Origin of the sequence: Alteromonas sp. KUL17 (genome assembly GCF_006538305.1) — a bacterium.
In the GTDB taxonomy this organism is placed as follows: Bacteria; Pseudomonadota; Gammaproteobacteria; order Enterobacterales; family Alteromonadaceae; genus Alteromonas; species Alteromonas macleodii.
Map to the genome: position 1 here is coordinate 403,700 of NZ_BJKJ01000001.1, position 49,474 is coordinate 453,173.

Below are 49,474 nucleotides of genomic sequence, written 5' to 3' on the forward strand. Positions count from 1 at the left end.
TTCGGGCTGGCCCAAACGTCCAATAGGTTGTGCAGCGGCTTCTTCTGCTACCACTTCACTTTTATCTGCTCCAGAACGTGCCACGTAATTATCAATGGCGTTATGAAATAGAGGTGTTTCGATAGTACCCGGGCAGACCGCGTTAACGCGGATATTATAGGGTGCGTAGTCAAGCGCGGTGGTTTTCGCCATAGACGCCAACGCACCTTTGCTGACACCGTAGGCGAACGAATTGCGCTTTCCAATAAAGGACTGATCTGAGCCCATCACCACAATCGCGCCGCTGCCCTGCTCTTTCATGGTTGGCAGGCAAGACTTAATCGCGCCATACGCCCCTTTTACGTTCAAGTTTAGTACCTTATCAAGCAGCGCTTCATCAGTGTCTTCAATGGTTGCTGAAACATGTATACCGGCATTACATACCAAGGCGTCTATGCGGTGATGAGAGGCAATAACCTCATTGACAGCGGCCTCAATATTGCTCACTACACTTACATCACAAGGCTTCCAGATAGCATTAGGTAGTACTTGCTCAAAGTCTCTAATATCCAGGTTAATGACGTGATAGCCGTTTTCACTAAACAGCTTGCATACTGCAAAACCGATCCCCAAGCTTCCCCCCGTTACAATACAAACTGGGTTCTGCGCATCATCGTTGCTGTTTCTAAAGTTGTTCTTTGCGCTATCTAACTTCATGTTTTTATGTACCGTGTTGCTCGTGCATATGTGAATGGGTTATTTCAATGTAGGCTAAGCATGCCTGCGAGAATATGAATTGCAAGCGAGCTTACCATTTGAGTTCGCTTTTCTATATTAACATCAATGCGTCAGACATCATTATTAGCGCCTGTATGAACTTTGCCGCACATTAAAAGTCAACGAGCCCAGGTAAACCTATAGGTTGCTTTAATATCAGTCTGCATAGATCACTCCCCACATCATCCAAATTTATTATTAACTTTCCTTTAACGGACTATTCGGACTACGCTTTTTGTGACTATAATAGACAAAATTAAAACACTTGTTTGAAAAAGGAGTCATCCATGCCTCTGTACCACGCCCCTACGACTGATTTTCAGTTCTTGTTAAAAGACTGGCTTGGACTTGATGCTCACTACGAAAAGCTCGGTATCAGCGACTTTGATAGCGAACTTGCCAACGAAATTATTGCACAGGGTGCAAAGTTTGCTTTGGATGTGGTTGCCCCTCTTAACCGTGAAGGCGATGAAGAAGGCTGTAAGCTAAAAGACGGCAGCATTACCACGCCTAAAGGCTTCGCTGATGCCTATCAGGAATATGTTGCTAACGGCTGGAATGCAATGCTAGGTACTGCCGAGTACGACGGGCAAGACTTGCCGTACACCATGGCTGTGCCTGTTCACGAAATGCTAAACGCGGCGAACTTAAGCTGGCGTTTAACCACCATGCTTACTGAAAGCGCAACACTTGCGGTTACTAAGCACGCCAGTAAAGAATTAAAAGATATCTACCTTGCTAAGCTAATCAGCGGTGAGTGGACAGGTACCATGAACCTGACCGAACCTCACGCAGGAACAGATTTGAGCTTGCTTAGTACCAAAGCTGAGCCACAAGGCGACGGCAGCTATAAAGTCACCGGAAATAAGATTTTTATTACCGCAGGCGATCACGACTGGAGTTCGAACGTTATTCACCTTGTTCTAGCTCGTCTACCTGACGCCCCCAAAGGCGTTAAGGGTATCAGCTTATTCTTAGTGCCTAAGTTCCTTCCAGATGCCAGCAATGAGCCTGGCGAGGCGAACAGCTTGTCAGTAGGAAGCATCGAACACAAAATGGGGATCAAAGCGAGCCCGACTTGCGTGATGAATTTTGACGGTGCAACGGGGTACCTTGTAGGTGAAGAAAACCAAGGCCTAGCATGTATGTTCACCATGATGAACGATGCACGCTTCCAAGTAGGTCTGCAAGGTTTAGGGGCGGCAGAAGCCTCTTACCAAGGCGCGCTGACCTATGCCCGCGAACGCGTTCAGTCTCGCGCACCTCAGGGAATTCAAAATCCAGAAGGCAAAGCAGACCCGATCGTCTTTCAACCTGACGTAGCGCGTATGTTACTTACGCAGAAATCACTGATTGAAGGCTGCCGTGCACTTTCACTTTTCTATGCCAAGTTTATGGACGTTGAGAAGCTTGGTGAAGGTCAAGAAAAAGAAGATGCCGACAAGATACTTCAGTTTTTAACTCCAATCTGCAAAGCTTTTATGACGGATATGGGCCTTGAGACCACTAGCCTAGGTGTACAAGTATTTGGTGGTCACGGCTTTATTCGTGAATGGGGTATGGAACAACTTATGCGCGACGTGCGCATTGCTATGTTATATGAAGGCACCAACGGTATTCAGGCGCTAGACCTTATTGGTCGTAAGCTTACCCGAGATGGCGGTCAAATGATGGAAGCGACCTATAATGCGTTTAACGCTTTAGTTAGCGACATTCAAGACAATGAGGCGAAGGGTCTGGCTCAAGGAATTCTTGATGATTGGCGTGCATCTTCAGCCGATTGCTTAGGTATGGATGCCACCACCGCTGCAGCTGCTGCTTGTGATTACTTGGCATACAGCGCCTATTCATTGATTGGCGTACTGTGGTACAGCATGGCCGACAAAGCGCAGGCATCAGGTAACGCGGTACTTGCAGCGTCTAAGATGAAGACACGTGACTTCTATATGGAACGTATCTTAGTACGTCGCGATGCGCACAAAGCCGCTTATAAAGCTGGCCCTGAAAGCACCCTTGCAATATCAGGTAATGAGTTTGATTATCTGTAGGCAGCTTATAGTGCTATAGCCCGTGAAATATGGGCTATGAATGCAAAAAAGGTCACTATATGTGACCTTTTTTATTATGATTTGAACGAAACTATTAGTCGTTCGCTGCTACTTGGGTTGAAAACGTATCTGCAAACCAATCGTTAAGCATCGCTTTTTCATAAGAAAGCGATTCCGTGCGATTGCGACGAATATTCGACTCCATAAAATCCATATCTTTAAGTTTCACATCTTCACCACTTAAAATGACCTGACCGTCGGCATTAGCCAACGAGTAGCTGAATGTCATTCTAGGAATATCAACGCGTTTAATGATACGGACGTCGCTACCGGCGCCGTTACCGAAGCCGACAAACTGGCTTGGCCAAACCTGGCCAGCTAAATCAACATTTGTTACTGTCATTGACAGCACTTGCGACTCAGGTAAATCACTAGCTAACTCAACAATGTGCTGTTCCAGATCTTCTAATGTTCGTTCGCGAAACCGTTTGCGTGACTCATTAGTTGGCTTAACATCGCTATATGTTTCAGGTTCTTCCCAAGTAATCTTTACTTCTGCCGCCTGGGTGGGAGCGAAAACAGCAAGAAGTCCAACCGCAGTGGCACAACCTAAATAAGAAAAAGTACGTAATTTATTCACTTTTATGCTCCTAAATTCAGTCGTTTAAACTATGAGTTAGCAAGACATTTAGAGAAAGCTTAGCATGCAGCAATTGTCGGCTTTTATATCAGCTTTATATTTAACCAACCTGGTTAAAATTGGCTAGTCTCGCTTTGCTACTTGCATAACTGACGACTGTTTAATGATTAGGCATAGTTGAACGCGTTTAGTTCCCGTAAAGTTGGGGTTTATATCGTCCTTTTCACAATAAGTGTGATAAAAACGTTTAACGCTTGCGCTATCAGCGGTGATTTGCTGAACATATGTTTGCTGGTAAGGCTTTAAGGGACTCAGCTGGATATTAATTTTATCTTGTAAACTACGCAGTTCCTCTCGCTCCGGTAAGGTGGCAATTGAAACTAGCCATTCAGAAAGCGAGTTCTGGATATCTTCAAAGAGATACTGAACAAAAGGAGACCGCAGCACAATTACCAAAACAATAATTTCAGCAGCGATGATAAAGAACCTTAACATGACTTCTCAGCTAACTTTGACAGACGTTTACTACAAATAGCGCCAATTTTTTAGCACCTTTCTCACTATGTGCTCAACTACACTTTGCCAATTTACATTTTCACAATGCTCACTGTACACGATTCAAACGGTAATTGACCACATTATTATCGACGATAATAGGGTCATATCGGTTTACCTGTAAATACAGCAAACTATACTCATGTATAGTAGGTAAAGCCTAATCGTCGATGTTGGGCATCAAATGGCACCTGGCCGTTATATTAATCCTCATTATTCACGTAGCTGTATTTAACTATTTACAAAGTTACATAGACTGAGGAAATCAAAACAAAAAACGACTTACGTTCTGAAGTTTCAGTATTGACTGAAACTTTAAAAAGATACACCATACGCCGCATTATTGATCTACATTAAATATGACGTTTTGAACGCAGTTATACTGCACAGGCAGTTCGTTACGTCACATAAGGTTAAGCTATGAATGAACAAATACCGGTAAAGACCGTTACACCGGTAAAAGTACATAAACCCAAAGGTGGACCTGAGGGTAAACGCCACGACTCTCGTAGCCGTATTTATGTGCGGGCTGTACAAGGCCCTTTAGAGACGTTTAGACGCATGTTTGGCCTTTTCTTTTTGGGCCTCTTTGCCATCATTCCATGGATTCAGTACAACGGGCATCAAGCCGTGCTACTCGACATCGGCGAGCAGCGATTTACTATATTCTCACTAACCTTATGGCCTCAAGATCTCACTTTGTTGGCCTATATATTTATTGTTTCCGCCTTTGCATTGTTCTTCGTCACCACTTTCGCTGGTCGAGTGTGGTGTGGATTTATGTGTCCTCAAACAACGTGGGTATACATTTATACGTGGTTCGAAGAGAAATTCGAAGGCCCGCGCAACAAGCGTATAGCGCTAGATGCACGCAAAATGGATGCAGATAAATTTTTGCGTAAAACAGCTAAGCACACCGCTTGGGTATTGGTAGCGCTGTTAACGGCTTTAACCTTCGTTGGCTACTTTATGCCAATTGATGAACTGTTTATCGATTTTGTAACATTTAACACCAGCTTCTGGGCAGGTTTATCGGTTATTTTCTTTGCCGTATGTACGTACGGAAACGCTGGCTACATGCGCGAAATCATGTGCACGCACATTTGTCCGTATGCGCGTTTTCAGTCTGCCATGTTCGACAAAGACACGTTTACTGTATCGTACGATGCAAAGCGTGGAGAGCAACGCGGCCCGCGACCACGCAAACTTAGTCACGAGCAAGTAAAAGAAAAAGGGTTAGGCGACTGTATAGACTGCAACCTGTGTGTTCAGGTATGCCCAACCGGTATCGATATTCGAAATGGCTTACAATACGAATGCATCAACTGCGGCGCCTGTGTTGATGCGTGTAACGGTGTTATGGATAAAATGGGTTATCCTAAAGGCCTGATAAGCTTTACCTCTGAAGAAGAACTAGCTGGCGGTAAGACTCATATTTTACGTCCAAAGTTAATTGGTTACTTTGTAGTTTTAGTGGTGATGATAGGCTTGCTGTTTGCCAATATTTGGATGCGCAGCCCCACCGAAGTTGACATTATCCGCGACAGAAACTCGCTATACCGCGAAACGAATGAAGGGCTAATTGAGAACGTTTATACAATAAAAGTACTTAACAAAACTCAGCAAACCCAAACCTACTCTATTGCTGTAAAAGGTTTGCCTGACTACAAGTACATTGGTGAGCAAACTGTAACAGTTGAAGGCGGTGCGGTGTATAGCACGCCGATTTCAGTTGCAACTGACGCCTATAATCTGGAAGATACGGTTACCGATATTTTTATCAGTGTAACCACCACTATTGATGGGGAAACGGTTACCGTTGATGAGCCAACTAAGTTCCTTTATCGATGACAGATTTTTCATTCTCTGGGCTTAGCCCAGACACCATATTAGATGCCCTGGAAAGTCAGGGCATTTTTCTTCAAAGCGGTTTGCTAGCACTTAATAGTTATGAAAACCGCGTCTATCAGTTTTTGGCTGAAGACGGTCAGCGCTATGTAGCAAAATTCTATCGCCCAGGTCGATGGACCGACGCTCAAATTCTTGAAGAACACGCGTTTGCTGCAGAGCTAATCGATAACGAAATTCCATTGGCTGCGCCCATTTCTCTCAATGGCAGCACGCTGCATCACCACACCGTGGCCGAAACTGACTATCGATTTGCGTTATTTCCTTCGGTGGGCGGTAGACAATTCGAAAATGACAACCTTGATCAACTCGAATGGATGGGGCGTTTCATTGGCCGTATTCACCGCGTGGCCCATGCTAAAGGGTTTGCACATCGTCCCTCGATTGATATTGAAAGTTACCTCGATGAACCGAAGCAGGTGCTTATGAAAAGCACACTGCTGCCAGAGCATCTAAAGACAGCATTTTTTGCCATACTTAACCCCGTTATTGATGCCACGAAAAAAGCGTATAAGCCAACATCAAGTATTCGGCTTCACGGTGACTGCCACCCAGGCAATATACTGTGGCGCGATGGCCCTACCTTCGTTGATTTAGATGATTGCCGCATGGGCCCTGCTATCCAAGATTTGTGGATGATGCTAAGCGGCGACCGCCAACAACAACTATTGCAGCTCGATACTTTGGTTGAAGCATACGAGGAGTTTCACCCGTTTGACACTGCACAGTTGCCACTTATTGAGCCCCTCCGCGCTATGCGAATGGTGCATTACATGGCATGGCTTTCACGACGCTGGGAAGACCCTGCTTTTCCGCGGGCATTTCCTTGGTTTGCTGAAGACAAATACTGGGAAGGCCAAATACTTGCTCTGAAAGAACAGCTATCGGCCCTTCAAGAGCCTCCACTGAAATTAGGATATTGAGCCAGCCCCTTTACTGCTGAAAAAACGCTTTTTCGATGACCGTTGTCGATAATCTTATGGCGGCTACGAAAAAGCGTAAGGTATAAGAAACCGTATTCGCTATCACATTTTAACTTAGATATACTTGCTAGCGTGTAGGTGCTTTTGTCACGCTTTAAAACAACCTAAGTGACAAGGGTTAAACGGGAAATCAGTGAAAAACTGATGCTGCCCCCGCAACGGTAAACTCAACGCGTTGTCGTTTTCTTTTCATACGCCACTGTCTTTTATGCGTTACGTATTAAACGCCATTAGATGGGAAGGCAAAAGAGCTATTACATTTGTAGTAATGGTGAGTAAGCCCGGATACCGGCCTGTACTTCATGGTGTCGTTTGCTTGCTCACATCTATAATTAAGCAAAAACGTGCACTTTCCCTAATCATGTGCTCGGGTGGAGCGCATCAAAGACAACATAAAAACCATGCGTACACATTTTACTAAAGCAGCCCTTAGCGCTGCAGTTATTTCGTGCTTAAGCACACCTGCCTTTGCTCAAATTTCTGACCAAGATATTGAAACCTTAACAGTAACAGGCACGCGTTTGCCTATTTCGTTAACCAAACTTCCTGGTTCAGTATCGGTGCTAACTGAAAGCGACATTAAAGCTTCGGGCGCACTTCAACTTACTGATCTAATTCGCGGCCTACCTGGCGTTAGCTTGTCTCAGTCAGGCAGTCCTGGTGGCTTAACAGAGCTTCGTGTGCGCGGCGGTGAAACTAACCATCTACTTGTTTTAATTGATGGCGTTGTTGCCAACGACGTAGGCCAAGGAAGCCTGGTTGACCTTGCTCACTTAACTAGCGCAAACGTGGTGCGCATAGAGCTTCTTCGAGGCCCGCAAAGCGCAAGATGGGGCAGCGGCGCTATCGGTGGTGTATTGAGCATTACTACGAAATCAGGCCAGTTTGCCGATAATGCGTCACACGTAGACTTCTCTGCTGGCGTTGGCACACAAGGAACGTTGCAGGGCAGCATGAACGCGCGCTCGCAAAGCGATAACGTAGGTATTTCTGCATACGCCAGCTACATACGTACCGACGGTGACAACGTATCTCGTGTTGGTAACGAAGATGATGGCTACGACAACATGACCGCTGGCATTAATATTAATTATGCCGCAACGTCGGAGCATACGTTAATAGCTAACCTTCGCACGGTTCAGTACGAGAATGATTACGACGGCACTGATTTTGTGACGACAGGCCTTCCTGCTGACTCAGATAACGTGACGGATGGTTCACAAATTAGTGCGAAATTAAGATGGGAATTTGCTCCGGAAAATACAGCTTATCGCTCAGCGCTAAGTGCGCATTATCGCAAAGACGATAACGATAACACCGAGTCAGGTGCAGACACTGGCGGCACCACTGGTGAGCGCATAGAGTTAAACTGGACAGGTTTCTATACCATGGATAACTGGGATTTTGCTGGCGGTGTTGAATACCTACAGCGCCTTTTTACCCAGCGCGGCCCAATTGCATTTGGCGATCCGAACCAGAAGCAGCATGACAATACTTATAGCGTATTTGCCGAGACAAATGGTCAGCTAACCGAGTCGCTTACCGCAACACTAAGCGCACGATTCGACAACAACAGTGAGTTCGACAATGCAGTAAGTTATCGCGGTGGCCTTACATGGCAGCTTAACGATTACTACGCTGTTTTTACCAGCTATGGTAAAGCCGTTAAAACTCCCACTTTCACCGAGCGCTTTGGCTACTTCACAGCAAGCTTCATCGGCAACCCAAACTTAGAACCTGAAACCAGTGAAGAATGGGAAATAGGCGTTAAGGCAAACTGGAAATCACTGTCTGCACAAATCAGCGCATACACTACCGACCTTGAAGATGAAATCAATGGCTTCGTATTTGTGTCAGATTTGGGTGCGTATAGTGCAGATAATATCGACGGTGAAAGCTCACGAGAAGGTATTGATCTAGAACTTAACTGGGACAGTGGCTATGGTGATTTTACCGCAGCGTATAGTTATCTAGATGCGGAACAAACCGATAATGGTATAACAACCACTGAACTGCGTCGTGCCCTTCACCAAGGCTCATTAACCTACAACACTGACTTTGGAACGGAGAAGTTCAGCTTTTACACCAAGCTAGCTTACACAGGGAGTCATTATGACACCTTCTTCCCTCCTTTCCCTGAACCGTCTCAGACTCTGGCGCTGTCAGCCTATACGCTTGCAACCGTTAATCTAGGCTATCAAATAGATAAGCAGTGGCAGGTCTCGTTGAAGGTCGACAATGTATTTGATACTGATTATGAAGACATTGTAGGTTATGCAGGCCAAGAGCGTCGCGCTCTACTTTCAGTTAACTACAGCATGTAAGTGATGTAACGTTAATGAACCTTCTGTTGAGCGTTGCTTAAAGGCAAAACTCAACGTGAAATCAACAAACAATAAAGGGCTATACATGGTTATAGCCCTTTTTCTTTGAGTTACTGTTAGGGCATGATGATTCAGACTCTGTTCATCATGCGTATGTAAAATACTGCATTTACCTAAACCTTGAATCGCGTTTTTTAGTGAGCTTGTCGCGTAGTAAGGCATTGAAGTAGAACAGGTCCTAGTTAAGCGAACAAGCCTGTGATAATCTCGGTATCGATAATAGTTTTTTGAACATAGGATTATATTCCATGAAAAAGTTTGCAGTAATGTTTGTCATGGCAATGCTTTTGCCACTAACAGCATGCGCTCAAGAGCCAGCGTCTAAATGGAAAGAAGGTACCCACTATACTGTGCTTGATAAAGAAGCCACGGATAAGCCTGTTATTACTGAGTACTTCTCATTTTGGTGCCCTCACTGCTTCCAGTTCGAACCAATCGTTGCGCAAATTAAAGAAAAGAAAAGCGACGGCACGAAATTCAATAAGGTGCACGTAAACTTTATGCGTTTTACTGGACCTGAAGTTCAAGATGATGCAACTAAAGCCATGCTTATTGCGCGCGCTATGAAGCAAGAAGACGCGATGAACGGCGCTATTTTTAACTATATCCACAAGCAACGTGCATCTATCACTGGCTTGAAAGACCTTCGCAATATCTTCGTTGTGAACGGTGTAGACGGTGAAGAGTTTGACAAAATGGCTAAAAGCTTCGGCGTAAATAGCATGGTGCGCAAGAATCAACAGCAAATTGACGAGTATCGTGAGCACCTAACTGGTGTGCCAAGCTTTATTATCAACGGTAAATATCAGCCTACATTCACTGCTGACATGACCTTCGACGACATCGCTGACCTAATCGTGTGGCTATCTGAGCAAAAATAATTTGGTTAATAACCAATACTCTCGTTAGACCTTGAATAATTAAATGGGCGCTCAGGCGCCCATTTTTACGCCTTGGAGCATCCCAATGTATGCAGTAAGTGACTTTGCTGACTTTATCTGTGAACTTGACCAGCTAAAAGCAGTTAAGCGCCAGATCACCCTACCCTGTGATAACTATCGACAGGAAAACTCCGCAGAGCACAGCTGGCATGTTGCATTAATGGCAAATATGCTAAGCGAATATGCGGCTAAACCTATAGATGTGACCCGCGTTATTCGCATGATCCTTATTCACGATATTGTGGAAATTGATGCTGGCGACATGTTTGCTTTCAATCATCAAACAGATCACGACGCACAAGCCGAGAAAGAAGTAGCTGCCGCTAAGCGCATTTTTGGTTTATTGCCGAGTCCACTTAGTAGTGAAATACTCGATTTATGGCTTGAGTTTGAAGCAGCGGAAACCGCCGATGCAGAATTTGCAAAATCAATGGACCGCGTACTTCCCGTATTTCAAAATATGAAAGACAACGGAGGAAGCTGGAAACGCCACGGTATTGCAAGAGAGAAAATTGAAAAGCGTAATGCCCACTTAAAGTCTTGCGCACCGGCGCTGTGGGACTACGTTATGCAGCAGCTTGATGTGGCCGTTGAAAAAGGCTGGCTAAGTCAGTAACGACCCAGCCAGACCTGTAGTATTAATTACAACATAACGTTGTAATAGTGTATTGCAATTAGAAGCGTGTACCAATCCACATCCAGAAGCGATTGGTATCCACCTTTATATCTCCCGCATCGTAAGTACCGTACTTAATGCCAAAATTGTACTTACCTGCAAACTTCTTCGTATACTGTACATTAATTTCGCTGCCTAAGTCGTCAGCGCCGTTACTGCTGTCGTCAGCGCTGAAATCGTGGTAAGCCAAAAGCCATTTACCACCGGCTAGCCCACCTGATAGAGATAACTTAAGATCTTTTAAGCCCTGTGGTGGCGTTCCCAAGAACTGATCAGTCCAACCGTTGAATTTGTGCAGCGTAGCTAGCGGCGTTGCAAACCCGTACAACCCATCGTCAGAACCTAGTATTTCGTAATCGACCTTAGCCGTCACGCCAGAAAACGTGGCTGCGACATACGCATTTAAATAAGAGGCGTCAAAGTCGGTGGCCGTTTCGCCCGCGCCAGCTTCGCTTGATTGCGTGGCAAACTCACCACCGTAAGCCCAACTCACGCTCTCACCTTTCATCTTTCCATCGTAGCTCACGCCATACGTGTCCAACGCGTTATCCGTGTCGTTGTCCACTTCTAAAAGGTAAGCGTAGGCCACAAACTTGCCAATTTTAGATGTATAAGTCGCATGAAGAATATGATCTTTAGAATCTAAATCTGCCGCCTCAGCAAAAATGCGGTTGCGTTTGTAAAGATAGCTATAGAATAGTTCTAGATTGTCTGTTGCCGCATATTTAGCGCTTACGGCATCAAAGGTCTGGCGGTCTTGTCGCCAGCCAACGTGGCCAACAAATCGATGGTCATCCAACGTAATTACTTGTCGCCCTACTCTGGCGGTAAAGTTATCTGCCTTATACTGAATAAAAGCTTGATCAACTTCGGTAGTTTCAGGGTCGGCAATGACCGAATACTCACCTACGTTAAAGCCAGTAGGCCCCACAGTAAACTCATCTTGCCCAAGTACAATACGACTGTCTTCAACCTCAGCGGTAAATGAGAAACCATTAACGCTACCCGAACTAAACCCTAGACGCGTACGCAAAGTCAGTGCACTTGCGTCTTCTAACGCATTGTCTTGATCAACAGCTTCGTAGCGTAAATTCAGATCAGCCCATGCCTTTGAATCGCTTAATGCGCTGTGAATGTCAGCGGCCATCACGCTTCCACCCAATACTGTCAAAACAGATGCTGTTAGCATCTTAATGCCAAAGTTTTTTAACGTGTTCATGTGTATTCCCTATCGGTATCAATTTTTATTAGTCAACACTTACCCAGCCAGCAGTAGAATGCTGGTTAAAAGTGATGGTTTTGGTTAGTTGGCGGAAAAGGCTTCCGCCCTAGTCAGGTGCCGATAAAGCTAGGCGGCATCTGACTTCTTAGCGTCTTTTTTTTCAGATGACACCCCGCTGGTTTTTGCTAGCTGTTGTGAATGTTTGTTAGTTGTAGGCGCTTGGTTGGCGCGTGACGAAACGGTTTCAACCTTCTTTTGTTTGTCGTAAAGGAAAGTTAAGACTTCATGTCTGTAGTGGTTGTACTGCTTGTTATCTGCAAGTGCTAATCTATCTCGCGGACGCGGCAACTCAATATCTAGAATTTCGCCAATGGTGGCTGCCGGGCCGTTATTCATCATAACAATACGGTCTGATAGCAATACCGCTTCATCCACATCGTGAGTAATCATAATAACCGTGTTACCCAAATCAGCATGAATTTCCATTAGCGAGTCTTGAAGGTGAGCGCGAGTTAGGGCGTCTAGCGCACCGAACGGTTCATCCATTAGCAGCACTTTTGGCTCCATTGCCAACGCTCGTGCAATGCCCACTCGCTGTTTCATACCACCTGATATTTCACTGGGTAATTTATCAAGGGCGTGGGTCATGTGCACAAGCTCTAGGTTGTGCATGATCCAGTCACGCATCTCGTTTTTACTCTTGCCTCGCATGGTCGATTTTACGGCCAGCTCAACATTCTTGTATACCGTAAGCCAAGGTAATAAAGAATGGTTTTGAAAGACTACTGCGCGTTCAGGTCCAGGCTGCTTCACTTCTGCGCCATCTAAAATTACGCCGCCGGTAGTAGCTTGGTGCAAACCTGCGACGATATTCAGCACCGTTGATTTACCGCAGCCCGAATGGCCAATTAACGACACAAATTCACCTTTGCTGATTTTAAGATTTACATCTTGAAGCGCAGTAAATGGCCCCTTCGGTGTGGGGAAGTCGATACCCACCTGCTCTAACTCTAAGTGTTTAGTGTGCATAAAATTCTCCTCAAAATTAGCGTAGTACGCTCGACTTGTCCCAGCTTACAGCGCGCTGAATCGATAACATTAGGCGGTCTAGTACAAAGCCAATAGCGCCAATGGTAAGCACTGCTACCATGATTCTCGCTAGCGACTCCGAACTTCCGTTTTGGAATTCATCCCACACAAACTTTCCTAGACCTGGGTTTTGGGCAAGCATTTCTGCCGCAATCAGTACCATCCAGCCAATACCAAGCGACAATCTAAGTCCTGTAAAAATCATGGGGATAGAAGATGGAAGTACTATTTTGGTGAGATGAGAAAACGGCGTAAGGCGCAATACCTTGCTTACGTTGATTAGGTCCTTATCAATATTTGATACGCCTACTGCGGTGTTAATAAGGGTTGGCCATAAACAACAAAGCGAAACCGTAAAAGCAGAGGTCACGAATGATTTAGAAAAGGCCGGCTCATCGCTGACATAAAGGGCACTTACCACCATAGTCACCAGCGGCAGCCATGCCAATGGAGACACTGGCTTAAATAACTGGATAAGTGGATTTATTGCGGTGTAAGCAGATTTACTTAGACCACATAGTATACCCACAGGAACCGCCACGACTGATGCAATTAAGAATCCAACCATAACGGTGTAAAGGCTTGTCCATATCTGATCAAAAAACGTTGGCGCACCGGTGAATTCTCTAATTTTTGGCTGATAAGTAGGGTCCTGCGCTACACGCGCTGCATTTCTTGCTTCTTGACGTTGATAGAAAGCGTCTGCTTTTTCGCGCTGTGCAATATGCTCGTCAATTAACGCACCGGCTTGCTCAAAAACTTGTGCAGGCCCTGGGAACTGCCCCAGCGACGTGTCGATACTTTTTGCTACACCATTCCAAATGGCCAAAAACATCAGCAAGCCAATAACAGGCAGCAGCAACGCAGGCGTGGATTGATATAAACGGCTCAACAAAGAGTTGGCGTTTGACGGCGACGATGGAAGGCGAAGAATGGTTGTCATCTTGCTCATTGCTTGCTCCTGACACTTGATGTGCGCTTTTGCGCTGTTTATGCCCCGCCCTAGTTAGAACTGAAGGCAGGGCCATTAAATCAGACACTTACAGTACAGTGTCACCCTTCAGACCAATCTTAAATTGCTCTAAGTAAGCGTTAGGCTTGCTTCCGTCAAACGTCACGCCATCAATGAATTCGCTCTGAGGCGGCTTGTAGCCCGTTTCCGTCCCAAACTCTGGAAAGTCAGACGCCTTAGCTTTACCTTCGGCAATCAACGCTTTAGCAGCCTGAGCATAGACCTCTGGTTTATAAACTTTTTTGGCTGTCTCTTTATACCAATCGTCAGACTTAGCCTCTGAAATTTGACCCCAGCGGCGCATTTGTGTGAGGTACCAAATAGCATCACTGTAGTATGGGTAAGTGGCGTTGTAGCGGAAGAACACATTAAAATCAGGCACGTCGCGCTTGTCACCTTTTTCGTATTCGAAAGTGCCTGTCATGCTGTTAGCCAGTACGTCTTCATCTGCACCTACGTAGTTACTTTTAGCAAGAATCTTTACCGCTTCAGGACGGTTAGCATTGTCGTTTTCATCCAGCCACATTGCCGCTCGAATTAGGGCTTTAACCACGCGAATGTGCGTATTAGGATATTTGTCAGCCCAGCCCTGGCTTACGCCGAACACTTTTTCAGGGTTATTTTTCCAAATTTCGTAGTCGGTGATCACAGGTACACCAATACCTTTAAACACTGCCTGTTGATTCCATGGCTCGCCTACGCAGTAGCCATAGATGGTGCCGGCTTCCATCGTCGCTGGCATTTGCGGTGGAGGGGTGACTGACAGCAGTGCCTGAGCGTCTATTTGGCCCGCAGTATCACCTTTATGCGGCGCATAATATCCAGGGTGAATTCCACCTGCTGCAAGCCAATAGCGTAACTCGTAGTTGTGTGTAGAAACTGGAAATACCATTCCCATGTTGAACGGCTTTCCAGCATTGCGGTATTCGTCAACTACTGGCTTTAAATAATCAGCTTTAATAGGATGAACTGGCTTGCCATTTTCCTGTGGAATATGGGCCTTCATTTTGTCCCAAATTTCATTAGAAACGGTAATTCCATTACCATTGAGATCCATACTGAATGCTGTTACCACGTGCGATTCCGTGCCGAAGCCAATGGTCGCACCAAGGGGTTGGCCAGCCAGCATATGAGCGCCATCTAGTTGGCCGTCGATTACGCGATCAAGCAGCACTTTCCAGTTAGCTTGCGCTTCCAATGTTACGTAGAGGCCCTCATCTTCAAAAAAGCCTTTTTCGTACGCCACAGCAAGCGGTGCCATATCAGTGAGCTTGATAAAACCAAATTTAAGTTCTTCCTTCTCAGGCCAGCCTACCGCTGGTGCTTGTGCTGCCACACTCGCAGAAAAACTTGCTAAAGAGACGGCAAGTGCTGCACATACTCCAGCACTCGCCGTTCGAAAGCGTTTTAGCAGTGATGTTGTCTTTAACCCAGTCATACGTGTTCCTCGTAGCCAAAAAAAAACCCACCAGCGTACGACGTTTAACCGTCGAGCATGGTGGGCTTCGTTGCCGTGTTTGTAATATCGGAGTTCTTACAAACGCATCAAGTTGTTAATGGTAAGTCAGGAATTCCCGCTCACACACCTCATCTTTACGGGAGGTTTATTAAAAGCTTTAGCTTATAAAACCATCTTTATTTTTTATTATTATGCACTTGCCATAAATACCGGAGATGATGATGCTTCCTTACCGTTCTCCGCTGAATCCTATTTGTTTACCCTATGGTAAGTGTTGTGCACTCCACTCTGCCATCGCATTTGTGTTTGAACCCGTTGCTTTGTACAGCAACGTTGTTGTTGCACGGATTAATTAGCACCCATCGTGCCAGAAATGTAAGCCATTAAAATTTATGAACATTTACACTATTGAGGTAAGAGAAAAGTGAGAATGAATTCGTTTTGGTGCACCAAAACAGGGGGGGTGTTCAACCTTGGTGCGCGAAAGCAGATACCAAGGTTGAACAAATATGGCCAATGACTAAAGCTGTCTGATTGTGTCGTTATTTTTCTAGAGGCGTTTAGTAAATTGCCCGATAGCGTTTACCACTTCATTGGCACCGCTTTGGATTTCGCTCATTGCTTTGCCTGACTGCGTTGAATACTCTAAGGCTTCGCGCGCTTTTTCCTGACCCGCTTCAATTAACTGAACTGCATTTTCTGTTAACTTTCTGTTTTCTACGACAACGTTTACGATTTCTTCAGTTGCGCTACTGGTTCGCGACGCTAGCTGCCTGACTTCATCGGCTACTACCGCGAAACCACGCCCTTGATCGCCTGCACGTGCAGCTTCAATAGCAGCGTTAAGCGCCAATAAATTAGTTTGGTCGGCAATTCCGCTAATACTTTTAACCAAGTCCGCAACTTTTTGGGATTGCTCATCAAGGTCCTTAATACCTTCACTCGCATTACCCATCTGTTTCGTTAATTCGTTCATCGCCTTAACCGTAGAATCGAGCACTTGGTTTCCCTTACGTGCTTGCTCTCCAGTTTCTTGCGAAATATTGAATGCAACGTTGGCGGCTTCAGAAATGGCGAACTCCCGCTTCATTTGCTCTGTAATTACCGTTGCAAATTTCACTACTTTATAAAGCTGACCATCTTCGTTTCTGATGGGGTTATATGACGCTTCTAGCCACACTTCATTCCCTCGGCTATCAATGCGTTTGTAGCGTCCAGATTCTAACTGTCCTTGCGCTAGCCCACGCCAAAACTGTTTGTACTCTTCCGAGTTCGCCTCTTGCTCTGTGCAAAAGATCCTATGATGCTTTCCAACTATTTGCTCCAGCTTGTAGCCCGTGCCTTTCAAAAAGTTTTCGTTGGCTTTTATGATGGTGCCATCAAGGTTGAACTCAATAACAGCAGAAGAGCGATGAAGCGCGGCAATCATATCTCTAAGCTCATTACTGTAAGAAATATTGCGCGTTTGCTCTGCCATATAGAAAGAAATACACTTCACATTTCCATAGGCGTCATCTATGGGCTGTATGATTCCTCTTACCCAAATCTCATGGCCTTTTGCATTATTGAAGCTAACTGCGCCATGCCAATGACGATGATTTTTAACAGCGCCTAGCATATCTTGAACGTCCGATTTCTTAAGCGATTTCGGGTCCATTAGGCTTTCAAGGGACTTCCCTTCTAGCTCTGAAATCTTAAATCCTGTTGCTTGAGTACATAGATCATTAATTGCACGTATACGTCCATCTGCATTCAACTCAATGTACAACATTTCTTCACGAAGCTCTTCCTTAACCGTTTGATATGCCGCCAGTTCCTTTTCCAAACGTTGGTTTTCGGCTATCAACTCTTTATTTTTGAAAAACATCCTGCGCTCCTAATTAACTTCGTTTCACGCATTATTTATCAGCCGACTTAGCTCATAACGAAGCCACCCTGACAAAATAGGCACTGGCGTATCACACTGAAATACGGTTAGTTGTCTGAAACGATAAGCTAGTTTTTATTGGTTTTGATTAAAGATAGCAGAGGAAATGAAGTTTATTGATGTTTCACACAAATAAAACTGAAGTTTTTTTGTTCAATAAAGATTAGAGAAAGCCCAGTTTGGGGATTGACATAAACCCGCCTCTTTTTACTATACAAAAATACTCATGGCAGTGATGAAAACACGCAGCGATTCCGGCCGCCCGTTTTGGCGTCGTACAAAGCTTTATCAGCGGTATTAAGGATCGAAGTTAACGTCCAGTTGTGGTGATTAACGAAATTGACCGTTGCAACGCCCAAACTTGCGGTAATTACGGGTGAAACTGTGCTCTTGCTGTGCTCTATCCCTAATGATTCTATCGCATCTCGAATCTCTTCAGCTTTCACCTTCGCGCCTTTCTCATCGGTATTGGGCAAAATCGCTACGAACTCCTCACCACCGTATCGAGCACAAAAATCAGTGTTACGGGTAATGACTTCATTAAGCCCAATAGCGACGGCTTTCAGGCATTCATCCCCTTTAGGGTGACCATAATTGTCATTGTAAAGTTTGAAACTATCGACATCCAAGATAACTACCGTCAACGGCCAGTCATACCGTTTTGACATCGCTATTACCTTTTCCATTTCCATTTCAAATGCCCGTCGGTTTGGGATGTTAGTCAGCGGATCGCTAAGTGACAAACGAATCAATTCGGTTTCTTGGCTCTTTACTCTCTCAAAATACAGTGCGAAGGTTTTAGCCAGGCGAGATATCTCGTCACTGCCTTCGAAGCTTGCTACTTCTTCACTATTTTTTTCAACCAAGTTGGTTAAAGCAATTAAACGCAGAATAATACGTTTGTAGATATAGAAGATGATGGCGCAACAAATAATCATCACAATTAATGAAAGTGCCAATGACAGGGTTATTTGTTTGGACACAGCTTGGTTGGCAGACAATGCGTAAAAAGAGGTGTCTTTTGTGATTGAAGATGCTCTAAACTCAATATTTGACGCGACTTCTTCAGCCAAGTGCTCAACAAAACTGCCTCGCCCTCTTGAACGTCCACGAATGCGCATGACATTAGCTTGTTTATCAATCATGCCCCATTTACCCAATACCCCCTCCTCTAGCGCACTTACCAGTTCGCTGCTGCGCTTGTCGAGCGTTGTCGCCTCACGCAAGGAAGCGATGCTTTCTTCAATATTGTCCTCTAACTTGCGTAACTCATGCAGTTGGAACTGCTGATTTATTTGGGCAATTTGTAATATCAGAGGAACCAGCGTTTGAGAGGATTGAATACCCACATACTGCGATTTATTGTCTTCAAAAATATTGTTCAAGTAAGTAAATAGTACTTCCCTTTCCACCCGCACTTCTTTTTCGACATCAATCCGCTGACGCACTAATGCGTTTAGTTCTTCTATTTCTAATGTAAGTACATTCAGCTGCGTCGCTAAGTACTTGTCTCCTTGCTCAAGCTTCAAATTGGAGGAATCCAGGCGCTCTATCGTTTCATCCAACTGGGTTTTGACGATACGCCGAGACGATTGGCTCTCAGACGATGTTAATCGCGCAGTAAGTGAAATTAAGTGCTGAACTTCACGCGTAATTTCAGTAGCTTGGCTAAGAGTGGGGATAGAAGACGAGGTGATATCGTCAAGTACTTTTCGCACGTCATTTAAACGCAGCAGCGACAAAAACAGTATCAAAAGAAAGAATCCCATCACACTGCATTGTGCAATGATAAACAGATACAAGGTCTTTTTCTTATGCTGCATCTGATCAACCGCCTTTTGCCATATTTATTATGCGGTTATCAGTTTTAGGCTTTATATCGTATTGATTGACGATGGCCTGCATTACAAGGTCTGATATTTGAGGGGGACGTGTACTCAAGGCCGGACGCTTTTCGGTATTCTTTAACGCATAGAAACCGTCTCCGCCATTAGCCAGAAAGTTACTTGTAGCCAATGAATAGGTTTTCGACTTATCTATTCGCTTTCCATTAATGGTGACATTTTTTACTCGTTGAAGCACTTTCGCTGAAGGGTCGAAACTATAAGACATACCCGATACATGAGGAAAACCACCTTTTAAATTTTGATATTGCGAAAGCCCCTCTTCCAGAGCTTGAATTAACTGAGCGCCAGTTATATCCAAAGCCACAACATGCGCGCGAAACGGCATTTCGGTGACAATATCTTGCCGAGTAATTGGTGTACCTGCCGTATATTGTTTGTTGCCTCGGATACTGCCTCCGTTTATCAAGGCAATTTCAGTATTGGCATAGCGTTTAATAGTATCCGCGACAAAGTTTACAAAAGGATTCTCTTCACTTCTCACTTCTTTGCGCGCAGTCGAAACGGCAATCTTCCATTCGCCAATTTGGATATTTAACAACCTCTTTAGGCGCGCTTCATACTCAATGAGTTGCTCGTTTAACTCAGCATCAGCCTCTATATCTTCTAACGGCTGTTCTATATACGACGTTGCTTGCCACCCAGCATTTTTCACAAAACTAGCAACGACAGCGGTGCCCTGCTGCGTAAGTACCATGCTATTAGGATGACGCGTAGTTTCGAGCAAACTTTTTTCGTCTAAGCGACTGTCTGTTATGAAAGCGACATCAATAATACGTTTGTTCAGCATGGTATTAATAAAAGGGAACGGGTAGGAATAGTGCAGCAAAATAATATCTGCGCCTTGCTGTCGCAATCTTTTAGACTCCTCCATGATGGCTTTTTGAGGAGGCGTTATAGCAATATCAGATAATTGGTACTCTTCTATCACTCTCTCATGTAAAACTGATATAACACCAAGAGTTAATTCTTCTTTTTCTACAATCACAGAAGTGTGCAGGCCATCTGGGGAACGCCCCACCCGGTTGTCTATTACGTTGCTGGCTACCAATGGAAAGGCTGCTTCATAAGAACGAAGAGATAATTCATCCTCATAGAAACTAAATTCTCTCTTTGTGACCCCCATCACATCTGGCTCAAGGGAATTGAGAATATCAATAATGTGGGAGCCACGGTCAAACGAGGATAGCGCGCTCGGCCCAATCGAGCCGCCGCCGAAAATGAAGAAGACGGTTTCACTAATTTGCCGCTGTTGTTTTACGAGGGTTTGAAGATTAGCGTAACGCCCTGTGCGTGCGTCGCTAATATTAGGCATATCTGCGGTTAGTACGAAAGTTACGCTAGAGGTTGTGACCTGTTCTCGATTTTCAGATACAGCATAACCTGCTCGAAATAAGAGCGACAGGCTAGCTAAAAATACGAGCCATTGCGTGATTCGCATAACACCACTTAAGGAAAACTTGTTAATACTATTAACAAGTATAGCAACGATTAAGTCAACGCGACGATTGGCTATTTTTCCTTAAAAAGAAGGGCTTTATATCAAGCAATATAGATAATTGCCCGCTCAAAAAACGCAGGTGACCTTAAAATGGCGTTGCGCTTTTATCGCGCTGTGCCCAAAGCTGCCTTGCCTGGGACAGGGCATCTGCAACATCACACTTTTGTAGCAGTACCAAATAGCTGGCAAGTGTGCTTAAGATGGCTTGTTCACCGTAAAGGCTATTCGCGTTACCCGCCCACACATCAAGCATGTCGTTAACGTTCATGTCTTTATCTTTAAGCGCCCATTTGTCAGCAACCACCGGCATTATTACTTCCTCGGTCTCACCATTTCGGGTAATAAATAGCTCAGTTTCCCGTTCACCATTAACTTCAGGATCTCCGCCATCACCACGAAAGCAAAGCGCATCTATAGATGGATAATTTTCATTAACGCGGCAGTGTTTGTGGTCAAGATGCATATGGTAAACGCCCTGTACACAAAATTGTGCAGCGGTGGGATTCAACAACCTTGCGAGGGTGTTAGCGCATGAACGCAGGCCAAATACCTCACGAAGCTTAATAATTGTGTCGAGCGCAGGCAGCAAATAAGACAAATCAAGGTAAGTCACCCCTTTATCCGTTAACTGCTGTTTGGCGTCTGCAATACTGCTAACTTCAGACAGGCCCAATTGGGGTAACGCTATACTTGCATAAAGGCGCCCCGACCCCGGTTCATGCGCACCGTGAAGCATAACCGAGTAACCATTGTTGGCTAGAACCGCTACGGCCAATAAGTACCACGGTAACTGGCGACGCTTTCCCGCGTAGCAGCCAATATCTAACGTGGGGGTGAGGTTTTTAACTTCTGGTTCTATCAGCTCTCTGCATGCATCGACAAAGCCAATAACTTCTTCTGGTGTTTCTTCACGGGTACGCAGCAACATAAGAAATGCGCCGCGTTGATCGCCTGTTACTTCATTGGCCAATACCATTTTCATGGCATGATAAGCCTCATCACGGGTAAGGCTACGCCCCCCTTTTTGACCTTTGCCAATAATTTTTATGTATTCACTAAATGGTTGCTGCATGCTTGGATGAATGTAGTAGAAGAGTATTTACCTGTTGACGAGACTCTACCACCTTTCCAAATATAAGTAACGTAGGCCCCGTTAAATTTGCTGCATCTACCTTGCTATGAATATCGGCAAGCACGCCAGTAATCACGCGCTGTTCAGGCGAAGTGGCATTTTCAATTGCCGCTACTGGCCATGTGGTTGGCACGTTGTGATGAATCAAGCCTTTGCATAGCCCTTCAAGTCGGCTTAGCCCCATATAAACCACCATGGTTTGCTTCAATACATTTTGCGCCATGGGTGCCATCTCTGGCCATTGATCCACGTCCTTAAAATGTGCGGTCATAAAACTCACCGACTGAGCACAACGCCTGTCGGTTAAAGGGATCCCCGTATAGGCTGACACACCCGATGCTGCCGTAATACCAGGAACAATAGCAAAAGGAATGTTGGCTTTTGTGAGTGCATCGGTTTCTTCGCAGGTTCTTGCAAATAGGGCTGGGTCACCGCCTTTTAACCGCACGACAGTGTGACCGTTACTTGCCAATTCAACCACTCGCTTGCATATAGCGTCTTGGGTAAAGCTATGCTTTTTGCAGCGCTTCCCTACATATTCTTTCACCACTTTAGAGGGAATTAGCGCGAGAATATCTTCGCTGACTAAAGCATCGAACAGCACGACATCAGCTTGTTGTAATAGACGAAGCGCCTTCAGGGTAAGTAACTCGGCATCGCCAGGGCCAGCACCGACGATGAACACCTGCCCTTGTTTATGACCTTCATTTTGCCTGTTTGCTAACTTCAACCACTTGCCAAAGTATGAATGCTTAGCTGGAGCTTTTGGATTATCGGAGCGCTGGCGCGTCGTCACGGTCGTGACCGAGGTAGAAATAGCATCGCGATAAAAGAGGTTTAACAAAGGTTTCTGCGGTTTAAATAAGGTGCGCAAAAACGGTAACGACCAACTAGATGCAATTGACATGATTTAACGCTCCTAAACAGATTGAATTTCAATGACTAAATGCTTGTCTATCAGCTGAGACAGGGCGGGCTTGCACGAGCCACAATTCGTACCACACTTTAATGCTTCACCAAGCTCTGCCACCGAACTACAGCCTTCTTCGATGGCATGTGTAATGGTTTTTTCGCGCACTTCAAAACAACTACAAACTACATCACCGTTTAAAAATGCGTCGTCTACTTGGCCTCGTAATAAATTGCGCTGTATGTCTGTGGAAACAGATGTGTTGAGAAGGCTGGCGAGCCATTCGTTAGGTACTGACCATGTGCTTTTTGAATGTGACGCTGCCTGCGCTGTTGTATGTGCGGCTGCTGGTGCCCTTTCAGCCTTTTCTGGCTCATCGCCTAAAAACGCAGCGAAACAGAGAGTATCATCGACAAGCGCAAGGCATACTGAGTATGTATGATGATGAAACTGCAATAGCACCGCGTTTTGCGGCAGCAGAGGTATCAACCCTTGGGTAAAATCCCGACGACCTTTGTTCGAAGCAACATTCAATACTGATAATGCTGCATCCGAGTTATTTAAAGGTGAAGACGCCTCTGTGCTTTCAAGCGGTGTCGTATTCCAGTAATCACACGCATGCTTTAGTGCGTCTTCACTAAACGGATTAAGTTTTGAATTATGTGCTGATTGGTTTACTGATGAAACAAAGAGCTTGCCGTAGGTAGCGAAATGAGCAGGCGCGATAGCTACCGCCGCGTGTTTTAACTCTGGCTGCCCTGAAATAGGGTCTACCGCGCTGGCGTAAAGTGCGCCTAGTTTACTGTGCGAACCCCATTGCGCCGACCAGTGAATGGGAATGAATACTTCCCCTTTGCGCATATCCGTATCCATTTTTACCGGGTAGATAACAGGAGTGTCTTTACATACTGTACTTGAAAGAGAAACAAGATCTCCGCTTTCAACGCCCAATTCAGCAGCGTCTTTAGGGTTGATATGCACGCAAGCACTTGGCATATGAGCCAGTAACTTTGCCGCTTTACCCGTGCGCGTCATGGTATGCCACTGATCTCGCGCTCGGCCGCTGTTTACAACAAAAGGATAAGCGTCTGATGTTACCTGTAATGGCGCTCTGTAAGTTACGGGAATAAGCCTAGCCTTGGCGTTGGGTGTTGAAAACTGCTTGTCTTCAAAAGGACGTTTACTGGTAAGGCTAGGTTGAGAATTAGAACTGGCCGTATTCTCAGCTTTTGTAACTGCTTGAAAGGGCCACTGCAAAAGCGATAGCCCGTTGTATTGAGCTTCACTTAACGCTTGTAAAGGTGACAGGTCTAATTGTCGCTTACCGTTATTTTGATAGCCGGTTAGCCCAGCGTATTCGCAGAATATTTGTGACGGATGGGTAAAATTAAATGCCTCGCCAAAGCCCATTTTACCCGCCACTTCACACAGTATTTGCCAGTCGTGTTTTGCACTACCTGGTGGAGGCAATATACCGCGCTGACGTGATATACGGCGCTCTGAGTTTGTTACCGTGCCGTCTTTTTCCGACCACCCCGTTGCAGGAAGGGCAATGTGCGCGTAGTTAAGCGTATCGTTAGATTCAACAATATCAGACACCACCACCATGTCACATTTAGAAAGTGCGCGTTCAACTTGACCGCGATTTGGCATACTGACAACAGGGTTAGTCCCCATTATCCAAACGAACTTTACCTTTCCACTCTCAATTGCATTAAACAAATCAACTGCTTTAAGCCCCTGCCCTTTAGGCATGACGGGTGCATTCCAATAGGTTTTAACAGCGCTGATATGATCAGGGTTTTCAAGGTCCATATGAGCAGCTAGCATATTGGCTAACCCACCGACTTCACGCCCTCCCATAGCATTTGGCTGGCCAGTAATTGAAAACGGGCCACAACCGTCTTTAGCAATTAAATCCATTGCTAAATGACAGTTGATAATGGCTTGGGCTTTATCCACACCAGCAGAAGACTGGTTTACGCCCATAGAATAAAAAGTAATTGCGCTAGAGGCTTTGCAGAAGGCATCAAAAAAGGCCTTAATACTGTTAATGTCAAGGTCGCATACTTTAGCAACGTCATCTAACGTTAAGGCATTTGCACTTTTAAGCGTTTCATCAAGCCCCTCGGCATAGCTCTCAACAATGGATTTGTTTATACGACCTTGTGCGTTTGCATAGCTGAGTAAACCGTTAAATAGGGCTACGTCGCTACCCGGTTTTACAGGAAGGTGTAAATCGGCAATGGTACAGGTTTCGGTTTTGCGTGGGTCAACAACAATGACCTTCATATTCGGATTTTTCAGCTTTGCTCGCTGAATGCGTTGAAAAAGCACTGGATGCGCCCACGCCGTATTACTCCCGGTGATCACCAGTAAATCTGTACATTCTAAGTCGGTGTAATCGCAAGGCACTACATCTTCACCGAACGCACGCTTGTACGCGGCAACGGCTGATGACATACATAGGCGTGAATTCGTATCGATATTGGCACTGCCGATGTAACCTTTCATAAGCTTATTGGCAATGTAATAGTCTTCGGTGAGAAGCTGACCTGATACATAAAAAGCAACGGCATCCGCGCCATACTGCGCAATGGTAGAGGTGATCTTATCCGCAATCACATCGGTGACCGTGTCCCAATCCACCGATTGACCTGCCATGGTTGGGTGAAGCAAACGTCCGTTTACGTCGTTTGTTTCAAGCAGGTTTGTTCCTTTAACACACAATCTTCCATAATTGGCGGGATGCTCTGGCGTGCCTTTAACAGTGTCCAGGGTTATGGCACGCGGGCTTACGTTGCAACTGATATCTACACCACACCCTACGCCGCAGTATGGGCATGTTGTTTGTCTTAATTGTTCAGACATCATGTCGGGTTGTCGTGTAGGCATATTCATTTCATTACCTTTTTCGATTTCAAAGCTTTTGAATGCATTTGGCTAGAAGGCTTTTTTCATGTGGGCGTTCAAATAAAGGCAGTTTGCTTAAACGCCGACAAAAACTTTTTCGCCCTCTACCTTCACAGCGTAAGCTGTGACGGAAACATCGTCGTGTTCTTTACACAGCCCGGTTTCTAAAAAGTAATGCTCTTTGTATAGAGGCGAAGCAACAACAGGCGCACCGCCTATCGACCCTAGAAGCCCGCGATAGAGTACGTTTGCTTTACCAATAGGGTCGTAGTTACTAATGGCGAAAACCTGGGTTTCGCCGTTTATCTTCAAACTGAAAATTGCCACTTGCTGTGAGTCGACAAGGGCGCAAACCCCACTGTTTGTCACTAAGTCGTTCGTCTCACAAACATAGTGCCATTGCACTTGCTGTGGTTCTGACGCCATTACATTTTGCGTTGCTGACATAATTTGATTCTCCTAACAGGGTTGATAAGCCAGTGGCTATACCATAGAGACAGGAATGAACTGATCTTTACCTGCTACTTTTTCAGCTTCAGTAGCTGGGCGAACCTGGCCTCGCTCTGAAACAAACTGAATATTGGTGTCGCTAGCATTGCTGTTTACGAATTGACGGAAACGCTTGCGCGACTCAGGGTTTTCAATGGTGGTTTTCCATTCGCACTGATAAGCATCAACCACAGCATCCATCTGTGCTTCAAGCTCACCATTAATGCCAAGAGCATCGTTTATCACAACGTCTTGCAGGTAAGCTAACCCACCTTCTAAGTTGTCCATCCACACCGATGTGCGCTGTAGGCGATCAGCCGTTTTCACGTAAAACATCAGCACGCGGTCGATGTACTTAATTAGGGTTTCGGTATCTAGGTCGGTGGCAAACAGGTCTGCATGTCGAGGCTTCATACCGCCATTCCCGCAAACATACAGGTTCCAGCCTTGCTCTGTAGCAATAACGCCAATGTCTTTGCTTTGAGCTTCTGCGCACTCACGGGTACACCCCGAGACGGCAAATTTAATTTTGTGCGGTGCGCGTAAGCCTTTGTAACGATTCTCTAAGTCAATGGCTGTGCCAACAGAATCCTGAACACCGTAGCGGCACCAAGTGCTGCCCACACAGGATTTAACAGTACGCAGTGCCTTCGCGTAGGCGTGGCCGGTTTCAAAACCACCAGCGACCAGTTTTTCCCAGATATCAGGTAAGTGCTCTACGCGCGCACCAAATAAATCAATGCGCTGACCACCTGTGATCTTGGTGTACAGGTTGTATTCTTTTGCCACTTCGCCGAGCAGAATCAACTTCTCAGGCGTTATTTCGCCACCAGGTACACGCGGCACAACCGAGTACGTGCCATCTTTTTGCATGTTGCCAAGATAAATATCGTTAGTGTCTTGTAGTGGAAGATGTGAAGCCTTCAGAATGTAATCGTTATACACCGAGGCTAAAATTGAGCCCACAGCGGGCTTACAAATTTCACACCCTAGACCTTCACCATGCAGCTCTAGTAGCTCGTCAAAGGTGCGAATGCCGTTTACCTTAACAATGTGAAATAGCTCTTGTCGGGTATGGTTGAAGTGCTCACAAATGGCTTTTGATACTTCCACACCGCGCTTTTCAAGTTCGCTATCTACAACATTTTTAAGTAAGGCAGCACAACCTCCACACCCTGTGCTGGCTTTGGTTTCGCCTTTTACATCGCCAACGCTACAACAGCCGCCTTCAATGGCTGAAACAATATCGCCCTTTGTCACATTTAGGCATGAACAAATAGACGCGGTGTCTGGGAGTGCATCGGCACCTAGTGCTGGTGCCGCATCAGATGATGGTAGGATCAGACTTTCTGGGTGTTCAGGTAATTCGATATTATTAAGCGCATACTGTAAGAGCGTGTCGTAGTCGCTGGTATCGCCAACGAGTACAGCACCAAGCACGTACTTTTGCTCGCTATCTACCACCAGCTTTTTGTACACGCCCTCGGGCTGATTTAAATAGGTGTAGCTAAGCGCACCGGCTGTGCGTTCATGAGCATCGCCAATTGAGCCCACTTCCACACCCATTAGCTTGAGTTTGGTACTCATATCTGCGCCAGCGAACTCGGCATCGCCGCCGGTTATATGACTTACAGCCGTGCGCGCCATGGTATAGCCAGGTGCTACCAGGCCAAATATTTTGTTATCCCACAGCGCACATTCACCCACAGCATAAATGTTTGGGTCAGACGTCACGCAGTGGTTATCAATGACAATACCGCCGCGCTCACCCAGTGTTAGCGCTGACTTTCTGCCGAGCTGGTCGGAAGGTCGAATACCGGCAGAGAATAAAATCATGTCAGTTTCTAGTGCAGTGCCGTCAGCAAACACCATTTTATAGCGGCAGGTATCACCGGCCTCAATAGTTTGCGTTGCCTTTTGGGTGTGAACCGTAACGCCCAATGCTTCAATTTTGTCCTTAAGAACGTTACCACCTGCTTGGTCTAGCTGAACCGCCATAAGCTGCGGGGCAAACTCAACCACGTGGGTGTCGAGACCGGCTTGCTTTAATGCGTTAGCGGCTTCTAAACCCAACAGCCCACCACCAACAACAACCCCTACTTTGCTCACTGCTGCTGAAGCTTCAATAGCGAGTAGATCGTCTATAGTACGGTACACCAAGCAATGCTCTTGATCGTTGCCAGGGATGGGTGGCACAAATGGGTATGAGCCCGTAGCTAACACAAGCTTATCGTAGCTAAACACCTGCCCTTCAGAAGTCGTCACTTTATTATTGTCACGGTCTATATCGGTAACCAAGGCATTGGTAACTACGTTTACGCCCCACTCGGCGTACTGAGCGGGTGTAGTGAGCGCTAAGTCATCAGCACTCGCGCCGCTAAAAAAAGACGACAGATAAACGCGGTCGTACGCAAGGCGTGACTCGCCGCATAAAACGGTTATTTCTACATTGGCATCGCTTTGGTGAAGCTGCTCAACAAAATGATGCCCCACCATGCCGTTGCCTACGACGACAATTTGCGTTTTTGAGTCCAATGAAGTCATGGTATTCCCCTTTTTTCGGGACAAAAAAAAGCCCGCTTCAACTTTCGTTGATGCGGGCTTCGTTGCCTATTTTGCCAACGGTTTAGGTCGGCTAACACATTTTACGGAGTGTTATAAATCACACAATTTTCAGCGATTGACACAAATCACCAAAACACACTTTACGTTTATAGCTATCCAAGTTCAGTGCCAAAACCGTAAACATTTGTTTTTATTTGATTTACTACAAAATAAGCATTATTCAGACTTCACAACTGCACCAAACAAACGCAAAACTGTGTTTACTTGGTGCATTAAGGCTTTCAAATAACTTAGGCCAGCTTATCCGTCGCTACGCGGTAGCGAGGATCTTCAACCACATTAATTTCAACAAACTTATCGGCCTTGCGAAGCAGTGAGCGACATTCATCACTGATATGGCGAATGTGTAGCTTTTTACCCTGCTCTTCGTATTTGTCAGCAAGGGTATCTAGCGCATCGATACCTGATGAATCCCAAATGCGAGAGTCTTTAAAGTCAATAACTACATCATTAGGGTCGTTGGCGATATCAAACAGGTCTTTGAAATGCGATACCGAGCCAAAGAACAGCGGGCCGTCTAGCTCATAGACTTTCCAACCGTCGTTATCGATATGGGATCTCGCTTCAATATGACGAGCGTGTTTCCATGCAAACACCAGTGCTGAAACGATAACACCCACCACAACCGCAATAGCCAGATCAGCGATAACGGTAACGCCTGTTACTAGGAAAAGTACGAACGCATCTTCTTGGTTTACGCCGCGAATAATTCTGAATGACGCCCACTCAAATGTAGCGATAACCACCACGAACATAACGCCAACAAGGGCAGCGAGAGGAATCATTTCAATTAGCGGAGCAGCAAATAGAATAAAGCCTAATAATACAACCGCCGCGGTGATACCAGACAAGCGGCCACGGCCACCAGAGTTAATATTAATCATACTTTGACCAATCATGGCGCAACCGCCCATACCGCCAAAGAAACCGTTTACGGTATTTGCAACGCCTTGGCCAACGCACTCTTTGTTGCCGCGCCCGCGGGTATCTGTCATTTCGTCAATTAATGAAAGAGTAAGAAGCGACTCAATTAGACCAACCAAGCAAAGAATGACTGAGGTAGGCAAAATGATCATGAAGGTTTCCCAGGTGAACGGCACCATAGGAATAGCAAAGCTAGGAAGTTCACCCGCTAGCGTCGCGGTGTCGCGCTGGTCAGCTGGTAGCAAATCGCGAACAAAGTCGATTACAGTGCGCGCTTCAAGGTCAAGACCGTGTACTAACAAGGTTACCGTAACAATCGCTACAAGCGACGCCGGTACAGCTTTGGTTAGCTTTGGCAATAAATAGATAATGGCCATGGTTAGCGCCACAAGCCCTAACATCCAATATAACAGCGTACCTTCCATCCACTGTAATTCACCCGCTGCGTTGGTCACTTTGAACTGGCCTAATTGCGCCAAGAAAATAACAATTGCCAAACCATTTACGAAGCCTAGCATTACCGGATATGGGACCAGACGTATAAACTTTCCGAGCTTGAAAATACCGCACATTATTTGCAGTAAACCAGCCAAAATAACCGCGGCAAATAAATACTGCACGCCGTGTTGGGCAACCAGTGCCACCATTACAACGGCCATGGCGCCGGTAGCACCAGAAATCATTCCTGGTCGGCCGCCAATAGCGGAAGTGATTAAGCCCATCATGAAAGCCGCATAAAGACCAATCATTGGTTCTACGCCGGCCACAAATGCGAATGCAACGGCTTCAGGGACCAAGGCAAGCGCCACGGTAATACCTGATAGCACGTCGTTTTTAACGTTGCTGTCTTTACTGGTAATTAAATCGAACATGTTCTCTCAGAAGCTAAGATGTTAAACACAACAACCCACCATGGCGTACACCGCGTTAAAGCAGAACACCAAGTAGGTAGGAGATTTTTTCGGCGATTCTATCACCATTGTAGCGCAAAATCTTTTAATAGATTGTTACTAGGGCCTGTTGAACGTTGATGTGCAGCAAAGATCAACAGGCCCCAGTCCGAACTACTTGGCGCTTACGTGATAAGCGCAGGGCTCTTTGCCCCTTTCCTAATGCTGTGAGCTTGTCAATTTTTCATGTACGGTCTCAGGGCTTAATTTAATAGCGAATGCTGACAAATTGCATCGTACATGGCATCGTATAATGGTTTTTATTAACCGCGTCGTTCAATGCGCTTCGATTTCTAATACGGGGCTACGGTAAGACGTCGCAATAAGGCACAAGTCTTATTCAACGAGGAGTTAAAGTGGTACCTTATATTCTGACTATTTTGTGCGTGCTAGTGGCAGGCGCTATTCATTGGATGTCGCCGAAGGCTTATTGGAAAGCCACTATCATGTCGACCGCCGTTATTTTACTATTTTCTGTAGCAGCATTGTTCATCTTTAAAGCATCAGGAATGCTGGTTAGCGAGCACACTGGCGAGAATGCTGACTTTTCTGGGCAAATGTTAACTATCACCACAATGATTGCCTTCTTCGGTTTCTTAATTTCACTGTTTGTAGGTTGGTTTCTTCGCGTAGTCAGAAACTAATCCGGAAAGCAAAACCACATAGTTTGCGAGGCTGCACCATTTTGGCGCAGCTTCTTCTCTCCCAACGCCGCTAACCTTCCCGTCTCCCCTTATAAAGTCACCTCAAGTAAAAATTCCAGCCGAACCACATGCCGCTAAATGTCAGCACTCCGAGCGTTTTTGTTCACTCTAACGCTTATCTTCATTAATTCCAATAAACAGGGCATAAGTGTTGCTTGGTACACGTATTGCTCTGCTGAGTGCAGGGGGCTAAGAGCAATGAGTTTCAAAAAACGTTTCGCCAATAGATGCACTCATCAATAGAAAATTCGAAACGTGTGTACCGAAGATTAGCAGGCCTTAACATGCTTCATGAACCAGAACAGACCATTGCGCTTTGTAGCGACGCCACTAAGCGCTTTTTGCTAGCGGCCAAGCACGCCGAAATAACCGTGCTTGAGCAACTATCTAGTAATTGTCGAATTGTAATTGCCGTTCGAGAACTTATTCATGAACTGCAAAAAGAGCGTGGGGCCAGCAATATCTTTCTTGCTTCAAAAGGCGAGCGTTATGCCGCTGAGCGAATGCAGTACGTCAGTGCTAGCGAGCAAGCGGAGTCAATGTTGAAAAGCCACTTGAAATCGCTCTACCTGACAGATGAGATCACCACGGGTAACCCGCGGTTGTTGAGCAGCATTACACTTGCTATGCAGGCGACGGACTACCTGCCCAGACTGAGAGAACAGGTAAGCAAGCAGCTGCTGACACCACTGGAATCCACACGAGCATACAGTCGCCTTGTTGCCAGTTTACTTACGGTTATTTTTGAAGCGGCAGATATTGCAAGCGACCCAACAATCACTCGCTTATTGGTTGCACTGTTCAACTTTATGCAGGCAAAAGAATACGCTGGGCAGGAGCGGGCGTGGGGCGCTATTGGTTTCGCAGAAACTCATTTCGATGTTCGCCTTTGTGAAAAGCTGGCCGCGCTTCAGCATGCCCAAGAACATCACTTCAGTATATTCTGTGAGTTTAGCTGTAAGCCGCATAAAGATGCATTAGACGCGTTGAACAAAAGCCCTGCTGCAATCGATATTACACAGCTTAGAAATATGATTGCACAGCTTGGTGACGGCAGTCCGATTGCCGGAGAAATATCGGAAGTTTGGTTTGATGTAGCAACGCGTCGAATGGATGCAATGCAGACTATCGAAGTGGCGCTCACTGAGGCCCTTACTCAGCAAGCTAACAGTAAAGTCGCCGATGCAAAAAATGAGATGGCCAATCATCAGCAGTTGCTTACGCGCTTCAATGATGAACACGCTACTGATGGCTCACCGCTCACCTTATTGTTCGATCCAAGTATGCCAGGACTCGCGGAAGACACCAAAGAAGACGAAATCAAAACGCTATCACTTAACGAGCAAACGAAGACTTTATCTGCTCACCGCTCTTTTTATGATTTACTGCGTTCACAGGCCCAACACATAGAAGATATGGGTCGGGAGCTCGAAGAGGCCAAGCGTGCAATACAGGAACAAAAACTGATTGGGCGAGCAAAACTCGTAGTAATGGAGCAATTCGGATTAAGCGAAAATAACGCGTATCGTCGACTGCAAAAACAAGCTATGAGCGAAAATACGACCATAGCGGCTATTGCCGCTAAGATAGTAAATATTACAACAAAGACTACTGCTCAAAGGTAGCTACTCTCAATTGAGTCACTTCTAGTTTAATTAAGCGCGTTCTAGCTCTTAAGGAGAAACTAAAGTCAACAAAGGCCAAACAGTAAGCCAATTCTTAGAAGCTAGTCGCTGTTTAAAAACTTCGGGCCTTGGATATTTTGGGTTAATACTTATGGTGCCTGCGAAGTTTGCTTCTAAACCAAATGGCGCGAGTATGTCTAAATCATCATTGGCTAAAAGACGAACCGCAACACAGGTTTCTCGTTCTATCCAATAAGAAATAGCGTCGTGGCAATTTTGATAGGGAGCGTGCTCGTGAGCTACGTGCATACGCGCTTGGTTTTTAACTTGCCAATTAGCTTGAGGAACCATACGCGCTAGCTCACGTTCTATGGCTTGTTCTTGTGCTTTTAGCCCTGGTTTAGCAGCTGCAGAATTTGGTGAATAAGCTTGCGGTTGAGGTACTGATTCCAATGTATTATCGGCACTCGAAACACTTTGCGGCGGATTAATTTCACCACTAAAGTAAATCACATCAATATCGTTAAGCGGAGTTGGTGTCGCTCTTGCGTGTAACTCATCCCAAATGGCATTTCGAACAAATCCAGCACCAATGTACCCTTGCGGTAAATCGAGCGCTCTCAAAGCGCGCAGGCAACGCATGCGAAAAGGATCCCGCTTAATAATGTCGCCTAGCCGTTTGAGATCTTGCACGTTTAACCTTCGTCTTTTATACGCAGTTTGCGTTTCCACTTGATGATGTAAAAGCAAAAGGCAGCCATACTGCCACCAGCAAACCACCCTGCAATAATGTCGCTAGGCCAATGCACGCCCAATAAAATGCGGCTTAAGCCAATACAAAATACAAGAAAGGTGGCTGCCATGTAGATCCACACTTTTACTGAAGCGTTTTGCGTGAAGTACGTTAACAAATAGGCGATATAGAAATAAACAAGCGTAGATAAGGTAGCATGTGCAGAGGGGAAGCTTTGTGTATACACACTTACATCCTGCATGGGCAGCGGAGGACGAGGCCTGTCGATGCCAGCTTTGAGTAAGAAGGTCGTTGCGATCCCCACGGCAACAGCAATCAAAAAAGTCAGTGCCGTTTTTCTTTTCACCGGCCATCGCCAAGGCTCCGGCAACTGAAATCGTGACAAAGATAAGTGCCGTATTACTGCCTAACGCGGTGATATCGCGAAGCGCGTCTTCTTTCCAACCCGATACATTGCCTGCTTCGCTAATTACATTGAATAACGCATTGTCAAACGTAGTCAGCACGCCCATGTAGACAAACAACATCATAAGCAAAAAACCGGTGCCAAGTAGTAACACCTGAATAGAGGGGGTTTTAATGATGTCTAAGTAAGAGGCTAGCGCGCCGCTGTTTTTTGTTTCACTGCTTGTCATAAATCTACTTCCATTTAGTACAAAAAGAGCGTTATTGGTCGTGCTTGCTACCACCAAGGCAGTTTGGCGATACCATAGATTGCCCACCTCGAGCTTCCCACTCTGCAGGCGTATACGTGTGAAGTGCCAACGCATGAACAGGCCCCTGCAGCGCTTCAGCCGCAAGACCGTTAATTTCTCTGTGTCTCGCTATTAAGCGCTTATCCTCAAAAGCATCACTCACTACCGTTACTTTGAAATGACTTTGAGCCCCTTCTGGAACATTGTGCATAAAACTCTCATCTACAACCTCGAGAAAACTCGGATTAAGTGCAGCTTCAATCGTAGTTTCCAGAAACGCTTTTACTTGCATTTGGCTTACCTTGTTCTGTGAATAAGATGTCGGAATGTAAGATTAATTCTACCACCGATAGGCTTAGCCGTCTTCGCAATACCGTGCACATAATGACTTTGTGTTGTTCCTGCCATAATTAATACACTGCCGTGCTCAAGCACCTGTGTATACTTTTCCTTTGTTTCTTTGTGCTTAAAAACAAAGGGCCTTGCTTCACCTAAGGTGACGGATGCAATAACCGGGTTTATACCCAACTCAGGCTCATCGTCTGAATGAAAGCTCATGCTATCTTGTCCGTCACGATACCAATTCGCTAACACACTGTTGAACTTTGTATTTTGGGTTGGAGCACATAACGCTTCACAACAATCCTTAATACTTAAAAGGCTGTTCGTCCACGGATTTGGCGACATGGTTAAATTCGAATAGGTATAGATGCAATCGTCATCGCCGTGCCAGCTCTGAAGGCGGGGAATTTTTACCGGCTTGCCAAACAACCTAATAGTATCTTGACGCCAAGGTAACTCGGTCTGCAGTCGATCAAAAAAAACATCCGCATCTTCTTTTGATAGCGCTTTAGGAAAATAGGTAACATCGCCCTCTGACAGCGGGAGCTTATGAGATGAGCTATTGTTTTCTGGGGTCTCGAAAAGAGAAAACTGCATGCGTAACTATGATATTTCCGGTGATTTATAATTTTGGCTATGGGCACTTGATCTCAAAAGTGCTTAAACACACCTTTGAAGTTCCCCCAATTACACCTTAATTACGCATGCATTGCTAATGTGGATTTTTCTGCGAACTATAAAAGTGATTCTTCCACCATTACATTGTCACCATCAACATTGCACGGCATAAGAATAACACGTTATTGGTTAGAGCCGCGTGGCTGATATGATAAGATAGGCAGCGCGTACATAAACCAAATAGGCATTCCCAAAAGTATGTGAGTGCTTTGAGCCATCTCTGAAAACAGACTCCAATGAATACAGAATTTATTTTTGCCGACCGACAATTCTCGCTTATTCGCTACCCTGAAAAGCACCAGCACATAAGCCTTCAAGCATGGGATAGCGCTGATGAACTCGTTATTGAGCACATTGAGAGCTTATTAAGTGAAGCGTCGCTTTCAATTGGCAGTGGTGACAATGATGACGCAATGATGATTTTTAACGACGATTTCGGTGCGTTGGGTTGTTGGTTTTCGCACTTAGCACCTTACTGGGTATCTGACTCCTATATATCTTTGCGATCACTCTCTGAGAATTTAAAAGCCAATCATTTACTGGGTAATGCAGAGACGAGCAATAAAAACGGCCTGCTAACCGCGCCGCTGAAAACCTTGACTAGCGTGCAAAGCTTAACGTTTAAGCCAGAAAAGGCGCCGAGTCTTGTTGTGCTGAAGGTCCCCCGCGCCCTTGCACTTCTTGAACAGCAGCTTATTGATTTACAAAAATATATAACACCTGACACGCGTGTTATCGCAACCGGTAAAGTGAAGACCATCACAAAATCCGTACTCAACCTATTTGAACGATATATTGGCCCCACCACCACGTCCCTTGCCAAGAAGAAATCGCGGCTTGTGTTCGCTTCGCCTCGTGAGTCAATAAAACTATCTGACTCGCCCTATCCGACGCGTTGGCAGTGTAAAAGTACGATGGGAACGGCGTTAACTATAGACAATCTGGCGAATACGTTTTCCCGACAGTCATTAGATATAGGCGCTCGCATTATGCTTGAACATATGACGGTGAGCGCTAATGATGTGGTGGTAGATTTAGGCTGCGGCAACGGAGTACTGGGGGTTAATGCCCTTTCTCTTGCCCCTGATGCCAAAGTAATATTTGTGGATGAGTCGTATATGGCGTTAGAAAGTGCCAGACTCAATGTGCTCAACAACTTCCCGGATAAAATTGATCAATGTGAGTTTGTTGCAAGTAATTGCCTTGAAACATTAATCAATAGAGAGAATAAACCTGCTGTTACCAAAATTCTGTGTAACCCACCGTTTCATCAACAAAACGCAATCACTGACCATATTGCATGGCAAATGTTCACTGATTCCCGGGACGTACTTATTAAAAGCGGTCACTTAGTGGTGGTTGGTAACCGACACCTCGACTATCACATTAAACTTAAAAAGTTGTTTGGTGGCGCTAAGGTACTTGCGAGTGACAAAAAGTTCGTTATCTTAGGCACTGCAAAACGTTAAGCCGAATTAAGGAAAACATTTAAAGGCATTTTTATGAAGAAAATACTTTTATCACTGCTGACCGCCATCATGCTAATAGGCAGCAGTTCACCTGTTATGGCCAAGAAAGACGATGGGTCTCAGGTTCAGCCAGATAACTATTACCCTCGGGTGAAAATAGAAACCACCATGGGCGATATTGTGGTTGAACTGGACAGAAGACGTGCGCCAATTACCGTAAATAACTTTCTTCGTTATGTTGATAAGCGCGCCTACGAAGACACCATTTTTCACCGCATCGTGCCCGGTTTTGTAGTGCAAGGTGGCGGTTACACCGCTGACTTCAACGGCAAGTCGAACTTTCCAGATATCTTCAATGAGTCTGGTAACGGTTTGACTAACGACCTGCACACTATTGCAATGGCAAGGCAAGGTGACCCGCATACCGCAAACCGACAATTTTTCTTCAACGTGAATGACAACAGCAGCTTAAACCCCGGAAGAGACTGGGGCTACGCGGTTTTTGGCGTAATTGTTGAAGGCGAAGATATTGTTGATGCCATGTCGGAAGTAGAAACTGAATATTCGATTCGCCTTAACGCGAATAACGTACCCATTGAGCCGATCATTATTAAAAAGATGACCGTGTTACCACCGTTGTAAAGTTCCCCAACTAAAATTAGCGTTAACTTTAAAGACATTAGTGTCCTTATCTTGTAAAGATAAGGACACTTTTTACGATTTAGGCAAGGTTCATTTTAAAGACTCGGCGTAGTCTTGTGCTTGAGAAAGCAAGCGTAGAACGTTGTTTCCCCAAATATCCGCTAAGTCTTCTTCGGTATATCCTTCGGCCAAAAGCCTTTCTGTTATAAGAGGCAGTGCAGCAACGTCCATCATGCGCTCAACACCTCCGCCTCCATCCCAGTCTGCACCTACACCAGTATGCTTAGGACCCGCAATTTTCAGAATGTGAAGGAAATGCGCCATATAATCTTCGAAGGTGGCACGAACCGCTGGGTGCTCCATATCAATTTGTTTTCGCTTAAGCTTTAATGCCGTGACTTCTTCAGCAGTCATCTCGGCAATATTACCCATTTGCTTAAACAATTCTCCATATGCTTTTTTGCGTTCTGGGTCGCTCGGTAGCTCTGTTAGGTAGGACCCATAAGCGTTTACATGAATAACACCGCCGCTTTCAACTAACTTTTTAAGCAACTCGTCGTCAATATTACGCGGATGATCATAGACCGACTTAGTGCCAGAATGAGAAAGAATCACTGGTGTTTTGGACAATCGAATCATGTCTTCTAAGAGTTCATCATGAGCGTGCGAACCATCTAGAATAATCCCTAGCTCATTTGCCTTTTTTACCAACTTCTCTCCCAACGGAGACAAGCCTCCGTATTGTTGGCCATTGGGATCGGTTGAGCTATCGCCAAATTGATTATTCTTGAAGTGTACAGGCCCAACCATTCTTAAGCCCATCTTGTAGAAGGTTTCTAAGAGACTTAAGTCTTCTCCTAGTGGGTAGGCGTTTTCCATACTGATATAGACAATTTTCTTCCCTTCATCAGTAATCGCTTTTGCATCGCCCGGGTTAGTAGCAAGAGCAAAAGTGTCAGGGTTGGCTTCGACCATCTTATGAATTGCCATCGCTCGCAGCAGCGCCGTATCTCGAGCAGACTTGAATCCTTCATCAGTTACCGGCCCTTGTGATGTGTATATAACCCAAAAACCACCATCTAGACCTCCGGCATCCATTCTTGGCACATCGACCTGAGAGAAGTCTCCATCCACCGTATGGGCATGCATAATGTCAAAGCCCGGCTGCACGAGTAACGCTGGCGTGTCTAAATGGGTGTCCATTACAACCATGGATTCATGAAACGCTTGAGTTTTAGACTCATTACCAGGCGACTGTGCACAGACACACATTGAAGATATGGATAAAGAGAAAGCAATCGCACTTAACTTCATACTTTTAACACTCATCATTTAAAAATCCACCGTTACTGTTGCTTGGAATGTACGGGGGCTTAAAGGTCGTCCAAACGAAGAGCCCGTAAAACCGAAAGACATCACTTCTTTATCAAACACGTTATCTACATTAAAACGCAGTCGAACATTTTCTGGCATCCCAAAATTGTTCGGGCCTCCAATATCAATGTAAGCTTGCGCCACCAGATAGCTTTCTAGCTCATACGTTTCGTTGAAGTCGGTATAGCGGATATCTGTATACTTTGCTGAGAAGTTAGCAACCAACCACTCAGTAGGTTCATAAGTTACTCCACCTGTCATTAGCCATTCAGGGCTATCGGGTAATTGACTACCAGCAGGATTGCCTGCAAAACCATCCACTAACTCTGCTTTTTTAAACGAAACATTAGCATTGAAATAGAGCTTTCTATCGAACATTTCTGGCTGAAAAACACCACTAAACTCAATACCATAAGCTTTCGATGCACCAGCATTCACATAAAAGGTTTCTGGCTGACCTGTAGCAGGATTGATGACGCTACTTGCAATTAAACGATTATCAAAACGTGTGTAAAACAGCGCAACAGCCCCGTTGTAATGCTCGCGATTAGTTCTAAAGCCCAGTTCATAGTTATCTGCTTCCTCACCTTCCGGTGCTTCCACATCAAAGCCTACCGCGTTATCAAAGATGTCGTCGGTTCCAGCTGGCAATGCAAAATTTTGCGCGTAGGAAGCAAAAAGCTGATCAGTATCGTTAAGACGATATACAGCCCCCACCATTGGTAAGAAATTATCGGTGTATTCAGCGTCTACTGATTGCGGCCCATAGCCAGGCTCTCCATCAATTTCATAGTCGTCATAATCGCGATAGCCATCTAATGAATAATCTATAGACAGTGACTTAAAGCCAACCTCCAACAGAAGGTCATCATCCATCATGCTGAAGTTATCTTTTATAAAGAGTTGCGTAGTATCACGAACTGCAGTGTAGTCGCGACGATAGTACGCCACCTCATCGTAAATAACTTCACCATCAGCACTCCCCCCGGTTTTGTTAAGGCGGGCTTGTGTTCGGTTATAAGTATCCTCTTCAATCCAACCACCTGCTTCTAATTTATGGTCTCCCATGAACCAGGTCACACTTCCAACAAGACCTTCACGTTCACCACCAACTGTCGATAGGCCGTACTGGACTCCTCTAGGGTGAACTACATCTAGACCTGCGGCAGCTTGATCAGTATAAATACTTAGTGTGTTGGTGTAGCTATCAGGCGAAACTCCATAGCCATTTTTATCTTCATAGTAAGCTGTAACTTCAAGCTGTACTTCGTCAGTTAAGTAAGTACCAAAGCCTAATGAATAAAGCTTGTCGTCGCGTATATTAATTCTGTCTTCGTAATAGCTTGTACAGTTTGAACCTGTGAATACAGGCGTAAAATCAGTATCGTCTATAGTGCCATCACCGTTAAAGTCATATACTTCAGGCTGCGCTTCGATACATCCTTCAGGTATGGTGTCTAAGTAACTATAGTAATAGTCATCTTTAAAGACTGACGCTGGCGCAGAGGGCGAGTCATAATCAAAAAAGTCATTGGAAACATATGTAGCTTGAATATAGCTGCTGCCAAACTCGTAAAGCGCCTTAGCTTCAATGTGCTCACGGTCGATTGTACCAGGGCCCCGCCATAGTTCAGAATCGGTTTTTGAACGGCTAACGTAAGCCTTAAATCCTTCAATATCACCCGTTTCCAGTTTCACGAAAGTACGTTGTAAATCGAAGTCACCCGCGGTAATGGCCACCATTCCGCCCATTTCATCCGAAGGCCTTACCGTATTATATTGTGCAATAGGCCCCAGTGACGCGTAAGTTGGAGCAGATACATCGCCCGCACCTGGAGAGGCGATTACAGCCCCTAAATTTTCGTTATCAACATAACGAAAGATTGGGCTACCGCCAAATGCATCAGAACGCCCCATAGGAATTCCATCAAGCACAAAACCCATCTGACTGAGCTGAAACGCTCTCACTTGAACCGAATTACCGAACTCATAAAGACCCAGAGCACCATCGGTTTGTACATTGAAGCCCGGTAAGCTTTCCAACATTTTCAGGCCGGATATTCCTGAGGGAGCTGAAAGCAATTCTTCGCGGCTTACGGCAAGTGTATTGGTGGCTTCATCGGTACCAATCGCAATATCCGTTTGTGAAACGCGCCGCCCAGTTACGACAATTTTCTCTTCAGTTTCGGTTTGTTGATCTGTTTGCGATTGTTGAGCATTCACATGTGATGACATCAATGCTTGGCCAATTACACCGGCCAACAACGAATATTTAAAGCTTTTGTGTGTACGTCTTGTGTTCATAGTTGTGCTCTTCTTTATCTGTTTTTATAGTCTGATAAGCAACCCTATTATTGTTCTGCGCACTTCCTTATGCGGTGATAACTTAAGAGCATTTTCAATAGCTATACCAAGACGATGGGAAAGAGATAAAGATTGGACGAAATGCCATCTCACAGAGATAGATTACGTATCCAGCACGTTAAGATACTCAAGAAAAAACATCTTTTAACGTTCTAACAACACGAATATAAGAGGAAGATCGTTTAGATAGGCACCATAGCGAAGCGATGCACCAAATTAGACAAAAGTATAATAAAATTAATAAGTATTTCTGAACTAGCGCTTCTTTTTATAAGTTATCGTAGTTCCAACCTGAACAAATGCTGTTTTGGGAACGTTTTGTCGAAGTAAAAGCCCTGCTTGTTAAACCCTAAGCGCTGTAAAAGCTTCTGCGACGCCATATTTTCTGGGTGCGTCATGGCTGTTAAAAAACGATAGTCCTTAGACGCAGACCACGCTATAACACACTGACATGCCTCATAACATATACCCTTGCCTCTTGCTTCAGGCAGCATGGCAAAGCCTAAATCTGGACATTCAAATGCAAAGCGATTGAAGAGACCACAAACCCCTAAAGGTTGTTTGGTTTCGGTTAATTCGACAGCCAGCAGGCCATACCCCCACTCTTCGCGCTGCGCATTTGTTTTGCCAATGTAGTCACACGCATCGTCTGCTGTATGGACATTTTTACTTCCAATGTATCTAAGCCATAGCGGGTCCTGCTGCAGCGCAAGAACCCAGTGTTTATCATCAAAAGTAAGCGGCCGTAGCGTTATTTTATCGTTTGTAAAAATAGCGGTGTTTGTGTTCACACTAATCCTTTTAGCAAAGTTTTTATGACGCGCATGTAGTACTCGCTTTTGTACCTCTACATTTGAACGTATAACTAGAAGTAAGACCTAAGGCAAACACTATTTCTTTGCTAGAAGCCTGTCTATGTGCTCAAAGTGGTCTGGATTGACCACTGCCGCGCGGGGGTACTTCGGGTTCGCTCTGTCGTTTACTCTTGGGTGCTCCCACAACGATGTATGGACGATAAATCGCTCGGCTTCCTCTATACCACCGTGCTCTAAGCATCCACTCAAGCATGTATCTACGTACGTTTGATGTACGGGATAGGCGTCATTTGCCTGTGTACAATCGAGTGTTTCGCAAATCCAAAAGGTAAATTGTGCAAGCACATCGTCTAGAGACGCAGAACCCTTGTGTTGATGAAAGTTGAGTGCTTTAGCGCTTACTTCGACAAACCGATAGTCTTTTTCTCTCTCCTGTAAGGCAGGGTTAATTTGTGTTGGGATAAGCTGGGCGTTTAATTTGCTATGCGCATTGGCCACGGCGCCAACGTAAGTCTGCTTTTCATGAAGACTTCGCGTCACCCATGCCCTTTCGAAGCCAGAAACCGTCACAGGGATCCCTGGTGTAAAAATGTTGGAGTAGCGCTCTCGGCTGTCTTTGCTAAGTAAGCTTCCATAACCTAACACCATGTGTTTTTCGGTTTGCGTACTTAACCAATTCGCTATTTCATTCATTTTCACCTCTACTTCACAACCGCTCGACGTTTACCATCTTAAGCATGTTTATCTTTGCAGTTTATTCAACTGGAAAAAATCGTACTGACCACTTTCCCCTAGTATAAAAAAAGGCGATGTACTGAGAGCCCCAATACATCGCCTTGTATACCGCAGTGGAGTTGTTTAATTAAAACAACGCTCTCACACCCATAGTAAAGTTTCTACCTGGAAGCGGTGCTTGGTCTTTTAAGAAAGATGTATGAACACGGGCTTCCTCGTCAGTTAGGTTTTCACCGCGCGCAAACACTACCCAGTCAATGCCCTGTGTGCCAAATTCATATTGCACGCTTGCGTTAACCAAGGTGTAACCGTCGGTTGCAGTCTCAAATGACGCAACTTCATTTTGGTCGTCGTACCACGTAAAGCCCACGTCAGCACTTAAACCATCGTTCACGTAGCTTAATTCACTACCAAAGCGCATAGGCGGCGTGCGGGGAAGGTTGTCGTCTTCTATTTCTGCGCGGATATAGTCACCAAATACGGTTAAGCGTAGCGTGTCTGATAAATCAACGTAAGTTTCTGCTTCGAAGCCCCAAATGTCAGCGTCAGCTTGTTGGAAGTAATAGATAGGCAAGCCTTCTTCATCGCCGTGTTCATCATGTCCATGTTCTTCGTGCTCGCTTTCTAATCCTTCCTCTTCGTGCTCATCGTGTTCTTCGTGCTCGCTGAGCGCAATTAAGCCTGTGCTTGTTTGGAAGATATAGTCATCTGCTTGATTGTAGAAGAACGACGCACTGTAGCCCCAGCTTCCAGTAAACTTACGGAAAGTAATATCCAAGTTGGTGCTAACTTCCTCGTTAACACTTCTTAAGTCTTCTTCAATATGGCCTTCCTCGTCCATATCAAATACTAGACCTACTTCGTAGCTTTGGGTTGCTAAGTGCTGGCCTGCAGAAAAGAGTTCTTGCTGGCTAGGCGCGCGTTCGCTGCGTGATAAAGTCACTGCAATAGAGTGGCCTTCCTGGTATTCCCAGTTAGCGCCCGCTGAAAGCGACAGGCTAGTGAAGTCATAATCAGGGAAGTTGAAAGCAACAGCGTGCTCTTCATGTTCTTCACCCTCATGCTCTTCATCGTGCTCTTCGCCCTCGTGCTCCTCACCTTCATGCTCATCATGTTCTTCATGTAAAACGTCAAGTTCTACTTCGCTTGCGTCAGCATCCAAAGTCGTTCGCTCTAGTCGGCCACCAAGCTCAAAGGTTACATCACCTACTTTCTTTTGTTCTATAACATAAAGTGCGTAGCTCGATGTAGTATTAGCGGGGGTAAAGGCTTCTTCGCCTACGGCATTGTAATCGCTATGATTAAACTGTAGCCCGAATACGCCGTGCCAGCCGTTCACTTCTTCGTGATAAGCAGACAGGCGAATGTCGCTCGATTCATTTGTGAATACAGTGCCTGGTTCACCATCTTCAATTTCAGCATGTTCGTAATCGGTGTAGGCTGCGGCAAACTTAAGGTTTGTAAGTCCACGTACTGGAGAGTGCCATTCACCGGCTGCTTGATAGCGAGTCATATCTACATCAAGTAACACGCCTTCTTCAGCGTGTTCTTCATGATCATGTTCTTCAAGGTCGTGGTCTTCGCCCTCATGCTCTTCGTCGTGCTCTTCCTCACCATGAGCATGACTATGGCCAGGTACGCCATATTTATTGTCGAGTTGTTCAACCGCAAAACCGAAGTAGCCTTCTTCGGCCACGTAAGATAAACCTGCAACGACGTTACGCGTCTCCATTGCGCTGCTTTCTAGGACACCGTTTGGTTCATCTTCATCGGGTTCGATAGACGCAAAGCCCGGAATATCCGCGTTGTCTGTATCGCGATAAAACCCGTCGACATGCCATACAATATTGCCACTGCCACCCGTTACATCTGCACGGGTATACGAGCCGTTATTCACTGTGCTGTAGCTAGTTTCAGCTTCGCCTTCTACGCCGTCTAACTGATACTGAGGAATACGTTTGTCAACCACGTTAACCACACCACCAATAGCGCCACTGCCGTATTGAAGCGTCGCAGGACCGCGAAGTACTTCCACCTGCGTTGCACTTGAGAGTGTGGTGGCGACATTGTGATCTGGACCTACTCGAGATACATCAGATACATCCAAACCGTTTTGAACAATCTTGACACGCGGGCCGTCGTTACCGCGAATAACTGGGCTGCTTGAAACCGGGCCAAAATAAGTGCTGTGCACACCAGGCGCGTTTTTTAGGGTTTCCCCTAAGGTTGGTGCTTCTATTTTACGTAATTTTTCAGCACCAATGACGGTCACTGGCGTAACAGATTCCAGTACTGATGATTGAAGCGCATTGGCGGTAACCACGATATTTTCGACGGATGCAGGCTTTAAAACGAAGTCTACATTTTGATCCGTATTTACGTCGCCTAAGTCGTTATCACCATGAATGTAGTTTGAAGAATAAACATGTAAATGAATATGTGGCTGCTTTACATCGTCAAAACGGTAAACACCATTTGCATCGGTGTATGCTACACGGCGGCTGCCTTCAATCTTTACTTCAGCCCCTGTAACAGGCTGGCCTGCCGTGTCAGTGACTTTTCCTGTTACCGTTGTGGCATACACAGGCGCACTTAACAGCCCTGCTATGGACAAACTTAGCAGTGAACGCATTTTCATGGGTATTCCTCTGAGGATGTTATAACATTATTTAGTGATGTTATAACATTTTTCAGCATTGACTTGCTCATGTCAACAGCAGGTCAACGTAACTTACCAGTTATCTAACGTTATTTAATGTTTTGTGACTATTTAAGTGCAAAGTCAGCGCTTTTCTAACCCATTAGTAATAAAAAGGCTTTAAGCTCTGTTTACCGTAAAGTTGATCACTTCTTGTATGTGTTTTGCATCGGTTTTAAGCATAAGCAGACGATCGATGCCCAGCGCCACACCTGAACACGATGGCAATCCGGCATCAAGCGCGCTTAGAAAGTTTTCATCAATGGGCTTTGCAGGTAAACCCGTTTCTTTGCGTTTCTCGTTATCAGTTTCAAAACGCTCACGCTGCTCTTTTGCCGCACTTAACTCATGGAAACCGTTAGCAAGTTCAGCGCCTTTGTAATACACCTCAAAGCGCTCGGCAACCCGTTCATCAACTGGGCTCAGTTTGGCAAGCGCCGCCTGAGAAGCAGGGAAATCGTAGATGAAGCACGGTTTTTCGTTACCGATTTTAGGTTCGATTACAAAGCTGAATAACAGTTGTAATTTGCTGTCATAGCTTAAGCTTTGCGGCGCGTGAATATCTATGTTCTGCTCTTCCATTGCCTTTAGCAAAACGTCGTTATCAGCACTTAATGGGTCAATTTTTAAATAGGTTTGAAAGGCTTGCTGATACGTCACCTTCTCGGCCGAAGCGGTGTTAAGAGTTTCTTGCAGCAAGGCGTCAACCTCGTCCATTAGCGCAAAATGATCAAAACCTAAGCGGTACCACTCTAGCATGGTAAACTCAGGGTTATGCCAGCGCCCTTCACCTTCATGGCGAAACGCTTTACACACTTGATAAATACTACCGCTGTCAGCGCACAGTAACCGCTTCATGGCATATTCAGGGGAAGTTTGAAGATACAGCGTAGTTGGCTTACCGGATGAGGCAAAATTGAATTGTGTATCAAACGCATCTAAATGCTCATCGGTAACCGTACCGTTTGAAAGTAAAGGCGTATCGACCTCTAACACGTTTCTTGCGTAAAAAAACTCACGGATTGTTCTGAGTAACTCTGCTCGCGCAACACGGGCTTCATAAGTGGTAGTAGGCTGCCAAGATTGCATGTATTCAAACCTAAAAAGAATAGCTAAAACAAAAAACCGGTACACTAAGGCACCGGCTTTACACGTATACAGAATGTCTCAGATACTATTTTTGTGCGCGAGACACGTATTCGCCAGAGCGCGTATCTACACGGATAACTTCGCCTGTTTGAACGAATAGAGGAACGCGGACAACTGCACCCGTGCTAAGCGTTGCTGGCTTACCGCCAGTGCCTGCTGTATCACCTTTAAGGCCAGGATCAGTTTCAGTGATTTCAAGCTCAACGAAGTTTGGTGGCGTTACTGTGATAGGTGAACCATTCCACAGTGTAATGGTGCAAACGTCGTTTTCTACCAGCCACTTTTTATTCTCACCCACTGCTTTTTCGTCTGCAGCGATTTGTTCGAATGTATCGTTGTTCATAAAGTGGTAGAATTCGCCGTCGGTGTACAAGTAGGCAAGTTCCGTATCCATTACGTCTGCGCCTTCTACTGATTCACCTGAGCGGAAAGTTTTCTCTAAAACTTTACCTGAAATAAGCTTGCGGATTTTTACGCGGTTAAACGCTTGGCCCTTACCCGGCTTTACGTATTCGTTTTCTAGGATGTTGCAAGGTTCGCCGTCCAGCATGATTTTCAGGCCGCCTTTGAACTCGTTAGTGCTGTAATTAGCCATAATTCCTCTGTCTAAACATAAGGTACAAAAAGTTTCGTGGAACAAATAATACCTAAAAAACCGATTTCTGTAGAGCATAACTGGCAAAAAGAATTAGCAAGTAGCTTTACCGATCCTGCAAAGCTCTTGCAACACTTAGGTTTAGACCGAGAAAAATACGCACAACACATTAAAGCACGTCGTCTTTTTCCTATGCGTGTTCCACGACATTTTGTGGATCTGATGGAAAAGGGAAACCCTAACGACCCGCTGTTTTTGCAAGTCATGCCGCTTAGCGATGAATTCCTAACATCACCCGGTTATAGCGAAGATCCGTTAGACGAGCACGACACCGCAGGCAAAGGCATACTGCATAAATACGATTCTCGCGTGTTGTTAATGGTTCGCACTGGCTGTGCAGTAAACTGCCGTTACTGTTTTCGCCGCCATTTTCCTTACGCCGACAATGCGGTAAGTAAGCACCAATGGCTTGATGTGCTTGAATACCTTCGCAGTAATAACAAAATTAATGAGGTGATTTTTTCAGGTGGCGACCCACTGATGGCGAAAGATGAACATTTGTCGTGGTTAGCCAACGAAATTGCCGCCATTCCCCATATAAAACGCCTGCGTATTCATAGCCGTCTGCCGGTAGTGCTACCAGAACGAATTAGCCATGACTTTGTTGAATGGTTTACCGCATTGCCGCTTCAAAAAGTATTAGTGCTGCATGCAAACCACGCGAATGAGATGTCAGAAACGCTAAAATCCCGATTAAACACAGTACGAGAGAGAGGTGTGACCCTGCTCAATCAGTCGGTATTGCTAAAAGGCGTAAACGATTCCGGCGATGCCATAAGTGATTTAAGTGAAACGCTATTTGAGGCTGGAGTACTGCCCTATTACTTGCACGTGTTAGATAAAGTGCAGGGTGCGAGTCATTTTTATGTGAGTGATGATGAAGGTCGCCAGATTATGGAAGAAGCGATAAAGCGTCTGCCGGGCTTCTTGGTGCCAAAACTGGTGAGAGAAATTGGCGGTCAACCCGGCAAAACGCCTATCGACTTACATTTGCACCCGTAACTTACGCGTAGGTATCAATGTTGGCGCCTAATGCGGGGTTTGAAGATGACGTTTTTGGTACGTCAGCGGCTGATTCCAGCAGCTGAAGCGACGCTTTTCCCTCTTGCTCTTGCTGGCTTTTTGCCAACTTAAGAGAGGCCAACTCAAGTGACGCACCGGACGTTCCAGAGGCACTAGTACCTTGTAGATCCATACCATTTTCCTTTGTTGCTTGTAGCAAAGTAAAAAAATGGGCAGAATTGCCCACCCTTACGGCGTGTTGTCCATTACATTAATAGCAAGCGGCTCAATTACCCGCAGACTTCGTAATTTACAACTGACTTCAGGTTATCGGCCTTGAAAGGCGAAACTTTAATCATTATTTACCGTGATACATTCGGCGTAGCATAAATGATAGCTGCGCAATATATATGAACATTAAGTGTGCGGCTAACGCGTGCACCGGATTACATTAGAAACAAAAGGCGTGACCATGCAACAGAGCCAAGAGATGCAAGCTGTCCATCAACAACTTCAAGAAACACTTCAAACGCTGCACCGCAAAGCTGTTGATGCCGACCAAATACTAGATAGTTTACAGCGCGATCAAAAAGGGAAGTTTGCAGCCGTTTTCGCAGATGACAGTGGGTTTAGCACATCAGCAAAACGCTTTGGTCCATATGTTCAAGAGATTGCAAATGACTGGCAATCGCTAAAGGAACTGGATGATGATGCGGCCAAACAAGCCCTAGCGCCATTAGTTAAAAAAATAGAGTTGGCGCTGGTGACCATTGCGCAATTTCAGCAATCCCTATCTAAAAGCTAGCGCGGGCTAAAATATATCTT

40 protein-coding genes and 1 riboswitch (1 of these 41 only partly in view) are annotated in these 49,474 nt (G+C 45.4%); of the genes, 12 read left to right on the top strand and 28 right to left on the bottom strand.

Going from position 1 to position 49,474, the window contains the following annotated elements; genetic code table 11:
• On the bottom strand, window positions 1–696 hold the 5' portion of the coding sequence (locus tag KUL49_RS01680; protein ID WP_131136076.1) for an SDR family NAD(P)-dependent oxidoreductase. Its footprint begins 96 nt before the window's first position; 696 of the gene's 792 nt are visible here — the first part of the coding sequence; the start codon lies at window positions 694–696; its stop codon lies off the left edge, out of view.
• Window positions 697–1,043: 347 nt separating this feature from the next.
• Between KUL49_RS01680 and KUL49_RS01685 the strand changes: the two genes are divergently transcribed.
• Window positions 1,044–2,804, top strand: a complete 1,761-nt coding sequence (locus KUL49_RS01685; protein WP_131136077.1) for an acyl-CoA dehydrogenase family protein — start codon at window positions 1,044–1,046, stop codon at window positions 2,802–2,804.
• 94 nt (window positions 2,805–2,898) lie between these two features.
• Here KUL49_RS01685 and KUL49_RS01690 read toward each other — a convergent pair whose 3' ends face one another.
• Both KUL49_RS01690 and KUL49_RS01695 read right to left on the bottom strand, forming a co-directional pair.
• A complete protein-coding gene (locus KUL49_RS01690) occupies window positions 2,899–3,444 on the bottom strand; it encodes a DUF3016 domain-containing protein (protein ID WP_131136078.1) in 546 nt (181 codons plus the stop codon).
• Window positions 3,445–3,567: 123 nt separating this feature from the next.
• Window positions 3,568–3,939, bottom strand: a complete 372-nt coding sequence (locus KUL49_RS01695) for a hypothetical protein (protein ID WP_014948251.1) — start codon at window positions 3,937–3,939, stop codon at window positions 3,568–3,570.
• Window positions 3,940–4,419: 480 nt separating this feature from the next.
• On the opposite strand from KUL49_RS01695, the gene ccoG reads away from it, so the two are divergent.
• The 5 genes from ccoG (at window position 4,420) to KUL49_RS01720 (ending at window position 10,831) form a co-directional block, all read left to right on the top strand.
• Window positions 4,420–5,850 carry a cytochrome c oxidase accessory protein CcoG gene (gene ccoG, locus KUL49_RS01700; protein ID WP_131136079.1) on the top strand — a complete coding sequence of 477 codons (1,431 nt, stop codon included), beginning with the start codon at window positions 4,420–4,422 and terminating at the stop codon, window positions 5,848–5,850.
• Window positions 5,847–6,830 (top strand): serine/threonine protein kinase, encoded by a 984-nt coding sequence (locus KUL49_RS01705; protein ID WP_131136080.1) that lies wholly within the window; start codon window positions 5,847–5,849, stop codon window positions 6,828–6,830. Before ccoG ends, KUL49_RS01705 begins: the two co-directional genes overlap by 4 nt.
• A gap of 119 nt (window positions 6,831–6,949) precedes the next feature.
• A riboswitch (cobalamin riboswitch) is annotated at window positions 6,950–7,202 on the top strand.
• An 89-nt stretch (window positions 7,203–7,291) separates the two neighbouring features.
• Window positions 7,292–9,214: a TonB-dependent siderophore receptor gene (locus tag KUL49_RS01710; RefSeq protein ID WP_242633691.1), complete on the top strand. Its 1,923-nt coding sequence runs from the start codon at window positions 7,292–7,294 to the stop codon at window positions 9,212–9,214.
• A gap of 308 nt (window positions 9,215–9,522) precedes the next feature.
• Window positions 9,523–10,155: a thiol:disulfide interchange protein DsbA/DsbL gene (locus KUL49_RS01715; protein ID WP_014948248.1), complete on the top strand. Its 633-nt coding sequence runs from the start codon at window positions 9,523–9,525 to the stop codon at window positions 10,153–10,155.
• An 85-nt stretch (window positions 10,156–10,240) separates the two neighbouring features.
• Window positions 10,241–10,831 (top strand): HD family hydrolase, encoded by a 591-nt coding sequence (locus tag KUL49_RS01720; RefSeq protein WP_131136082.1) that lies wholly within the window; start codon window positions 10,241–10,243, stop codon window positions 10,829–10,831.
• Window positions 10,832–10,889: 58 nt separating this feature from the next.
• Here KUL49_RS01720 and KUL49_RS01725 read toward each other — a convergent pair whose 3' ends face one another.
• The 13 genes from KUL49_RS01725 to KUL49_RS01790 form a co-directional block, all read right to left on the bottom strand.
• Window positions 10,890–12,110, bottom strand: coding sequence for an alginate export family protein (locus KUL49_RS01725; RefSeq protein WP_131136083.1), 1,221 nt, complete (start codon window positions 12,108–12,110; stop codon window positions 10,890–10,892).
• Between the two features lie 129 nt (window positions 12,111–12,239).
• Window positions 12,240–13,142 (bottom strand): ABC transporter ATP-binding protein, encoded by a 903-nt coding sequence (locus tag KUL49_RS01730; RefSeq protein ID WP_131136084.1) that lies wholly within the window; start codon window positions 13,140–13,142, stop codon window positions 12,240–12,242.
• A 16-nt stretch (window positions 13,143–13,158) separates the two neighbouring features.
• Complete coding sequence (locus KUL49_RS01735; protein ID WP_207308446.1) at window positions 13,159–14,154, bottom strand: ABC transporter permease; 996 nt, start codon at window positions 14,152–14,154, stop codon at window positions 13,159–13,161.
• Window positions 14,155–14,242: 88 nt separating this feature from the next.
• A complete protein-coding gene (locus KUL49_RS01740; RefSeq protein WP_131136085.1) occupies window positions 14,243–15,652 on the bottom strand; it encodes a CmpA/NrtA family ABC transporter substrate-binding protein in 1,410 nt (469 codons plus the stop codon).
• 571 nt (window positions 15,653–16,223) lie between these two features.
• Entirely contained in the window at window positions 16,224–17,540 is a 1,317-nt protein-coding gene (locus KUL49_RS01745; protein WP_075175961.1) for a methyl-accepting chemotaxis protein, read from the bottom strand.
• A 284-nt stretch (window positions 17,541–17,824) separates the two neighbouring features.
• On the bottom strand, window positions 17,825–19,423 hold the full coding sequence (locus KUL49_RS01750; protein WP_131136086.1) for a GGDEF domain-containing protein: 1,599 nt from the start codon (window positions 19,421–19,423) through the stop codon (window positions 17,825–17,827).
• A gap of 4 nt (window positions 19,424–19,427) precedes the next feature.
• Entirely contained in the window at window positions 19,428–20,945 is a 1,518-nt protein-coding gene (locus KUL49_RS01755) for a bifunctional UDP-sugar hydrolase/5'-nucleotidase (protein ID WP_014975664.1), read from the bottom strand.
• A gap of 145 nt (window positions 20,946–21,090) precedes the next feature.
• Window positions 21,091–22,077: a glycosyl transferase family protein gene (locus KUL49_RS01760; protein WP_131136087.1), complete on the bottom strand. Its 987-nt coding sequence runs from the start codon at window positions 22,075–22,077 to the stop codon at window positions 21,091–21,093.
• On the bottom strand, window positions 22,061–23,044 hold the full coding sequence (gene cobA / locus KUL49_RS01765; RefSeq protein ID WP_131136088.1) for a uroporphyrinogen-III C-methyltransferase: 984 nt from the start codon (window positions 23,042–23,044) through the stop codon (window positions 22,061–22,063). The genes KUL49_RS01760 and cobA overlap by 17 nt, the downstream gene beginning before the upstream one ends.
• 12 nt (window positions 23,045–23,056) lie before the next feature.
• Complete coding sequence (locus KUL49_RS01770) at window positions 23,057–25,948, bottom strand: nitrate reductase (protein WP_131136089.1); 2,892 nt, start codon at window positions 25,946–25,948, stop codon at window positions 23,057–23,059.
• A gap of 87 nt (window positions 25,949–26,035) precedes the next feature.
• The gene (gene nirD, locus KUL49_RS01775; protein ID WP_131136090.1) at window positions 26,036–26,407 is read right to left on the bottom strand and encodes a nitrite reductase small subunit NirD; all 372 of its coding nucleotides are present in this window, start codon (window positions 26,405–26,407) and stop codon (window positions 26,036–26,038) included.
• Between the two features lie 36 nt (window positions 26,408–26,443).
• On the bottom strand, window positions 26,444–28,993 hold the full coding sequence (gene nirB / locus KUL49_RS01780) for a nitrite reductase large subunit NirB (RefSeq protein WP_131136091.1): 2,550 nt from the start codon (window positions 28,991–28,993) through the stop codon (window positions 26,444–26,446).
• Window positions 28,994–29,304: 311 nt separating this feature from the next.
• Window positions 29,305–30,870, bottom strand: a complete 1,566-nt coding sequence (locus KUL49_RS01790) for a SulP family inorganic anion transporter (protein WP_131136093.1) — start codon at window positions 30,868–30,870, stop codon at window positions 29,305–29,307.
• Between the two features lie 434 nt (window positions 30,871–31,304).
• Between KUL49_RS01790 and KUL49_RS01795 the strand changes: the two genes are divergently transcribed.
• Both KUL49_RS01795 and KUL49_RS01800 read left to right on the top strand, forming a co-directional pair.
• The gene (locus tag KUL49_RS01795) at window positions 31,305–31,592 is read left to right on the top strand and encodes a hypothetical protein (protein WP_014948232.1); all 288 of its coding nucleotides are present in this window, start codon (window positions 31,305–31,307) and stop codon (window positions 31,590–31,592) included.
• Window positions 31,593–31,936: 344 nt separating this feature from the next.
• Complete coding sequence (locus KUL49_RS01800; protein WP_014975658.1) at window positions 31,937–33,277, top strand: nitrate regulatory protein; 1,341 nt, start codon at window positions 31,937–31,939, stop codon at window positions 33,275–33,277.
• Between the two features lie 48 nt (window positions 33,278–33,325).
• Here the strand turns inward: KUL49_RS01800 and KUL49_RS01805 are convergent, their stop codons facing one another.
• The 4 genes from KUL49_RS01805 to KUL49_RS01820 all read right to left on the bottom strand — a co-directional run bounded on the left by KUL49_RS01805 (window position 33,326) and on the right by KUL49_RS01820 (window position 35,665).
• The gene (locus KUL49_RS01805; RefSeq protein WP_131136094.1) at window positions 33,326–33,970 is read right to left on the bottom strand and encodes a nucleotidyltransferase family protein; all 645 of its coding nucleotides are present in this window, start codon (window positions 33,968–33,970) and stop codon (window positions 33,326–33,328) included.
• Between the two features lie 2 nt (window positions 33,971–33,972).
• A complete protein-coding gene (locus tag KUL49_RS21015; protein WP_308805562.1) occupies window positions 33,973–34,377 on the bottom strand; it encodes a phosphatase PAP2 family protein in 405 nt (134 codons plus the stop codon).
• 320 nt (window positions 34,378–34,697) lie between these two features.
• Window positions 34,698–35,018, bottom strand: a complete 321-nt coding sequence (locus KUL49_RS01815; RefSeq protein ID WP_131136095.1) for a BolA family transcriptional regulator — start codon at window positions 35,016–35,018, stop codon at window positions 34,698–34,700.
• 5 nt (window positions 35,019–35,023) lie between these two features.
• Window positions 35,024–35,665, bottom strand: a complete 642-nt coding sequence (locus KUL49_RS01820; protein WP_131136096.1) for an alpha-ketoglutarate-dependent dioxygenase AlkB — start codon at window positions 35,663–35,665, stop codon at window positions 35,024–35,026.
• A gap of 317 nt (window positions 35,666–35,982) precedes the next feature.
• Between KUL49_RS01820 and KUL49_RS01825 the strand changes: the two genes are divergently transcribed.
• Together KUL49_RS01825 and KUL49_RS01830 are read left to right on the top strand one after the other, a co-directional pair.
• Window positions 35,983–37,215 carry a methyltransferase gene (locus KUL49_RS01825; protein ID WP_131136097.1) on the top strand — a complete coding sequence of 411 codons (1,233 nt, stop codon included), beginning with the start codon at window positions 35,983–35,985 and terminating at the stop codon, window positions 37,213–37,215.
• A 33-nt stretch (window positions 37,216–37,248) separates the two neighbouring features.
• Window positions 37,249–37,857, top strand: a complete 609-nt coding sequence (locus KUL49_RS01830) for a peptidylprolyl isomerase (RefSeq protein WP_014975652.1) — start codon at window positions 37,249–37,251, stop codon at window positions 37,855–37,857.
• A 90-nt stretch (window positions 37,858–37,947) separates the two neighbouring features.
• Here the strand turns inward: KUL49_RS01830 and KUL49_RS01835 are convergent, their stop codons facing one another.
• The 7 genes from KUL49_RS01835 to efp form a co-directional block, all read right to left on the bottom strand.
• The gene (locus KUL49_RS01835; RefSeq protein WP_131136112.1) at window positions 37,948–39,186 is read right to left on the bottom strand and encodes a dipeptidase; all 1,239 of its coding nucleotides are present in this window, start codon (window positions 39,184–39,186) and stop codon (window positions 37,948–37,950) included.
• A gap of 3 nt (window positions 39,187–39,189) precedes the next feature.
• The gene (locus KUL49_RS01840; protein WP_131136098.1) at window positions 39,190–41,535 is read right to left on the bottom strand and encodes a TonB-dependent receptor; all 2,346 of its coding nucleotides are present in this window, start codon (window positions 41,533–41,535) and stop codon (window positions 39,190–39,192) included.
• Between the two features lie 335 nt (window positions 41,536–41,870).
• Complete coding sequence (locus KUL49_RS01845) at window positions 41,871–42,386, bottom strand: GNAT family N-acetyltransferase (protein ID WP_131136099.1); 516 nt, start codon at window positions 42,384–42,386, stop codon at window positions 41,871–41,873.
• Between the two features lie 99 nt (window positions 42,387–42,485).
• Window positions 42,486–43,103, bottom strand: coding sequence for a gamma-glutamylcyclotransferase (locus KUL49_RS01850; protein WP_131136100.1), 618 nt, complete (start codon window positions 43,101–43,103; stop codon window positions 42,486–42,488).
• A 169-nt stretch (window positions 43,104–43,272) separates the two neighbouring features.
• The gene (locus tag KUL49_RS01855; RefSeq protein WP_131136101.1) at window positions 43,273–45,783 is read right to left on the bottom strand and encodes a TonB-dependent receptor; all 2,511 of its coding nucleotides are present in this window, start codon (window positions 45,781–45,783) and stop codon (window positions 43,273–43,275) included.
• A gap of 180 nt (window positions 45,784–45,963) precedes the next feature.
• Window positions 45,964–46,932: an elongation factor P--(R)-beta-lysine ligase gene (gene epmA, locus KUL49_RS01860; RefSeq protein WP_131136102.1), complete on the bottom strand. Its 969-nt coding sequence runs from the start codon at window positions 46,930–46,932 to the stop codon at window positions 45,964–45,966.
• Between the two features lie 85 nt (window positions 46,933–47,017).
• A complete protein-coding gene (gene efp, locus KUL49_RS01865; RefSeq protein ID WP_014975647.1) occupies window positions 47,018–47,587 on the bottom strand; it encodes an elongation factor P in 570 nt (189 codons plus the stop codon).
• A 36-nt stretch (window positions 47,588–47,623) separates the two neighbouring features.
• Between efp and epmB the strand changes: the two genes are divergently transcribed.
• Complete coding sequence (gene epmB / locus KUL49_RS01870; protein ID WP_131136103.1) at window positions 47,624–48,649, top strand: EF-P beta-lysylation protein EpmB; 1,026 nt, start codon at window positions 47,624–47,626, stop codon at window positions 48,647–48,649.
• A 1-nt stretch (window position 48,650) separates the two neighbouring features.
• Here epmB and KUL49_RS01875 read toward each other — a convergent pair whose 3' ends face one another.
• On the bottom strand, window positions 48,651–48,842 hold the full coding sequence (locus KUL49_RS01875) for a hypothetical protein (RefSeq protein ID WP_014948215.1): 192 nt from the start codon (window positions 48,840–48,842) through the stop codon (window positions 48,651–48,653).
• A 279-nt stretch (window positions 48,843–49,121) separates the two neighbouring features.
• Here KUL49_RS01875 and KUL49_RS01880 point away from each other — a divergent pair, with 279 nt between their 5' ends.
• The gene (locus KUL49_RS01880) at window positions 49,122–49,454 is read left to right on the top strand and encodes a hypothetical protein (RefSeq protein ID WP_014975645.1); all 333 of its coding nucleotides are present in this window, start codon (window positions 49,122–49,124) and stop codon (window positions 49,452–49,454) included.
• The last annotated feature ends 20 nt before the right edge of the window (window positions 49,455–49,474 follow it).

Coding starts and splice junctions, on each gene's coding strand:
- KUL49_RS01825 (WP_131136097.1), top strand. CDS start 35,983: ATGAATACAGAATTTATTTTTGCCGACCGACAATTCTCGCTTATTCGC.
- KUL49_RS01740 (WP_131136085.1), bottom strand. CDS start 15,652: ATGACTGGGTTAAAGACAACATCACTGCTAAAACGCTTTCGAACGGCG.
- KUL49_RS01835 (WP_131136112.1), bottom strand. CDS start 39,186: ATGAGTGTTAAAAGTATGAAGTTAAGTGCGATTGCTTTCTCTTTATCC.
- KUL49_RS01685 (WP_131136077.1), top strand. CDS start 1,044: ATGCCTCTGTACCACGCCCCTACGACTGATTTTCAGTTCTTGTTAAAA.
- KUL49_RS01815 (WP_131136095.1), bottom strand. CDS start 35,018: ATGCAAGTAAAAGCGTTTCTGGAAACTACGATTGAAGCTGCACTTAAT.
- KUL49_RS01850 (WP_131136100.1), bottom strand. CDS start 43,103: ATGAATGAAATAGCGAATTGGTTAAGTACGCAAACCGAAAAACACATG.
- efp (WP_014975647.1), bottom strand. CDS start 47,587: ATGGCTAATTACAGCACTAACGAGTTCAAAGGCGGCCTGAAAATCATG.
- KUL49_RS01820 (WP_131136096.1), bottom strand. CDS start 35,665: ATGCAGTTTTCTCTTTTCGAGACCCCAGAAAACAATAGCTCATCTCAT.
- KUL49_RS01695 (WP_014948251.1), bottom strand. CDS start 3,939: ATGTTAAGGTTCTTTATCATCGCTGCTGAAATTATTGTTTTGGTAATT.
- KUL49_RS01855 (WP_131136101.1), bottom strand. CDS start 45,783: ATGAAAATGCGTTCACTGCTAAGTTTGTCCATAGCAGGGCTGTTAAGT.
- KUL49_RS01710 (WP_242633691.1), top strand. CDS start 7,292: ATGCGTACACATTTTACTAAAGCAGCCCTTAGCGCTGCAGTTATTTCG.
- KUL49_RS01760 (WP_131136087.1), bottom strand. CDS start 22,077: ATGCAGCAACCATTTAGTGAATACATAAAAATTATTGGCAAAGGTCAA.
- KUL49_RS01730 (WP_131136084.1), bottom strand. CDS start 13,142: ATGCACACTAAACACTTAGAGTTAGAGCAGGTGGGTATCGACTTCCCC.
- KUL49_RS01720 (WP_131136082.1), top strand. CDS start 10,241: ATGTATGCAGTAAGTGACTTTGCTGACTTTATCTGTGAACTTGACCAG.
- nirD (WP_131136090.1), bottom strand. CDS start 26,407: ATGTCAGCAACGCAAAATGTAATGGCGTCAGAACCACAGCAAGTGCAA.
- KUL49_RS01790 (WP_131136093.1), bottom strand. CDS start 30,870: ATGTTCGATTTAATTACCAGTAAAGACAGCAACGTTAAAAACGACGTG.
- KUL49_RS01800 (WP_014975658.1), top strand. CDS start 31,937: ATGCTTCATGAACCAGAACAGACCATTGCGCTTTGTAGCGACGCCACT.
- nirB (WP_131136091.1), bottom strand. CDS start 28,993: ATGACTTCATTGGACTCAAAAACGCAAATTGTCGTCGTAGGCAACGGC.
- KUL49_RS01735 (WP_207308446.1), bottom strand. CDS start 14,154: ATGAGCAAGATGACAACCATTCTTCGCCTTCCATCGTCGCCGTCAAAC.
- KUL49_RS01875 (WP_014948215.1), bottom strand. CDS start 48,842: ATGGATCTACAAGGTACTAGTGCCTCTGGAACGTCCGGTGCGTCACTT.
- ccoG (WP_131136079.1), top strand. CDS start 4,420: ATGAATGAACAAATACCGGTAAAGACCGTTACACCGGTAAAAGTACAT.
- KUL49_RS01725 (WP_131136083.1), bottom strand. CDS start 12,110: ATGAACACGTTAAAAAACTTTGGCATTAAGATGCTAACAGCATCTGTT.
- KUL49_RS01745 (WP_075175961.1), bottom strand. CDS start 17,540: ATGTTTTTCAAAAATAAAGAGTTGATAGCCGAAAACCAACGTTTGGAA.
- KUL49_RS01880 (WP_014975645.1), top strand. CDS start 49,122: ATGCAACAGAGCCAAGAGATGCAAGCTGTCCATCAACAACTTCAAGAA.
- cobA (WP_131136088.1), bottom strand. CDS start 23,044: ATGTCAATTGCATCTAGTTGGTCGTTACCGTTTTTGCGCACCTTATTT.
- KUL49_RS01840 (WP_131136098.1), bottom strand. CDS start 41,535: ATGAACACAAGACGTACACACAAAAGCTTTAAATATTCGTTGTTGGCC.
- KUL49_RS01705 (WP_131136080.1), top strand. CDS start 5,847: ATGACAGATTTTTCATTCTCTGGGCTTAGCCCAGACACCATATTAGAT.
- KUL49_RS01770 (WP_131136089.1), bottom strand. CDS start 25,948: ATGAATATGCCTACACGACAACCCGACATGATGTCTGAACAATTAAGA.
- KUL49_RS01750 (WP_131136086.1), bottom strand. CDS start 19,423: ATGCAGCATAAGAAAAAGACCTTGTATCTGTTTATCATTGCACAATGC.
- KUL49_RS01715 (WP_014948248.1), top strand. CDS start 9,523: ATGAAAAAGTTTGCAGTAATGTTTGTCATGGCAATGCTTTTGCCACTA.
- KUL49_RS01830 (WP_014975652.1), top strand. CDS start 37,249: ATGAAGAAAATACTTTTATCACTGCTGACCGCCATCATGCTAATAGGC.
- epmA (WP_131136102.1), bottom strand. CDS start 46,932: ATGCAATCTTGGCAGCCTACTACCACTTATGAAGCCCGTGTTGCGCGA.
- KUL49_RS01755 (WP_014975664.1), bottom strand. CDS start 20,945: ATGCGAATCACGCAATGGCTCGTATTTTTAGCTAGCCTGTCGCTCTTA.